The 54,656-nt window shown below is 62.9% G+C and carries 54 protein-coding genes (2 of these 54 running past the window's edge); 25 read left to right on the top strand and 29 right to left on the bottom strand.

Annotation, left to right across the window (positions count from 1 at the left end; all coding sequences use genetic code 11):
* Window positions 1–1,504, bottom strand: the 5' portion of a protein-coding gene (locus AB6Q56_RS15610) for a tetratricopeptide repeat protein (protein WP_434513997.1). The gene continues 212 nt to the left of window position 1, outside the view; 1,504 of the gene's 1,716 nt are visible here — the first part of the coding sequence; its start codon is at window positions 1,502–1,504; its stop codon lies off the left edge, out of view.
* 100 nt (window positions 1,505–1,604) lie between these two features.
* Between AB6Q56_RS15610 and mutM the strand changes: the two genes are divergently transcribed.
* Both mutM and AB6Q56_RS15600 read left to right on the top strand, forming a co-directional pair.
* On the top strand, window positions 1,605–2,438 hold the full coding sequence (gene mutM, locus AB6Q56_RS15605; RefSeq protein ID WP_434513996.1) for a bifunctional DNA-formamidopyrimidine glycosylase/DNA-(apurinic or apyrimidinic site) lyase: 834 nt from the start codon (window positions 1,605–1,607) through the stop codon (window positions 2,436–2,438).
* Between the two features lie 66 nt (window positions 2,439–2,504).
* Window positions 2,505–4,454: a dynamin family protein gene (locus AB6Q56_RS15600; protein ID WP_434513995.1), complete on the top strand. Its 1,950-nt coding sequence runs from the start codon at window positions 2,505–2,507 to the stop codon at window positions 4,452–4,454.
* A gap of 73 nt (window positions 4,455–4,527) precedes the next feature.
* Here AB6Q56_RS15600 and AB6Q56_RS15595 read toward each other — a convergent pair whose 3' ends face one another.
* The 5 genes from AB6Q56_RS15595 to AB6Q56_RS15575 are packed head-to-tail and all read right to left on the bottom strand — an operon-like array spanning window position 4,528 to window position 8,492.
* Window positions 4,528–4,785 carry a YfhL family 4Fe-4S dicluster ferredoxin gene (locus AB6Q56_RS15595; protein ID WP_434513994.1) on the bottom strand — a complete coding sequence of 86 codons (258 nt, stop codon included), beginning with the start codon at window positions 4,783–4,785 and terminating at the stop codon, window positions 4,528–4,530.
* Between the two features lie 17 nt (window positions 4,786–4,802).
* A complete protein-coding gene (coaD, locus tag AB6Q56_RS15590) occupies window positions 4,803–5,297 on the bottom strand; it encodes a pantetheine-phosphate adenylyltransferase (RefSeq protein WP_434513993.1) in 495 nt (164 codons plus the stop codon).
* Window positions 5,294–5,836 (bottom strand): 16S rRNA (guanine(966)-N(2))-methyltransferase RsmD, encoded by a 543-nt coding sequence (rsmD, locus tag AB6Q56_RS15585; RefSeq protein ID WP_434513992.1) that lies wholly within the window; start codon window positions 5,834–5,836, stop codon window positions 5,294–5,296. The genes coaD and rsmD overlap by 4 nt, the downstream gene beginning before the upstream one ends.
* The gene (locus AB6Q56_RS15580) at window positions 5,833–7,122 is read right to left on the bottom strand and encodes a M16 family metallopeptidase (protein WP_434513991.1); all 1,290 of its coding nucleotides are present in this window, start codon (window positions 7,120–7,122) and stop codon (window positions 5,833–5,835) included. The genes rsmD and AB6Q56_RS15580 overlap by 4 nt, the downstream gene beginning before the upstream one ends.
* 11 nt (window positions 7,123–7,133) lie before the next feature.
* Window positions 7,134–8,492 carry a M16 family metallopeptidase gene (locus AB6Q56_RS15575; protein WP_434513990.1) on the bottom strand — a complete coding sequence of 453 codons (1,359 nt, stop codon included), beginning with the start codon at window positions 8,490–8,492 and terminating at the stop codon, window positions 7,134–7,136.
* 109 nt (window positions 8,493–8,601) lie between these two features.
* Here AB6Q56_RS15575 and ftsY point away from each other — a divergent pair, with 109 nt between their 5' ends.
* From ftsY to AB6Q56_RS15555, 4 genes are all read left to right on the top strand, one after another.
* Window positions 8,602–9,591, top strand: a complete 990-nt coding sequence (ftsY, locus tag AB6Q56_RS15570) for a signal recognition particle-docking protein FtsY (protein WP_434513989.1) — start codon at window positions 8,602–8,604, stop codon at window positions 9,589–9,591.
* Entirely contained in the window at window positions 9,588–10,241 is a 654-nt protein-coding gene (locus tag AB6Q56_RS15565) for a cell division ATP-binding protein FtsE (RefSeq protein ID WP_434513988.1), read from the top strand. Before ftsY ends, AB6Q56_RS15565 begins: the two co-directional genes overlap by 4 nt.
* The gene (ftsX, locus tag AB6Q56_RS15560) at window positions 10,238–11,137 is read left to right on the top strand and encodes a permease-like cell division protein FtsX (RefSeq protein ID WP_434513987.1); all 900 of its coding nucleotides are present in this window, start codon (window positions 10,238–10,240) and stop codon (window positions 11,135–11,137) included. The genes AB6Q56_RS15565 and ftsX overlap by 4 nt, the downstream gene beginning before the upstream one ends.
* Before the next feature lie 70 nt (window positions 11,138–11,207).
* The gene (locus AB6Q56_RS15555) at window positions 11,208–12,749 is read left to right on the top strand and encodes an NAD(P)-binding protein (protein WP_434513986.1); all 1,542 of its coding nucleotides are present in this window, start codon (window positions 11,208–11,210) and stop codon (window positions 12,747–12,749) included.
* Here the strand turns inward: AB6Q56_RS15555 and AB6Q56_RS15550 are convergent.
* The 3 genes from AB6Q56_RS15550 to AB6Q56_RS15540 form a co-directional block, all read right to left on the bottom strand.
* A complete protein-coding gene (locus tag AB6Q56_RS15550; RefSeq protein ID WP_434513985.1) occupies window positions 12,734–15,841 on the bottom strand; it encodes a PhnD/SsuA/transferrin family substrate-binding protein in 3,108 nt (1,035 codons plus the stop codon). The two genes, AB6Q56_RS15555 and AB6Q56_RS15550, sit on opposite strands and share 16 nt — an antisense overlap.
* A gap of 68 nt (window positions 15,842–15,909) precedes the next feature.
* Window positions 15,910–17,145, bottom strand: coding sequence for an exo-beta-N-acetylmuramidase NamZ family protein (locus AB6Q56_RS15545; RefSeq protein ID WP_434513984.1), 1,236 nt, complete (start codon window positions 17,143–17,145; stop codon window positions 15,910–15,912).
* Window positions 17,142–17,696, bottom strand: coding sequence for a DOMON-like domain-containing protein (locus AB6Q56_RS15540; protein WP_434513983.1), 555 nt, complete (start codon window positions 17,694–17,696; stop codon window positions 17,142–17,144). Before AB6Q56_RS15540 ends, AB6Q56_RS15545 begins: the two co-directional genes overlap by 4 nt.
* A gap of 178 nt (window positions 17,697–17,874) precedes the next feature.
* Here AB6Q56_RS15540 and AB6Q56_RS15535 point away from each other — a divergent pair, with 178 nt between their 5' ends.
* From AB6Q56_RS15535 to AB6Q56_RS15515, 5 genes are read left to right on the top strand one after another with little or no spacing between them, the layout of a single operon-like run.
* Complete coding sequence (locus AB6Q56_RS15535; RefSeq protein WP_434513982.1) at window positions 17,875–19,239, top strand: TrpB-like pyridoxal phosphate-dependent enzyme; 1,365 nt, start codon at window positions 17,875–17,877, stop codon at window positions 19,237–19,239.
* A gap of 4 nt (window positions 19,240–19,243) precedes the next feature.
* Window positions 19,244–19,987, top strand: a complete 744-nt coding sequence (locus AB6Q56_RS15530; protein WP_434513981.1) for an SPOR domain-containing protein — start codon at window positions 19,244–19,246, stop codon at window positions 19,985–19,987.
* A complete protein-coding gene (coaE, locus tag AB6Q56_RS15525) occupies window positions 19,984–20,607 on the top strand; it encodes a dephospho-CoA kinase (RefSeq protein WP_434513980.1) in 624 nt (207 codons plus the stop codon). The genes AB6Q56_RS15530 and coaE overlap by 4 nt, the downstream gene beginning before the upstream one ends.
* Before the next feature lie 60 nt (window positions 20,608–20,667).
* Window positions 20,668–21,426: a cell division protein ZapD gene (gene zapD, locus AB6Q56_RS15520; RefSeq protein ID WP_434513979.1), complete on the top strand. Its 759-nt coding sequence runs from the start codon at window positions 20,668–20,670 to the stop codon at window positions 21,424–21,426.
* Entirely contained in the window at window positions 21,426–21,626 is a 201-nt protein-coding gene (locus AB6Q56_RS15515) for a DNA gyrase inhibitor YacG (protein WP_434513978.1), read from the top strand. Before zapD ends, AB6Q56_RS15515 begins: the two co-directional genes overlap by 1 nt.
* Window positions 21,627–21,672: 46 nt before the next feature.
* On the opposite strand, the gene AB6Q56_RS15510 is transcribed toward AB6Q56_RS15515, so the two are convergent.
* Window positions 21,673–22,617, bottom strand: coding sequence for a Nudix family hydrolase (locus AB6Q56_RS15510; RefSeq protein ID WP_434513977.1), 945 nt, complete (start codon window positions 22,615–22,617; stop codon window positions 21,673–21,675).
* Window positions 22,614–23,504 carry an ATP-binding protein gene (locus AB6Q56_RS15505; protein ID WP_434513976.1) on the bottom strand — a complete coding sequence of 297 codons (891 nt, stop codon included), beginning with the start codon at window positions 23,502–23,504 and terminating at the stop codon, window positions 22,614–22,616. The genes AB6Q56_RS15510 and AB6Q56_RS15505 overlap by 4 nt, the downstream gene beginning before the upstream one ends.
* 46 nt (window positions 23,505–23,550) lie before the next feature.
* Here AB6Q56_RS15505 and mltA point away from each other — a divergent pair, with 46 nt between their 5' ends.
* Both mltA and AB6Q56_RS15495 read left to right on the top strand, forming a co-directional pair.
* Window positions 23,551–24,765 carry a murein transglycosylase A gene (gene mltA / locus AB6Q56_RS15500; RefSeq protein WP_434513975.1) on the top strand — a complete coding sequence of 405 codons (1,215 nt, stop codon included), beginning with the start codon at window positions 23,551–23,553 and terminating at the stop codon, window positions 24,763–24,765.
* 158 nt (window positions 24,766–24,923) lie between these two features.
* Window positions 24,924–26,126 carry an ammonium transporter gene (locus tag AB6Q56_RS15495; RefSeq protein ID WP_434513974.1) on the top strand — a complete coding sequence of 401 codons (1,203 nt, stop codon included), beginning with the start codon at window positions 24,924–24,926 and terminating at the stop codon, window positions 26,124–26,126.
* 356 nt (window positions 26,127–26,482) lie between these two features.
* On the opposite strand, the gene AB6Q56_RS15490 is transcribed toward AB6Q56_RS15495, so the two are convergent.
* The 6 genes from AB6Q56_RS15490 to aspA form a co-directional block, all read right to left on the bottom strand.
* Complete coding sequence (locus tag AB6Q56_RS15490) at window positions 26,483–27,442, bottom strand: LysR family transcriptional regulator (RefSeq protein ID WP_434513973.1); 960 nt, start codon at window positions 27,440–27,442, stop codon at window positions 26,483–26,485.
* A 293-nt stretch (window positions 27,443–27,735) separates the two neighbouring features.
* Window positions 27,736–29,067 (bottom strand): sigma-54-dependent transcriptional regulator, encoded by a 1,332-nt coding sequence (locus AB6Q56_RS15485; RefSeq protein ID WP_434513972.1) that lies wholly within the window; start codon window positions 29,065–29,067, stop codon window positions 27,736–27,738.
* Complete coding sequence (locus AB6Q56_RS15480; RefSeq protein ID WP_434513971.1) at window positions 29,064–30,914, bottom strand: sensor histidine kinase; 1,851 nt, start codon at window positions 30,912–30,914, stop codon at window positions 29,064–29,066. Before AB6Q56_RS15480 ends, AB6Q56_RS15485 begins: the two co-directional genes overlap by 4 nt.
* 39 nt (window positions 30,915–30,953) lie before the next feature.
* The gene (locus tag AB6Q56_RS15475) at window positions 30,954–31,709 is read right to left on the bottom strand and encodes a sulfite exporter TauE/SafE family protein (RefSeq protein WP_434513970.1); all 756 of its coding nucleotides are present in this window, start codon (window positions 31,707–31,709) and stop codon (window positions 30,954–30,956) included.
* 113 nt (window positions 31,710–31,822) lie between these two features.
* On the bottom strand, window positions 31,823–33,124 hold the full coding sequence (locus tag AB6Q56_RS15470) for a dicarboxylate/amino acid:cation symporter (RefSeq protein WP_434513969.1): 1,302 nt from the start codon (window positions 33,122–33,124) through the stop codon (window positions 31,823–31,825).
* A gap of 41 nt (window positions 33,125–33,165) precedes the next feature.
* Entirely contained in the window at window positions 33,166–34,590 is a 1,425-nt protein-coding gene (gene aspA / locus AB6Q56_RS15465) for an aspartate ammonia-lyase (protein WP_434513968.1), read from the bottom strand.
* An 864-nt stretch (window positions 34,591–35,454) separates the two neighbouring features.
* On the opposite strand from aspA, the gene AB6Q56_RS15460 reads away from it, so the two are divergent.
* From AB6Q56_RS15460 to AB6Q56_RS15445, 4 genes are all read left to right on the top strand, one after another.
* Window positions 35,455–36,663 carry an MFS transporter gene (locus tag AB6Q56_RS15460; protein WP_434513967.1) on the top strand — a complete coding sequence of 403 codons (1,209 nt, stop codon included), beginning with the start codon at window positions 35,455–35,457 and terminating at the stop codon, window positions 36,661–36,663.
* A 12-nt stretch (window positions 36,664–36,675) separates the two neighbouring features.
* Window positions 36,676–37,137, top strand: coding sequence for a single-stranded DNA-binding protein (locus tag AB6Q56_RS15455; RefSeq protein WP_434513966.1), 462 nt, complete (start codon window positions 36,676–36,678; stop codon window positions 37,135–37,137).
* Window positions 37,138–37,201: 64 nt separating this feature from the next.
* On the top strand, window positions 37,202–38,050 hold the full coding sequence (locus tag AB6Q56_RS15450; protein WP_434513965.1) for an HDOD domain-containing protein: 849 nt from the start codon (window positions 37,202–37,204) through the stop codon (window positions 38,048–38,050).
* Window positions 38,051–38,178: 128 nt separating this feature from the next.
* Window positions 38,179–40,071, top strand: coding sequence for a potassium transporter Kup (locus AB6Q56_RS15445; protein WP_434513964.1), 1,893 nt, complete (start codon window positions 38,179–38,181; stop codon window positions 40,069–40,071).
* 27 nt (window positions 40,072–40,098) lie between these two features.
* Here the strand turns inward: AB6Q56_RS15445 and AB6Q56_RS15440 are convergent, their stop codons facing one another.
* The 3 genes from AB6Q56_RS15440 to AB6Q56_RS15430 all read right to left on the bottom strand — a co-directional run bounded on the left by AB6Q56_RS15440 (window position 40,099) and on the right by AB6Q56_RS15430 (window position 42,123).
* On the bottom strand, window positions 40,099–41,223 hold the full coding sequence (locus AB6Q56_RS15440) for a GGDEF domain-containing protein (protein ID WP_434513963.1): 1,125 nt from the start codon (window positions 41,221–41,223) through the stop codon (window positions 40,099–40,101).
* A gap of 11 nt (window positions 41,224–41,234) precedes the next feature.
* Entirely contained in the window at window positions 41,235–41,723 is a 489-nt protein-coding gene (rfaE2, locus tag AB6Q56_RS15435; RefSeq protein WP_434513962.1) for a D-glycero-beta-D-manno-heptose 1-phosphate adenylyltransferase, read from the bottom strand.
* 88 nt (window positions 41,724–41,811) lie between these two features.
* Window positions 41,812–42,123 (bottom strand): hypothetical protein, encoded by a 312-nt coding sequence (locus tag AB6Q56_RS15430; RefSeq protein ID WP_434513961.1) that lies wholly within the window; start codon window positions 42,121–42,123, stop codon window positions 41,812–41,814.
* Window positions 42,124–42,426: 303 nt separating this feature from the next.
* Here AB6Q56_RS15430 and AB6Q56_RS15425 point away from each other — a divergent pair, with 303 nt between their 5' ends.
* Window positions 42,427–42,984, top strand: a complete 558-nt coding sequence (locus AB6Q56_RS15425; RefSeq protein ID WP_434513960.1) for a glutathione peroxidase — start codon at window positions 42,427–42,429, stop codon at window positions 42,982–42,984.
* A gap of 77 nt (window positions 42,985–43,061) precedes the next feature.
* Here AB6Q56_RS15425 and AB6Q56_RS15420 read toward each other — a convergent pair whose 3' ends face one another.
* Window positions 43,062–43,382, bottom strand: a complete 321-nt coding sequence (locus tag AB6Q56_RS15420) for a hypothetical protein (RefSeq protein ID WP_434513959.1) — start codon at window positions 43,380–43,382, stop codon at window positions 43,062–43,064.
* Window positions 43,383–43,532: 150 nt separating this feature from the next.
* Between AB6Q56_RS15420 and AB6Q56_RS15415 the strand changes: the two genes are divergently transcribed.
* Window positions 43,533–44,513, top strand: coding sequence for a response regulator (locus AB6Q56_RS15415; RefSeq protein WP_434513958.1), 981 nt, complete (start codon window positions 43,533–43,535; stop codon window positions 44,511–44,513).
* Window positions 44,514–44,519: 6 nt separating this feature from the next.
* Here the strand turns inward: AB6Q56_RS15415 and AB6Q56_RS15410 are convergent, their stop codons facing one another.
* From AB6Q56_RS15410 to AB6Q56_RS15385, 6 genes are all read right to left on the bottom strand, one after another.
* The gene (locus tag AB6Q56_RS15410) at window positions 44,520–46,202 is read right to left on the bottom strand and encodes a potassium channel family protein (RefSeq protein WP_434513957.1); all 1,683 of its coding nucleotides are present in this window, start codon (window positions 46,200–46,202) and stop codon (window positions 44,520–44,522) included.
* A gap of 16 nt (window positions 46,203–46,218) precedes the next feature.
* Window positions 46,219–46,602, bottom strand: coding sequence for a DUF6394 family protein (locus tag AB6Q56_RS15405; RefSeq protein ID WP_434513956.1), 384 nt, complete (start codon window positions 46,600–46,602; stop codon window positions 46,219–46,221).
* Window positions 46,603–46,693: 91 nt separating this feature from the next.
* Window positions 46,694–47,362: a BON domain-containing protein gene (locus AB6Q56_RS15400; protein WP_434513955.1), complete on the bottom strand. Its 669-nt coding sequence runs from the start codon at window positions 47,360–47,362 to the stop codon at window positions 46,694–46,696.
* Window positions 47,359–47,949 (bottom strand): phosphoheptose isomerase, encoded by a 591-nt coding sequence (locus AB6Q56_RS15395; protein WP_434517168.1) that lies wholly within the window; start codon window positions 47,947–47,949, stop codon window positions 47,359–47,361. The genes AB6Q56_RS15400 and AB6Q56_RS15395 overlap by 4 nt, the downstream gene beginning before the upstream one ends.
* Window positions 47,950–47,990: 41 nt before the next feature.
* On the bottom strand, window positions 47,991–48,356 hold the full coding sequence (locus AB6Q56_RS15390; RefSeq protein WP_434513954.1) for an HIRAN domain-containing protein: 366 nt from the start codon (window positions 48,354–48,356) through the stop codon (window positions 47,991–47,993).
* On the bottom strand, window positions 48,334–48,696 hold the full coding sequence (locus AB6Q56_RS15385) for a YraN family protein (protein ID WP_434513953.1): 363 nt from the start codon (window positions 48,694–48,696) through the stop codon (window positions 48,334–48,336). The genes AB6Q56_RS15390 and AB6Q56_RS15385 overlap by 23 nt, the downstream gene beginning before the upstream one ends.
* 10 nt (window positions 48,697–48,706) lie before the next feature.
* Between AB6Q56_RS15385 and rsmI the strand changes: the two genes are divergently transcribed.
* From rsmI to AB6Q56_RS15360, 5 genes are all read left to right on the top strand, one after another.
* Complete coding sequence (rsmI, locus tag AB6Q56_RS15380) at window positions 48,707–49,543, top strand: 16S rRNA (cytidine(1402)-2'-O)-methyltransferase (protein WP_434513952.1); 837 nt, start codon at window positions 48,707–48,709, stop codon at window positions 49,541–49,543.
* A 3-nt stretch (window positions 49,544–49,546) separates the two neighbouring features.
* Complete coding sequence (locus AB6Q56_RS15375; protein ID WP_434513951.1) at window positions 49,547–49,867, top strand: hypothetical protein; 321 nt, start codon at window positions 49,547–49,549, stop codon at window positions 49,865–49,867.
* 70 nt (window positions 49,868–49,937) lie between these two features.
* Entirely contained in the window at window positions 49,938–50,969 is a 1,032-nt protein-coding gene (gene pyrC / locus AB6Q56_RS15370; RefSeq protein ID WP_434513950.1) for a dihydroorotase, read from the top strand.
* 11 nt (window positions 50,970–50,980) lie between these two features.
* Window positions 50,981–51,418 (top strand): hypothetical protein, encoded by a 438-nt coding sequence (locus AB6Q56_RS15365; protein ID WP_434513949.1) that lies wholly within the window; start codon window positions 50,981–50,983, stop codon window positions 51,416–51,418.
* Window positions 51,415–52,206, top strand: a complete 792-nt coding sequence (locus AB6Q56_RS15360; RefSeq protein WP_434513948.1) for a DUF3025 domain-containing protein — start codon at window positions 51,415–51,417, stop codon at window positions 52,204–52,206. The genes AB6Q56_RS15365 and AB6Q56_RS15360 overlap by 4 nt, the downstream gene beginning before the upstream one ends.
* A gap of 64 nt (window positions 52,207–52,270) precedes the next feature.
* Here the strand turns inward: AB6Q56_RS15360 and leuA are convergent, their stop codons facing one another.
* A complete protein-coding gene (gene leuA / locus AB6Q56_RS15355) occupies window positions 52,271–53,956 on the bottom strand; it encodes a 2-isopropylmalate synthase (RefSeq protein WP_434513947.1) in 1,686 nt (561 codons plus the stop codon).
* A gap of 131 nt (window positions 53,957–54,087) precedes the next feature.
* Here leuA and AB6Q56_RS15350 point away from each other — a divergent pair, with 131 nt between their 5' ends.
* Window positions 54,088–54,564, top strand: coding sequence for an Lrp/AsnC family transcriptional regulator (locus AB6Q56_RS15350; protein ID WP_434513946.1), 477 nt, complete (start codon window positions 54,088–54,090; stop codon window positions 54,562–54,564).
* Here AB6Q56_RS15350 and AB6Q56_RS15345 read toward each other — a convergent pair.
* Window positions 54,561–54,656: the end of an ankyrin repeat domain-containing protein gene (locus AB6Q56_RS15345; protein WP_434513945.1), read on the bottom strand. It continues 405 nt past the right edge of the window; 96 of the gene's 501 nt are visible here — the last part of the coding sequence; its start codon lies off the right edge, out of view — the gene reads right to left on this strand; it ends in the stop codon at window positions 54,561–54,563. The two genes, AB6Q56_RS15350 and AB6Q56_RS15345, sit on opposite strands and share 4 nt — an antisense overlap.

Here is a 54,656-nt window from a genome sequence, read left to right as displayed (position 1 = left end):
CCCAGCCCATGCTGTCCATGATGAACGGATCTTCGGGGGCCAGCGCGAGGGCCTTGGCGATCAAGTCGTAGGCTTCGGGAAGCCGGAGATTACGCTCGGCCAGCGAATAGCCGAGTGCGTTCAGGGCGTGGGCATGATCCGGCTTGAGTGTCAGCAGGTGCTTGATGTGCATTTCCAGCAGCTCGGGTTTGCCGATCCGTTCAGCCGTCAGCGCGGCTTCGTAGAGCAGCTCGATATCGTTCGGTTGGGCGCTCAGCGCCCGGTCGAGAACGATGTAGGCATCGTTGTGGCGTCCGGCTTCGCGCAGTAGTTGCGATTCGGCCAACGCAAGCTGGGTCCGTTCGGCGGGCGTGCCGCTACGCGTGTCGCGCAGCAAGGACCGCGCTTCGTCGAGCTTGCCTTGCTGCATCAGAATCTGCGCGGCGCGCGAGCGGGCCGGGACGTATTGTTCGCCGCCCGCTACCTGGCGATAGTGGGCGAGCGCGGCATCCGGCTTCTTCTGTTCCTGATCCAGTTGGCCCAGGAAGAAATGAATGGTGTTCTTGTCCGGAAAATCGGTTTGCAGCAGATGCTCCAGCTGGCTGCGGCCGGTGGTCGTGTCGCCTTGCTGCAGCGCGAGCATGGCAACCGGGTAGATCACATCCGGATTGTCAGGGTTGGCGGCAATCAGGCGATCGAAATGATGACGCGATTCGTCGTAGCGTTTTTCGCTGATCAGGAGACGAGCCAGGGTCAGGCGGGCGTCGTTGGCGTTCGGGTTGCGACCGACGAATTCATCGAGACTGTCGATGGCAGTTTTGGGAGATTGTCTGGCCTGAAGCTGGGCGCGGGCAATGGCGGCCATTTCCCAGGCGGGGCGCAGCTGCAGCGATTTTTCGGTTTCAATCAGCGCACGCAGGTTGTCCCCGGCGTTGGCAGCGGCCTGAGCCATGGCGAAGTGCGCTTCCGGCAGCAGGTCGTACGGGGCGGCGACCTTATCGATCAGGCTCTGCACGGCTTTCTTGTCGGTGATTTTGCCGAGCATGCGGTTGAGGTGCAGCAGGTTACTGCCGATGTTCGGTTTGTCCTGTTCGAGTAGGGCCGCCAGTTGCGGTGCCAGGTCGTCGAGGCGGTTGGCCATGACCAGCAGCGAGGATTGTGTCTGGCGGGCCTTTGCCGAGTCTGGCTCGATTTCGAGCCAGAGTTTGGATAGCTCCAGCGCACGGTCGTATTGGCGTGCAAAACCGGCGATCTCGGTCGCCCGGGCGATGACCTTGGGGTCGCGCGTGCGCACGGCGAGGTCGGCCCAAGCATCGGAGCCCAGCTTGGGGTCGCCGCGTTGCAGCGCGAATTCGCCGACGAGTGCCTGGAAGACGGTACGGGCCAAGATATCCTCGCTCGAAGCGGGGGCGGCGGCTCGCTTGCTGCCTGAGCGTGCGGGCGGGTCGCCGGCTGCCAGGCCGAGTCCGCTGTGGGTTAATCCCAGTGCGAGGGTGAGGGCGGCGACGAGGAACTTCGATGGCATGGACGGCTTTCGGTCGAGGGCGGTGCGAATCTGGTGCTTGGAACGCATAGAATCCAATTAGTTTTGCGATGTTATTTGGGTTTGCGCGGAGGAACAAGCAATGCCGGAGTTGCCGGAGGTTGAAGTCTGTCGTCGCGGTATTGCGCCGGAACTGGTCGGGGAGGTCGTGCGGGGCGTGGTGATCCGGGTGCCGAGGTTGCGCCACGAGATTCCCGGGTTCCTGGTCGATCTGTTGCCGGGGTGCGAGATTGTTGCCGTGCGGCGGCGCGCCAAGTACCTGCTGATTGATTGCCGAGGCCGCGGTGTCGAGGGCTGCCTGATCATCCATCTGGGCATGTCGGGCAACCTGCGCTTCGTACCGCACGATCTGCCGCCGGAGAAGCACGATCATTTCGATCTGGTCCTTGCCGGCCAGATACTGCGTTTTGCTGATCCTCGTCGCTTTGGAGTCGTTTTGTGGCAACCGGGGCCGCCTGTCCAGGCCGAGCAGCACCCCTTGCTGGCCTCGCAGGGGCTCGAACCGCTGTCCGACGCGTTTACCGTCGACTGGTTCCATGCCGCCCTGGCGCGCCGTAGTGGTCCGATCAAACCGGCCCTGATGGATAGCCATCTGGTGGTCGGAATTGGCAACATCTATGCCTCGGAGAGCCTTTTCAGGGCCGGGATTTCGCCTTTGCGGGCAGCGAACCGGATTAGCCGGGATCGCTACGGAATCCTGGTGCCGGCCATCCGCGAAACGCTGTCGGACGCCATCGCCGCCGGCGGCAGCAGCATTCGGGATTATGTGCATAGCGATGGCGGGGCCGGGTGTTTCCAGATTCAGGCCGGGGTTTACGACCGCGCCGGCGAATCCTGCCTGCGGTGTGGCGGCGTGGTCAAACAAGTTCGCCAGGCCGGGCGCAGTACCTATTACTGCCCGGGGTGTCAGCATTAAATCTCTTCTGCAAGCCTCTGTTTTTATGCTAGATTGAGAATTCTGTTAGCACCCGGGAATGCAATTATGTCGCTGGCTGATCAATTTGCCGCCTATTCTGCCTGGCGCTCGCGCCTTGCCGCCAATGTTGGCGAACTTCAGAGCTGGCTGGGCCAAAATGAACTATCCGACGCCCAGAGCGACCTGCGTCTGACCCAGTTGCTCGAGCGGCTGCGTGAAGATCGCCTGAATGTCGCCTTTGTTGCCGAGTTCTCGCGCGGCAAGTCCGAGCTCATCAACGCCATTTTCTTTGCCGACTACGGGAACCGCATGTTGCCGTCGTCGGCTGGCCGGACCACGATGTGTCCGACCGAACTCCTGTTCGATGGAAACAAGCTGCCGTGTATCGAGTTGCTGCCGATCCAGACGCGCTCCTCGAATTCCAGTGTCAGTGAATACAAGCGTTTCCCCGACGAATGGACGCAGGTGGCGCTCGACACCAACTCGCCGGATGCGATGCAGGATGCTCTGCGTCATGTCAGCGAGACAACCCGGGTGACACCGGCGGAGGCAACGCGTTTGGGATTTGCGGTCGGTGAAGGTCAGGTCGATCTGTACACCGTCGGCGACGATGGTCTCGTCGAAGTGCCGCGCTGGCGCCATGCCATGATCAACTTCCCGCATCCCTTGCTCAAGCAGGGGCTGGTCATTCTGGATACGCCGGGTCTGAATGCCATCGGTGCCGAGCCGGAACTCACCTTGTCGCTACTCCCCAATGCGCACGCCGTCCTCTTCATCCTGGCTGCCGACAGCGGGGTGACACAGTCGGATATGGCCATCTGGCGTGAGCATATTTGTGGCGGAGGGGTGGCCCGGCGTGGTCGCATGGTCGTTCTGAACAAGATCGATGGCCAGTGGGATGAGCTGAAAACGCAGGACGAAATCGATGCCGAGATCCAGCGTCAGGTCGAGACGAGCGCGGACATCCTCGAGTTGCCGGCCGCTCAGGTATTCCCGGTATCGGCCCAGAAAGGCCTGGTTGCAAAGATCAACGGCGACGCCGCCTTGCTGGAAAAGAGCCGTCTGCCTTTGCTGGAGGCGGCGCTGTCCAAGGAACTGATTCCGGCCAAGCGCGACATCGTTTGCGACAGTACCGAAGGTGAGTTCGGCGATGTCAGCCGCCGCGTGCGCGGTTTGCTCGATTCGCGGATGGATGGCTTGCGCGAGCAATTGACTGAATTGACCGAGTTGCGCGGCAAGAACAAGGGCGTCGTCGAATACATGATGGGCAAGGTGCGGGCCGAAAAGGACGAGTTCGAGTCCGGTCTGCAGCGCTATTACGCCGTGCGCAGCGTCTTCTCCACGCTGACCAATAATTTGTTCGGTCATCTGGGGCTCGATGTCCTGCGCCAACTGACGCACGAAACGCGATCGACGATGGACGAAGCGGTTTTTTCGAAGACCTTGTCCGACGCGATGGCCAATTTCTTTGCCCGCTCACGCGAGGCGCTGACCAAGTCGAGCGACGAAATTGGTGAAATTCTGGCCATGATGGAGGCGGTTTACAAGAAATTCACCGTCGAGCATGGCCTGAAGCTCGGCTCGCCGACCAGCTTTTCGCTGTTGCGCTACGAAAAGGAACTGGATCGCCTGCAGGCCTGGTGCAACGATCATCTGAATACGATGATCAGCCTGATGACCCACGACAAGAAGAACATTACGCAGAAGTTCTTCGAGGAAGTCGCAGTCCAGGTGCGTCGCGCCTTCGAGCATGCCAACCGGGATGCCGAAGTCTGGTTGCGTGCGGTGATGGCGCCGATGGAGACGCAGGTTCGCGAACACCAGATTCAGCTGAAGCGCCGTCTGGAAAGCATCAAGCGCATTCATCAGGCGACCGATACGCTGGAAGATCGCATTGCCGAACTGGAAGGCGTCGAGGCCACCCTCAAGCAGCAGATCGCGGCACTCGAGGAAATTATCGGCCGCGTTCAGGAGATGCTGGTGCCGCTCGGCGACAGGGAATTGCGTGCGGCCTGATTTGCCATCCCGCCGATAAAGCCAATAAAAAACCCGCGAATGTCGCGGGTTTTTTATTGGAGCAGGCAGTCGCTCAGGAGCGCTTGTTGCCCGTCAGCTTTTCGTACTTGGCCCACAGCTGGTCTTCGTTTTCGACGTGGCTCGGGTCCTTGGGGATACAATCGACAGGGCAGACCTGAACGCACTGCGGTTCATCGTAGTGACCGACGCATTCCGTGCACTTGTTCGGGTCGATTTGGTAAATCTCTTCGCCCTGGGAGATCGCCTCGTTTGGGCACTCCGGTTCGCACACGTCGCAGTTGATGCACTCGTCGGTAATAATCAGAGACATAGCTGTTCCTCTCTCGGTTAAGCGGTAATTTTCGCCCGTAGGCGCTTTTCTACGCAAGGTTGCACAAATTTGCTGACATCGCCGCCCAGGCGCGCAATTTCGCGCACCATGGTAGCGGAGATAAACATGTATTGTTCGCCCGGGGTCAGAAATACGGTTTCGACCTCGGGATAGACGCTGCGGTTCATGCCCGCCATCTGGAATTCGTATTCGAAGTCGGATACGGCACGCAGGCCGCGAACGACGACCTTGGCATTCATCTCGTGCACAAAATCCATTAGCAGCGTGTTGAAACCGACGATTTCGACATTCTTCAGGTCACCCAGGATTTCCTGGGCCATCTGGACACGATCGGCGAGCGGGAAGCGCGGCTGCTTGGAGGGGCTTTCGGCGATGGCCAGGATGAGTCGGTCGAACAATGTGGCGGCGCGGCGGACCAAGTCTTCGTGACCGCGGGTGATCGGGTCGAAGGTGCCGGGGTAGATCGCAACGCGATGGTTAAGTTTGTTCAAGTTGTCTGTCGCCGCAACAAGTGAAAGTGGACTTCCCCCGCCTTGCCCTGGCGCACCGTGCGCCAATCGCCAAGCGATTCTATTTCGTGTTCTGCTTCGACGTAGATTGCTGCATCTTCGTTCAGTACGGCTGGAAGAAGTGCCTCCAGGCGTTCAATCCAGCCTTTTTTATAGGGTGGATCGAGGAAAATGAGGTCGAATTTTGCCTTCGTCGAGGCCAAATATTGTAGCGCATCCGCACGAATGATCTCCACCGCGCCCGGCTTATGGAGCAATTCGTGGTTTTCATGCAACGCGGCGAGTACTTTCGGCATTTGCTCGACCATGACGACCCGCACCGCGCCGCGCGAGGCAGCTTCGAAGCCGAGGGCACCGCTGCCGGCAAAAAGATCGAGGCAATGCCAGCCATCGAGATCCTGACCCAGCCAGTTGAACAGCGTTTCGCGGACACGGTCCGGTGTCGGGCGCAATCCCATGCTGTCCGGAAAGCGAAGAACACGTCGGCGGAATTCACCGCCAACGATGCGGACGGAGTTCAATCGGCGGCTACCGTCACGGTGATCAGATTTTCTGGTCGAACGCGGCGGGCAAAGGCCTGTTTTACGTCCTCGGCCGTGACCGCCTGAACCTTGGCCTGGTACTGGTCGAGATAATCGAGCGGCAGGTCGAAGAAACCGATGGTGGCAACGTTGTCGAGGATTTTCTTGTTGCTGTCGAGGCGCAGCGGGAAGCTGCCGATCAGGTTCGCCTTGGCAGCGGCCAGTTCCTCTTCGCTCGGGCCATTCTTCAGGAAGTCCGCTAGGATTTCGCGGGAAACCTTGATCGCATCCCCGGCTTGCGAGCGCTTGGTCTGCAGGCCGATCTGGAAGGGGCCGGTCTGCCGCATCGGGGCGAAATAGCTGTAGACGCTGTAGGCGTAGCCGCGCTTGTCGCGGACTTCCTTCATCAGGCGGGAGACGAAGCCGCCGCCGCCGAGGGTGTAGTTGCCGACGAGCAGCGGGAAGAAGTCGGGATTTCCACGCTCGATGGCCGGCAGGCCAATATAGACGTGGGCTTGGCTGGCCGGGTGGGCAAGCTTGATCTGGCCGCCCTTCGGGAGTTCGGGGGGGGCGGGCTGGGCTGCCACCTGGCCCTTGGGCAGTCCAGCGGTGATGGATTCGGCGATCGTTTCGGCCTCCTGGCGCGACAGGTCGCCGACCAAGGTGATGCTGGCGTTGGTGGCGTTGTAGTAGCGGGCGTGGAAGGCCGCCATGTCGTCGCGGCTCAGCGTGGACACACTCTCCGGCGTGGCCTGCCGGCCGTAGGGGTGGTCGGGGTACAGGGCTGCCCAGAAGGCTTTGCCGGCGATGCTGTCGGGGCGTGTCATTGCTTCCTTGAGGCCGGCGATAGTGCGCGCTTTTTCGCGCTCGAAGACGGCTGCGTCGAAATGCGGCGCATGCAGGACGCTCCTCAGGATGTCGAGTGCCGGATCGCGCTTGTCACGGGCTGACAGGGTACGCAGCGAGACACCCGCACGGTCGGTGTCGGCGCTGCCGCCGAGGTTGGCGCCGATGTCGGCGAGTTGTTCGGCGATTGCTGTTTCATCGAGCTTGCCGGCCCCGTTGTCGAGGGTGGCCCGGGTCAGGGCGGCGAGGCCGGATTTGCCTGGCGGATCGAAAGCCGAGCCGGCAGCGAAATCGACCTGTATGTCGAGCATGGGCAGGACGCGGCTTTCGACGAAATAGACGTGGGCGCCGGAGGGCGAAACCCAGTGTTCGATCTTGACGCCGGCCAGTGCGGTTTGAGCGACGAGGAGGGCGAAGGCTGCTGCGATCAGTCTTTTCATGGCTATTTTCATCAGTGGCGGGTGGCGACGGCCGGGCGGCGTGGCTTGCCGTCGAGCGGTTGCGGGTCGAGGATGCCGACGGTTAATGCATCGTCGTCGAAATATTTCTTGGCGACGGCCTGAATTTGTGCGGCAGTGACCTGCTGCAGCTTCTCGAGCATGCGGTCCAGCTTGCGGTAGGGTAGGCCGGCCGATTCAATCTGGCCGATCTCCATGGTCTGGCCGAACATCGAATCCTTCTTGTACACCTCGCTGGCGATCAACTGGGCCTTGGCGCGCTTCAGTTCGGTGGCGCTGACGCCATTCTGCTGGACGCGGACGATTTCGGCACGCAGGGCGGCTTCCAGATCAGCCACCGTCTTGCCTTCCGATGGGCTGCCATGCAGGTAGAGCATGCCGGGGCCGCGCGCCGTGCTGTCGTAGTCGATACCCGCCGACAGGGCGACCTTGTCCTCGCGCACCAGCTTCTTGTTGAAACGGGCGGCATCATGACCATCGAGAATGGCGGAGAGCATTTCCAGGGCGTAGGGGTCGCTGTCTTTCTCGATGTCGCGCAGGATGGGCGCCTTGTAGCCCATGATCAGCACAGGCAATTCGGCCGGGGCCTTGACCGTGACGCGGCGGGGGCCTTCCTGCTTCGGTTCGATCTGCTGGCGGCGCACTGGCAGGGGGCGCCCTTCCAGCGGGCCGTAATACTGTTCGGCCAGGGCGAAGACGGCCTTGTGGTCGACGTCGCCGGTGATCACGACGTAGGCGTTGTTCGGGACGTACCAGGTGTCGTACCAGGCCTTGGCGTCGGCGGCGGTCATCGTTTCCAGGTCGTTCATCCAGCCGATGATTGGCCGGCGGTAGGGGTGGGCCTGGAAGGCGACGGCGTTCATCTGCTCGAACAGCTTGGATTGCGGGTTGTCGTCGGTGCGCATGCGGCGCTCTTCCATGACGACCTTGATCTCCTGCTCGAACTCCTTGGCGTCGACGTTGAGATGGCGCATGCGGTCCGCTTCGAGCTGTATCACATCGGCCAGCTTTTCCTTGGGAATCTGCTGGAAGTAGGCTGTGTAATCGCGGCTGGTGAAGGCATTGTCCTTGCCGCCGGCAGCGGCGACACGCTTGTTGAACTCGCCGGGGCCGACGCTTGGCGTGCCTTTGAACATCATGTGTTCGAGGACGTGGGCGACTCCGGACTGGCCGTCGACCTCGTCCATGCTGCCGATGCGGTACCAGACCATCTGGACGGCAGTCGGCGCACGCCGGTCTTCCTTGACGATGACGCGCAGGCCATTCTTCAGCGTGGTTTCGTATGGGTTGGCCAAGGCTGCCGAGGACAGGCCGGCAGCGAGCAAAACGGAGAGCAGGTATTTGTGGCGCATGGGGTACGGGGGCTTTCTGCTAGAATTTGCGGCTGATTTTGCATCCAACCGGACGGCATCTTAACGGCTAGCCGCCCGCCTGTCAGCAAGGCTTGAGACCAACTTTCCCATGTTCAGTTTCCTGAAAAAAACCTCGTCCGACGCCAAGCCGGAAGTTTCGGCTGCCGCCGCTCCTGCCGAGGCCCCCAAACCTTCATGGCGCGAACGCCTGTTCCAGGGGCTGGCCAAGACCCGCGCCCAGTGGGGCGGCAAGCTTAAAACCATTTTTTCGCGCGGCAAGGTCGACGACGAACTGTTGGAAGAGCTGGAAACTCTGTTGCTGACCAGCGATGTCGGTATCGAGGCGACCACCCACCTGCTCGACGAACTGAAGAAAGCCGCCAAGCGCGACAAGCTGGAAACCCCCGAGGCTATCCAGAAGGCGTTGGCCGATGCACTGCTGGAAACGCTCAAGCCGCTCGAGCAACCGCTCGACGTCACGACCCACAAGCCCTACGTGATCATGATTGCCGGCGTGAACGGCGCAGGCAAGACGACGTCGATCGGCAAGCTGGCCAAGTATTTCCAGACCCAGGGCAAGAGTGTACTGCTGGCTGCCGGCGATACTTTCCGCGCCGCTGCACGCGAGCAGCTGCAAACCTGGGGCGAGCGCAACAACGTCACGGTCATCGCCCAGGAATCCGGCGACCCGGCGGCGGTGATCTACGACGCCATTGCTGCCGCCAAGGCGCGCGGTATCGACATCGTGCTCGCCGATACGGCTGGCCGTCTGCCGACCCAGCTGCACCTGATGGAGGAAATTGCCAAGGTGCGCCGCGTCATACAGAAGATCGAGCCGGAAGGCCCGCACGAGACCTTGCTCGTCCTCGACGCCAACATCGGCCAGAATGCGCTGCAGCAGGTCAAGGCCTTCGACAAGGCGATCAACGTGACCGGCCTGGTCCTGACCAAGCTCGACGGAACGGCCAAGGGCGGCGTGGTACTCGGCATCGCCCGGCAATGCCCGAAGCCGATCCGCTTCATCGGCGTCGGCGAGCAGATCGACGATCTGCGCCCCTTCTCCGCCAAGGACTTCGTGGACGCGCTGTTCGACCAATGATCGAAGCGAGCAACCTGACCAAGCGCTATCCAGGCGGCCTTGAGGCCGTCAAGGATGCCAGCTTCCGCATCGAGGCCGGCCAGATGGTCCTCATCACCGGTCATTCTGGCGCCGGCAAGACCACGCTGGTCAAGTTGATCTCGACCATCGAGCGGCCGACTTCCGGCAGCCTGGTGGTCAACGGCCAGAACCTGACCGCCCTGCGGCGCAGCGCCATGCCACACGTGCGCCGGCATTTCGGGATGGTTTTCCAGGATCAGAAGCTGCTGTTCGACCGCAGTGCGCTCGATAACGTCTTGCTGCCGCTGCAGATCGCCGGTTTGCCGCATCGTGAGGCGGTGCGCCGGGGGCGGGCGGCGCTCGACAAGGTGGGCCTGCTGGCGCGCGAGAAGGCCAATCCGATTGCGCTGTCCGGCGGCGAACAGCAACGGCTGGCCATTGCCCGCGCCGTGGTCAATCGGCCAACGGTGTTGATCGCCGATGAACCGACCGGCAATCTCGACAGCGAATCGGCTGCCGAAATCCTCGAAATCTTTGCCGACTTTCATCGCGTCGGCGTCACCGTGGTCGTCGCCACGCACGACCAGACCTGGATCGAGCGCTACCACCCCAATGTGTTGCGCCTGGATCACGGGAGGGTGGTCGCATGAACGCCTGGTTCTCCCAACACCGTGCCGCACTCGGGTTGGCCTTCCGCCGCCTGCTTGCCTCGCCCCTCAATACCTTGCTGTCGCTGCTCGTCATCGGCATTGCCCTGACCCTGCCGGCCTTCGGCTACATCGCTCTCGACAATCTGCGTGATCTTGGGCGCAACGCGACCGGCGTGCAGCAAATCAGCCTCTTTCTGAACCTGGATGCAGGCAAGAAGGATGTTGCTGAAATTGAAAACCGCCTGCGTTCGGCATCGGCCGGCAAGTGGCGTTTCGTTCCCCGGGAGGAGGCGCTGAAACGCATGCAGGCCAGCGAGGGCATGGCCGAAATCGTCGCCAGCCTGCCGCGCAACCCCTTGCCCGATGCCTTCATCGTCGAGCCGAAGAACACCGAGCCGGAGGCGCTGGAGATCATGCGCAAGGAAATCGCCGGTTGGCCCAAGGTCGCCCACGTCCAGCTCGATTCGGCCTGGATCAAGCGCTTCGACGCATTCCTGCGCCTCGGCAAACTGGCGCTGTGGATGCTGGCCGGCCTCTTCGCCGCTGGTCTGGTCGCCGTCACCTTCAACACCATCCGCCTGCAGGTCATGGCCCAGTCGGCCGAGATCGAGGTGGCACGGATGATTGGCGCGACCGATGGCTTTATTCGTCGGCCGTTCTACTACTTCGGCGCCCTGCAGGGGGCTCTGGGCGGCTTGCTGGCCGCTGCGCTGGTCGTCGGCGGGCTGTACCTGCTGGCGGCGCCGGTCGGCGAGCTGGCGGCGCTCTACGGCAGCGCCTTTGCCTTCCGCCAGCCCGCGGCCGGCGAGATTGCCGTACTGGCCGGCCTGGGAGCATTTCTCGGTTGGCTGGGCGCGCAGCTGTCGGTCAGCCTGTCGTTGCGGAAATTTGACTAGCCGGCGGGAGTTTCTGGCTAGCGTCGGGGCGGCCGCCCTGGCCGGCTGCGTTCCCTCAGGAAAACCACCGTTGCCACCGGGCGATCTGCTCGGTATGAACATGGCGCGCGGCCATCGTTTGCGCAATGCGGTGCTGCCGCCGCCGACGGCTACCCGGCAGACCGGCGCCCTGATCGTCGGCGGCGGCATCTCGGGCCTCTCCGCCGGGTGGTGGCTGGCGCGCCACGGCTACGACGATTTCACGGTGCTGGAGATTGATGATGTCCCGGGGGGAAACTCGCGGGGCGGGCAATCGCCGATGACTGCCTATCCATGGGGGGCTCACTACCTGCCCTTGCCCGGTCCGGAAGCCGTGCTCGTGCGCGAGCTGTTGGCCGAACTGGGAGTTTTGCAAGGCGACCCGTCCGCACCTCGGCCGACCTACGACGAACGCTATCTATGCGCCACGCCACAGGAGCGCGTCTATCGCGACGGACTCTGGGAGGAGGGCTTGTTGCCGCATCGCGGCCTGAATGCCGGCGAGCGTGCCCAGCAGCATGATTTCCAGGCGCGTATGGACGAACTGAAGCGGCTGCGCGGGCGCGATGGGCGTCGCGTTTTCGCCCTGCCCATGGCCCTTTCCAGCGCTGATGCCGAGTGGCGCTTGCTGGACCGCCTGTCTTTCCGGCAGTGGTTGCTCGACAACGGCTTTACGGCGCCCACACTGCACTGGCTGGCCAATTACGCCTGCCGCGACGATTACGGCTGTGATTACGCGCAGACCTCGGCCTGGGCCGGGCTGCATTATTTTGCCTGTCGCAACGGCGAAGCCGGCAACGCGGCCAGCGATACCGTCCTGACCGCGGCGGACGGTAACGGCTGGCTGGTGCGCGGCTTGGCGAAGGCCGTCGGCGAGCGCCTGGCCTGCGGCGCTGCAGTGGTGCGCATCGAGGAAGGCAAGGCCGGCGTCAGAGCCGATGTCTTGATCGGCGAGCGCATGGTGCGCTACCAGGCCCGGCAGTTGATCTGGGCCGCGCCGGCATTCGTGCTGCCCCACGCCTGGCCGGCGATGCCGGGCGAACTGAGGGCGGCAGCCCGGGCGGGCGACTACGCGCCCTGGCTGACGGCGAACCTGCATCTGTCGTCGTGGCCGGAGGAGCGCTATGGCGCGCCACCGGCATGGGACAACGTGTTCTACGACAGCCCGGGATTAGGCTATGTGACGGCCAGCCATCAACTGATGCGTCGCCACCAGGCCGGAACGGTATTCACTTACTATCGGGCACTCAACGACGTGACCCCGGCCGAGGGGCGCCGCCTGCTGCTGGAAACGCCGCGCGAAGCATGGGCCGAGGGCATCCTGGCCGAGCTCGAGCGGGTACATCCGGATATTCGCCGCCTGACCACGCGCCTTGACGTTTTCCGCAATGCCCACGCCATGCGCCGGCCGGTGCCCGGCGCCTTGTTCGACGGCCAGCGCGAGCGGCTGGCGAATTTCCGGCACCCCCGCATTTTCCTGGCGCATGCCGACCTGTCGGGCTTTTCCTTGTTCGAGGAGGCGCAGTATCGCGGCGTTGTCGCGGCTCGGCAGGTCTTGGCGCAGATCGGGCGGACCGCTCAGATGCCGAGCTGACGCAGGAGCAGCGACTTCAGCTCGTCCGGCTCCACGGGCTTGGTCAGGAAATCGTTCATGCCGGCCGCCAAGCAACGTTCGCGGTCTTCCGCGAAGGCATTGGCCGTCATCGCGATGATGGGCAGCAGCATGAATTCCGGCATCGCCCGGATGCGTCGCGTGGCTTCCAGGCCGTCCATTTCAGGCATCTGCATGTCCATCAATACCAGATCGTAGGGCTGGCGCTGGATCAGTTCGATGGCCTGCACGCCATTTCCGGCCGTGTCGGCGGTGACGCCCAGTTCGGCGAGCAGTTCGCGGGCGATCTCCTGGTTGATGAACTCATCCTCGACAATCAGGACGTGGCGACCGGCCAGCGTGGAATGGATGGCTTCCGGCGTGAGTCCGGCAATGGTCGAGCGCAGGGATTCCAGGGCTTCCTCATTGGGTTTCAGCCGAGCGGTAAACCAAAAACGGCTGCCTTGTCCGACCGTGCTGGTAACGCCGACCGTTCCGCCCATCAATTCGGCCAGGCGACGTGTGATGGCGAGGCCGAGGCCCGTGCCGCCGAATTTTCGACTGGTCGAACTGTCCGCCTGCTCGAAGTTCTTGAAGAGACGGGCGATGGATTCTTCGGGAATGCCCGGGCCGGTATCCTCGACCTCGAACCGGATTTCCACCTGCTCATCGTCCTCGGTTATGCGCCTGGCACGGATGCATATCCGGCCCTTTTCAGTGAACTTGATCGCATTGCCGACAAAATTGATCAGACACTGCGAGATACGGGTCGGGTCGCCGATCAGCGAATGCTTGAATTCGTCGGACTCGATCAGCAATTCCAGCCCTTTCTCGCGGGCGCGTTCGCCAAGCACGGAAACGACGCGCAGCAGGATGCTCCGGATGTCGACCGTCGTTTCGTCGAGGACCAGCTTGCCAGCCTCGATTTTCGAGATGTCGAGGATGTCGTTGATGACCGCCAGCAGGTGTTGCGAGGCGGAGTCGATCTTGTCCAGGCGATCGAGTTGTTCGAGGGTCGGCGCATCGCGGCGCAGCAGGTGAACCATGCCCAGCACGGCGTTGAGCGGCGTGCGGATCTCGTGGCTCATGTTGGCCAGGAAGGCGCTCTTAGAACGGCTGGATGCTTCGGCACCGAGGCGGGCAACCTCGAGCTGCTCGGTACGCTGCCGGACCTGCTCTTCAAGATGATTGCGGTGCAGCTCCAGTTCGCGCGTGATGCGCTGGCTTTCGCGGATGTCTGAAAAGGCGGTGACCGCGCCGACTGTGGCACCATTGCGGGTAATCGCCGAGACGGTCACGCGGGCGGGAAAGCCGCTGCCATCCTTGCACCAGAAGTAGTCGTCGTTGCGTCGGGTCTGGCCGTCGCGGATGGTATGCAGCAGTGCTGATTCGTCACACGGGAAAGCTTTGCCGTCAGCGCGATGGTGATGGAAAAGCGCATGCGTGTCGCGGCCGATAACCTCGTCTTCCGTGTAGCCGAGCAAGGCTAGTCCGGCGGGGTTGATGAAGGTGCATATGCCGTCGATGTCGGTGCCGTACACACCTTCGCCCAGTGTGCGCAGGATCATCTGTTGTTTCGATTCGCTGTGGAGCAGGGCCTGCTCGGTACGCGACAGTTCGCTCAGGTCGATGTCCAGGCAGTACATCACCGGCCCGGTGTCGGCTGCGTCGACGATGGCGTGGCTGGAGTAAACGTCGATCGGGCTGCCATCCTTGCGCATCAGGGTCAGCCGACCGGCTGGGATGCCCATCATGTTTTCGAACATCCAGCGCACGGCCTCCTTGGCATCGCTGCGCATGGCGGAGGGGATGATCAGGTCGAACAGCGACTTGCCGAGGGCTTCCGCCGCCGTATAGCCGTAGACCTTTTCCGAGGCTTGGTTCCAGTAGTGAATGGTGCCGTCAGGCGAATAGGCCTGGATGGCCAGGGCGTCGACATTCTCGAAAATCGTGCGAAAGCGGGTTTCGGCGCTTTGCACCCGGGCCAGGGCGCTGGCTGTGCGGGCGCGTTCGGCCTTGAGCTTGCGGACATTGCGCAAGAGGCCAAGGACGATCAATAACAGAACCATCATGCCAATGACGGTCGCGAGCGCGATCCCAATACCATACTGCCGCGCGACATCGACCCAGGTGAATTGCGGGGGGCTGTCGAAGGGGGGGAGACGAAACTGTTGCATCAGCCTGTCCACCGGCCGGTAATCTCCCGGGACCGTGAAACCGTGGATTTGCGCGGCCTGCGCCGCCAGACTGTTGTCCGGCAGGGATAGGAGGGTGGCGGCAACCTGCCGGGCCAGGTCGTCGTCGGTCCACGGCATGGCGGCAACCGGCCATTCCGGGTAGAGGCGGGTCGACAGGGCCTGTGGGTAGCGCTCGGCGGACTGCCGGTTGATGATGTGAATTTGCGACGGATCGAGCTTTCCTTCCCGTTGCATGCTCTCGATGACCCCCGTGCGGACAAAGGCTGCGTCTACCCGGCCGGCGAGCACCTCCTCGATGGCCCTGTCCTGTGGTTGGCCGGTTTCGACGACCTGCGCATCCCGTGGCAGTTCGATGCCGACAAGATGCAGCTCATAGGCCTGCATCAGGTAGCTGCCGAGCGAGGTGCGGCTGCTGGTTGCGATGCGTTTGCCGCGCAGGTCGCCAAGGCGCTGCATGTCGCGGCGGTCGCTGCGGCTCAGGATGACGCCGCCAAAAGTGGCCAGGTGCGTATCGCCAACGCGCTCGATCAGGGTGGCCAGAGGAGATGGCAAATCCTGTTCCTGCGCCAGTTGGACGTAATGAACCGGTTGCGTGAGGACAAAATCGACCTGCTTGTTCTTGACCGCGTCGGCAAGTTCTTCATAGTGCAGGGGGGCCAGAACGAGCGGCCGCTTAAGCTGCGTGTTGTTGAGGTGATCAATCAGCGGTTGCCAGCGCGCAGCGGTCTCGGCGATCGGCCGGTAAGCCAGCACGCCGAAGCGGGCAGGCGTTTTCGCGGCTGGAGCCGTCGCGCTGATCTCCTCTCCCACGGCCCCCCTCATGCCCATGCACAGCAGGATTGCCGCAACAATGTGACATATCCAGTTTTTCGGGAAAAAGCGGTAACGATAGGGCAAGCCAGCCTCGTGTCGATATGACGGTCAACCTCAATATGTCATATTAGCAACAATTGATGGCTTGGTCGCTAGCGTGATGGGAGGTCCGGGCCATAGCGCAGATGGGCGTTGCGTACCAAGCACCAATGTGCCTCGTCGGCCACGGCCAGTCGTTCGAGATCGTCCGGGCCAGTCGCCGTGTCGTCGACCCACTCGCGCAGCAGTGGCGAACCATTGATCAGGTCGATGGCCAGGCGGTCGAACTCGTATTCGTAGCCGAAGTCGCGCCACAGCGGGTAATCCGGATAGCGTCGGCGGATGGCCTTGAAGGCGAGCGCCTGGATGCGCCATGGCTTGAAGGCGGTATGGTCGTAGTAGGGGCCTTCGCAGTGAATCTGCACGCCATGGTTGAGCTGGCCGGCATGCTTGTGGAAGGTCGGCTCGAACCAGATTTCGCGCAATTTGCAGCCGGCGAGCCAGTGCGGCGCGAGCGCCTGCATGTCGGCGATGAGCGTGTGGGCGTCGATGTCCGGCGCGCCGAAAATTTCCAGCGGCCGGGTCGTGCCACGGCCTTCGCTCAGGGTCGTGCCTTCGAGCATTACGGTGCCGGCGTAGGCGCGTGCCATCCACAGATTGGGGGCGTTGGGGCTGGGGTTGATCCAGGTGCGTTCGCCGAGCGGCCAGCCGTGACCGGGCGCGGCGTCCGGCTGCCAGCCCCGCATCTCGATGACGCGGTAATCCACGTCCAGGCCCAGTTCCGCGATGAACCAGTCGCCCAGTTCGCCCATCGTCAGGCCGTGGCGCATCGGCATCGGTCCTGCGCCGACGAAGCTTTCCCAGCCGGCGCGCAGGCTCAGGCCCTCGACCGGCCGACCGGCCGGGTTGGGGCGGTCGAGCACCCAGACGCTCTTGCCGTGCTCGGCAGCCGCCTCGAGTACGTAGCGCAGTGTGGTGATGAAGGTGTAGATGCGGCAGCCGAGATCCTGCAGGTCGACCAGCAGCACGTCGAAGGCGTCCATCATGGCGGCGGTGGGCCGGCGCACCTCGCCGTACAGGCTGAAAATCGGGATGCCGAATTGCGGATCGACGTAATCGGGCGATTCGACCATGTTGTCCTGCTTGTCGCCCTTGATGCCGTGCTGTGGGCCGAAAGCGGCGCAGAGTTGCAGGTCGGGCAGCGCCGCCAGGGCGTCCAGGCTGTGCGTCAGGTCGGCGGTGACGGACGCCGGGTGGGCGAGCAGGGCGATGCGGCGGCCGGCCAGCGGACGGCGGAGTTCGGGTTCGGCAAGCAGGCGGTCGATGCCGAATTGAATGGCGTGGGTCATGATGCGTTGCGGTTCAAGGTGAGCGTGAAGCTGGCGAGCGGGTGAAAGTCGGGGCGGTCGGCCGTGTGCGCGAGCGCCCACCAGGATTTTTGGCCATCGACCGATTCGAGGACGACCGTGAGGCCGATCCGCCAGGTGTCGGTGACCGGGAGCAGGGCGGCGGGCAGCGTGGCGCGCAGCGTCAGGCCTTGGGCGTCCGCCTGGCAGGCGATCAGCGGGCCGGTGGCGGGGATCGGGGTGGTGATCCGCTGCCGGTAGTCGCTGAAGTCATAGACGGCCCAGGCACCCGAAGGCGAGAAGTTGAATTCGCGATAGGCCAAGCCGCCTACTGCGGCGACAAAGGCTTCGCAGCAGGTGTGCTGCCAGAGTTCGTCGGTGAAGACGGGGGCCGCCGGGGGTGGCAGCAGCAAGCTGCCGGCCGGCGCGTCGATGCGGTAATCGAGTGTCAGCCCCCCGTCGGCGGCCAGATGGGCCGCTGCCCGTACCGGACCCGGCTGGGTGGTGGCGACGGCGGGATGGGGTGAAAGATCGAGCAAGGGGACGGTTGTCATGCGCAGGGGAAACGGTGGGCAGGCCACACTTTACCGCAGTCGCCGGCAAGCGCTGCGCTCTGCCGGGAAACCGGCGCGGGGGCGCGGCCGCCAACATGCCGTCGGCTTGGGATTGGCGCCCTTTTGGAGTAATTTAGCGCTTTTCTAAAAATATCGAATAGCAGGGAGAGAGACCAGCATGACGCCGCTTCGCATCAATCTTGATCAGGACGACATTCCTACCCATTGGTACAACGTTGTCGCCGACATGACCAATCCGCCAGCGCCGCCCCTCGGTCCGGATGGCAACCCGGTTCCGCCGGAAGTGATGGGGGCGATCTTTCCCGATCCCATCCTCGAACAGGAAATGAGCGCCGAACGCTGGATTCCGATCCCCGAGGATGTTCGCCAGATCTATGCCCAGTGGCGCCCGGCGCCGCTTTGTCGCGCCCTGCGCCTGGAGCAGATGCTCGGCACCCCGGCCAAGATTTTCTTCAAATACGAAGGTGTCTCGCCGGCCGGCTCGCACAAGCCGAACTCCGCCGTGCCGCAGGCCTATTTCAACAAGCTGGCCGGCACCAAGAGGCTGACCACCGAAACCGGCGCCGGCCAGTGGGGCTCGTCGATCGCCTATGCCGGCCAGATGTTCGGCCTGCCGGTGCGGGTTTACATGGTCAAGGTCAGCTACGGCCAGAAGCCCTTCCGCCGCTCGATGATGCAGACCTGGGGCGCCGAGGTCTTCGCCAGCCCGACCGACCTGACCAACGCCGGGCGCGCCGCGCTGGCCGCCGATCCGGATTGCCAGGGTTCGCTCGGTCTGGCCATTTCGGAAGCGGTCGAGGAAGCCGCGGCCGATCCGAATACCTGCTACACGCTCGGCTCGGTGCTCAACCACGTGCTGCTGCACCAGACGGTGATCGGCCTCGAAGCCAAGAAGCAGTTCGACAAGATCGGCCTCTACCCGGACGTGATTTTCGGGCCGTGCGGCGGTGGCTCCAGCTTCGGCGGCATCGCCTTCCCGTTCCTGGCCGACAAGGCCGCCGGCGACAAGCGCGCCGCCAACCTGCGCTGCGTCGCCGTCGAGCCGACCTCCTGCCCGACGCTGACCAAGGGCGCCTACACTTATGACTACGGCGATGCCTCGGGCTACACGCCGATCATGAAGATGTACACCCTCGGCCACGACTTCATGCCGCCTGGCATCCACGCCGGCGGCTTGCGCTACCACGGCGATTCGCCGCTGGTGTCGCAACTCTTCCACGAAAAACTGCTCGAAGCGGTGGCCGTGCCGCAGGTGGCGACCTTCGAGGCCGGCGTTCAGTTCGCCCGCGCCGAAGGCATCATTCCGGCGCCGGAATCCTGCCATGCGATCCGTGCCGCCATCGACGAAGCCCTGCGCTGCAAAGCCACAGGCGAGGCGAAGACCATTCTCTTCTGCCTGACCGGCCACGGCCATTTCGACATGGCTTCCTACGACAAGTATTTCTCTGGCCAGCTGGAGGACTACGAATATCCGCAGGAAGCCATCGCCGAGTCGCTGAAGCACCTGCCGAAGGTGGGCTGATTCCGTGAAAGTTCTGGTTTTCCTGCTCGTTCTCGGCAATCTGCTGTTCTACGCCTTCACCGCCGGCTACCTCGGCCATGCGGACAACCCGGATGCCGGCCGGGTCGAGCAGCAGATCGTGCCGGATCGCCTGCGCATTGTTTCGCGTGGCGAAGCGCCCGCTGTTCAGCCTCTGGCCAAGCCCGACTCGGCGCCCGCTCCCGAGGGTGAGTCTGCCAAGCCGGAGGCAACGCCGGAAGTCGACAACAAGGCGGAAACGCCCAAGGAAGAGGCGCCGGAGAAGCCGGATACGCCGGTCTGCCTGGCCTGGCGGCAACTGACCCCGGCCGAAGGCGACAAGGTGGCGGCGATGATGGGCAAGCGTTTTGCCGAATTCAAGCTGAGCCGCAAGGCGACGGCGGCCGAGGGCAACGGCTGGTGGGTCTACATTCCGTCGCTGCCGGGCAAGGCCGAGGCCGACAAGAAAGCCGGGGAATTGCGCGACCTGGGGGTCTCCGACTTTTTCATCGTACAGGACGGCCCCAGTCGGCATGCCATTTCGCTCGGTATCTTCAGTGCCGAGAAAGGGGCTGCCGACCGGCTGGCGGAGCTGAAGGCCAAGGGCGTCCGCTCGGCGGTTTTCGGGCCGCGTCCGAGCAAGGAAACCGTCGTCACCCTGCAGGTGCGCGGGCCAGTCGGCCAGAAGGCGGCAGTCATCGCCGCAGTGGCCGATGCCGTGCAGAAAACCGACGCACTGGCCTGCAAGTGAGTCGCTACATCGTCGGCCTGACGGGCGGGATCGGCAGCGGCAAGAGCACCGTGGCCGACCTGTTCGTTGCGCACGGTGCGCAGCTGGTCGATACCGATGCCATCGCGCATGAACTGACGGCCCCCAACGGCGCCGCGATGCCGGCGTTGATCGCCGAATTCGGAGCGGATATTGCCGGCAGCACGGGGGCGCTCGACCGCGCGGCGATGCGGCGGCACGTTTTTTCCGATCCTTCGGCTCGGGGGCGGCTCGAGGCGGTGCTGCATCCGCTGATCCGAACGCTGTCGGCGGCGCGTTGCCAAGCCGCGAGCTCACCGTACGTCATTCTGGCTGTTCCGCTACTTGTCGAGTCGGGCAACTACCGCGAGCGTTGCGACCGGGTCGTTGTCGTCGACTGCCCCGAGAGCCTCCAGGTGGAACGGGTCATGGCGCGCAATGGCATGGCGCGCGAGGAGGTGTTGGCGATCATGGCGGCGCAGGCGACGCGTGCGCAACGGCTGGCGGCGGCGGATGATGTGGTGGTGAACGACGAGGGGCGCGACAGGATTGTTCGGCAAGTAGCCGAGCTGCATCAAAAATATCTCTTACTTTCCGCCGAAAAAGTTAAAGCTGGCTGTTGAGATTTGAGTGCAAATGGCTCAGAATAAACAAAATTTTCCGTCTTTCGGGCCGTCTTTCGCGTGATCACCTACGAATATCCCTTCAACGAGCGCATCCGCACCCTGCTGCGTCTTGAGGATTTGTTCGAGAAAGCCGCGTATTTCACGCAGGAAGAAGGTGCTTTGGAGCACCATGCGGCCTTGGTTTCGCTGTTCGAGATTCTCGAAGTCGCCGGCCGCGCCGACCTGAAGATGGACCTGATTCAGGAACTCGAGCGCCAGCGCCAGACGCTGCTCGCCTTCCGCAACAACCCCGATATTTCCGAAGAGGCCCTGTCCGGAGCGCTCTACGAAATCGAGCAGTCGTCGGCGGCCTTGCTTGGTATGCACGGCAAGATCGGCCAGTACCTGCGCGAGAACGACTGGCTGATGAGCATCAAGAGCCGCGCCGTGATTCCCGGCGGAGTCTGCGAATTCGACCTGCCGTCCTATCACTGGTGGCTGCACCGCCCGCTGGATACGCGTCGCGATGCGCTCGAAGCCTGGACCAGGCCGATGCTTCCCTTGCGCGACGCGGCGGCTATCGTGCTGCGCCTGTTGCGTTCCAGCGGCCGTCCGAAGAACTACACCGCGGCGCTCGGTCAGTTTCAGCTCAATCTGGGGGGCTCGGCGGCGCAGATGGTGCGCGTTTCCGTCGCTGCCGACGAGCAGGCGATTCCCGAAGTCAGTGCCAACAAGTATTTCCTGAATATCCGCTTCACCAAGCCGCCGGCCGGCGAAATCAAGGCCCGGGGCTGTGAGCGCGATGTCGCTTTCGACCTCACCTTCTGCAATCTCTGATGGCTGCGCGCAAGGTCCGCTGTCCGCAATGCGGTGAGGATGCGCTGTGGGCGCCCGAGAATCCGTGGCGGCCGTTCTGTTCCGAACGTTGCAAGCAGATCGATCTTGGCTGCTGGGCCAGCGACTCCTATCGCATCGAGAGCAAGGCCGGAGACGACGGCCTGCCCGACCTCGATCTTCCGGATACGCCGCTTCGCTGATTTGCCGCGTAGCCCACAGCGGGCCGGCGCAGCCCGTTTCTCAAGCTTACCATCCACGCATCAAGGCAATGCCGTGCGCGCCGTTGTCTTGTGCCTTTGGCAGCATTTCCGGGCGCATGCCGCCCAGGGCGAAGACCGGCAGGGTGTTGCCTGCCAGCAAGCGGCCGAACTCCGCCCAGCCGATGCCGTCGGCATCGGGGTGGGTCGGCGTCGGCAGGACCGGTCCGAGCAGGGCGTAGTCGAGGCCGAGTTCGCCGGCGCGGGCGATTTCCTCGGCCGTGTGGCAGGAGGCGCCGACCCAGGCAAAATCAGGGCGTTCGCTTAATCCGGCGAGACGGGCGGCCGAGAGGTGTAGCCCGTCGGCGCCGACGCGACGTGCGATGTCCTCGTCGTCGTTGATGACGACCAAGGCGCCATGGCTGCGTACCAGGCGGCTCACGGCTTCGGCGAACCACAGGCGTTGCGCCGTGGGCCAACCCTTGTCGCGGACCTGGACCAGGCGCAGGCCGCCGAGCAGGGCTTCTTCCAGGCGTTCGAGCTGGCGTTCCGTGCCCTCGATTTCGGCCATCGTGATAGCCATCGTCGTCGGCAGGGAAAGGGCTTTCAGGATCGGGTCGTTGGCTGGCAGGATGGGGGCGACGCTGGCCGGCCGACCGACGGGCAGCCAGTCGACAGCCGAATGCTCGAGCGGCGCCGTGATGCCAATCTCGCCGTCCCAGGCCGTGACGCGCCAGAAGTTGAGGCGGACGGTGGCGTGCGGATAGGTGAAGACCCGGGTCAGCCACGGCGAGCAGGCGGTCACGGTGATGCCCAGTTCTTCCTGCAGCTCGCGGATCAGCGCCTGACGCACCGTTTCGCCCGGCTCGACCTTGCCGCCGGGGAATTCCCAGTAGCCGGCGTAGACTTTGCCCTCCGGGCGCTGCGCCAGCAGGAATTCGCGGCCATCGGCGCGCAGCATGACGGCGGCGGCGACTTCGACGACGGGGCTCACTTGTTTTTCTTCCGTGCGGGTTTCTGGCGGCCGGCAAGATCCTTGGCGAATTGCCAGGCGACACGGCCCGAGCGCGAACCCCGAGCGAGCGCCCAGTTCAGCGCCTCGCGCTCGCTGGCCGCGATCACTTCCGGGGAAACGCCCAGTTCGCCTGCCCAGTGCTTGAAGACGGCGAGGTAGTCATCCTGGCTGAATGGGTAGAAGGAGATCCACAGGCCGAAGCGATCGGATAGGGAGACCTTCTCCTCGGTCGTGTCGCCGGGGCGGATTTCGTCGTTGACGGTATGCGTTTCGAGGTTTTCCGAAAAATACTCGGGCATCAGGTGGCGCCGGTTCGAGGTGGCGTAGATGAGCACGTTGTCCGGCGGCGCGGCGATGGAGCCGTCGAGAACCGACTTCAAGGCCTTGTACGAGGTTTCACCGGCCTCGAACGACAGGTCGTCGCAGAAGATGATGAATTTCTCCGGCCGGCCTTCGAGCAGGTCGAGAATGTCGGAGAGGTCGATCAGGTCTTCCTTGTCCACCTCGATCAGGCGAAGTCCTCGGTGTGAAAATTCGTTGAGCACGGCCTTGACCAGCGACGATTTGCCCGAGCCGCGCGAGCCGGTGAGCAGGACATTGTTGGCGCTGCGGCCGGCGACGAATTGACGGGTATTGGCGACGATGCGCTCTTTCTGGTCGTCGATCGTTTCCAGGTCATTCAGGCGGATCGGGTGCGGGTGGCGGACCGCATGCAGCCAGCCGCGATGCTGGCTCTTGCGCCAGCGGAAGGCGACGGCAGAGGCCCAGTCCGGAGCGGCCGGCGGCTGCGGGAGGGTGGCTTCGAGGCGGCCGAGCACGGCCTCGGCGCGGGCGAGCAGGCGTTCCAGATTCGGGGATTCGGTCATGGTGGCGGGTATACTTCGCGGCAAACCGAGAACTCTAGCTAAACCCATGAGAAAAATCCAAACTGCCGCCACTTTAATTTTGGCGCTCCTGGCCGCCTGCTCGACGACTCCGCCGACGCCGGCGCCGCTCGTCTGTCCGCCATGCCCGACCTGCGCCGCCTGTCCGGCTGTTGTGCCGCCTCCGCCGGTTGTCACGCCGACGCCGTTCGCCCGCACACTGACGGCTGCCGCCTGGAGCGATTTGCCGGGCTGGACGGAGGACGATGTCGGTGCGGCCTGGGCGCCGTTCCTGCAGAGCTGCCGTGGGGTGGCGAGCAAGCCGAACGGACCCGGCTGGAAACGTGTCTGCGATCTGGCACGGTCGGCCGATGGCAAGCCGGGTTTTCAGCCCCGCCGTTTCTTCGAGCAACATCTCAAACCCTACGCCGTTTCCAATGGCGATGGAGCCAACGGCCTGGTCACGGGCTACTACGAGCCGCTGCTGCGCGGTAGCCGCAACCGGGTCAAGGGATACGAACAGCCGGTTCGCGGTGTTCCCGACGACTTGCTCACCGTCGATCTCTCGGCCGTCTTCCCCGAGCTGAAGGACAAGCGGGTGCGTGGCCGCCTGGAGGGCAACAAGGTCGTGCCCTACTGGTCGCGTGCCGAAATCTCGGCCAGGGGGGACAAGGTACCGGGCAAAATCTTGCTCTACGTCGACGACGCGGTGGAACTCTTCTTCCTGCAGGTGCAGGGTTCGGGTCGGGTCCAGCTGGCCGACGGCGGCATGGTGCGTTTGAACTACGCCGACCAGAACGGGCATCCCTACCAGTCGATCGGCAAGACGCTGGTCGAGCGTGGCGAACTGAAGCTGGAAGAGGCGTCGATGCAGGGCATCCAGGCTTGGGCGCGGGCCAATCCGGCGCGTCTGGAGGGTTTGCTCAACGCCAACCCCAGCTATGTCTTCTTCCGCGAGGTGCCGAACAGCAACGATGGGCCGATCGGTGCTTTGGGCGTGCCCTTGACCGCCGAACGCAGCATTGCCATCGATCCGCGTTCCATTGCCCTCGGTTCGCCGGTTTTTCTGGCAACCACCCGACCGAATACGACGCAGCCGATGAATCGTCTGGTCATGGCGCAGGATACCGGCGGCGCCATCAAGGGCGCGGTGCGCGCCGATTTTTTCTGGGGATTCGGCAAGGAGGCCGGCGAACAAGCCGGCCGCATGAAGCAGAGCGGTCGCATGTGGGTGCTCTTGCCTGCTGAGCTTGCTCCGAAATGAGGCGCGGGCGCACCGATAACGAGCGGGGCGCCTGATATCTGCACCATTGTGGTGCTAATTGACCGTGAATGACTTTGGCAACGCACTGATTTGCAACATTTTTTGCGCACTGGAATGGTGCTTGCTTTTCCGTTTGCCATCTTTGCATTGGGGGTTCCATGGAAGCATATCAATCCGGTAGTAACGTGTTGTTTATCCTGCTCGGCGCCATCATGGTGCTGGCCATGCACGCGGGATTCGCCTTTCTCGAGGTGGGAACGGTGCGCAAGAAGAATCAGGTGAACGCGTTGGTCAAGATCCTGAGCGACTTCGGCGTGTCGACCATTGCCTACTTTTTCATCGGCTACAGCATCGCCTACGGCGTCAATTTCTTCTCCGGCGTCGAAACCCTGATGGAAAAGAACGGTTTCGAACTGACCAAGTTCTTCTTCCTGCTGACCTTCGCTGCCGCAATTCCCGCCATCATCTCCGGCGGCATCGCCGAGCGCGCCAAGTTCCACCCGCAGCTGATCGCCACCTTCATGCTGGTCGGCTTCGTCTATCCGTTCTTCGAAGGAATCGCCTGGAACCAGGCCTTCGGTGTGCAAGCCTGGCTGAAGGCGACCTTCGGCGAAGAGTTTCACGATTTCGCGGGTTCGGTGGTCGTGCATGCCATGGGGGGCTGGATCGCCCTGCCGGCCGTGCTCCTGCTCGGTGCGCGCTACGGCCGTTACAGCAAGGATGGCCGCATCTCGGCGCACCCGCCGTCCTCTATTCCCTTCCTGGCGCTTGGTGCCTGGATCCTGACCGTAGGCTGGTTCGGCTTCAATGTGATGAGCGCGCAGACGCTGGACAAGATTTCCGGCCTGGTCGCCCTGAATTCGCTGATGGCCATGGTGGGTGGCACGCTGGTCGCCTTGCTGGTGGGCAAGAACGACCCGGGCTTCCTGCATAACGGCCCGCTCGCTGGCCTGGTCGCCGTGTGCGCCGGCTCCGACCTGATGCACCCGATTGGGGCGCTGGTTGTTGGCGGCGTGGCCGGTGGTTTGTTCGTGGTCATGTTTACCCTGACACAGAACCGCTGGAAGATCGACGACGTTCTCGGCGTCTGGCCCTTGCATGGCCTTTGCGGCGCCTGGGGCGGCATCGCAGCCGGTATCTTCGGCACCAAGGCTTTCGGTGGTGCCGGCGGCATCGCCTTCATGCCGCAACTGATCATGACTGTCTTGGCCATCGTCGTTGCCCTGGTCGGTGGCGCCATCGTCTATGGCACTCTGAAGACTGTGCTCGGTCTGCGCCTGGATCAGGAGGAGGAATATCAGGGGGCCGACCTCAGCATACACAAGATCACGGCGACGCCGGAACGTGAACCGAACTGGTAAGTTGATTTGATTGGGAACAATAAAGTCTGTCGGGCGAGAATAAAGATTATCGGACAGTAGATGTATGAGGCCCGGCGCATGCCGGGCTTCGTCTTTTCTGGTCTTCTACAGTTCGGCCAGGCCGCTTGAGGCTCCTGTTGCGTAACGCAAGCAATGCATCGGGTTGCTGCCGGTGGCTGCGAATGTTGGAGGGCTATCTAGGTAGGTGGAGAACAGGGCAAACATAACCACCCGATAGTGGATCAGTTAAATGAGTACCGCGAACGTCCGGATTAGTCGATGTGCTGACTTCTGCGCTAGTTCAACCCAACGTCAGCAAGTGGCCGATAGCAGCAATCTCCCCCCTCTCGAAAGTGTTAACGCTCAATAAGGGCGGCCTCTTTTGCTGCAATCAACCGGGCTTCCCGCCAGCTTCCGTCATTGCAGTGTTGCCCGACCAGTGTTTGCGCCAGCCGGGCGACGGCGAGGGTGGCGGTGGAGGCGGGGATTTGGCGGGAGGCGCAGAGCATGACACGGCGGGTCAGGCTTTCCGGGGCGATGGGCACGGCGCGCAGTTCGCCGCGTTCCAGTTCGCGTTGCAGCGGCATCGGCGGCAGCAGGGTGTGGCCGAGGCCGGCGAGGAGGCTGGTGCGCAGGATGCTGATCGAGCTGATGTCGGCCACCACGTTGGGGGCGGCGAGGCCGGCTTGGTTGGCTGCGGTTTCGACGATGGGGCGGACGCCGTGGGGCGATGCGGGCAGTATCAGGGGCAAGCGCAGCGCGTCGCGCAGGCTGATTGGGCCGCGCGGTGCATCGGGGGCTTCAGCGGGTGAAATGAGCAGCAATGATTCTTCGAGTAGCGGCTGGCAGCGGAATTCGTCGAGCTGGCCGTCATCGAAGAGAACCGCCAGATGGATCAGCCCGGTGCGCAGCTGCGGGATCAGGTTGCCGGTCAGTTCCTCGGTCAGTTCCAGCTCGACGCGGGGCAGGGCGGTGCGCACGGCTTTGAGCAGCGGCAGGGCGAGCGCCTGTGAGACGCTGTGCGGGATGCCGAAGATGACCTTGCCGATGGTTTCGCCCTCGGCCTGAGTGATGCTGTTCCGGGCATCTTCGACCTGGCGCAGGATGGAGAGGGCATGTGGGTGAAAGGCTCTCCCAGCCGCTGTCAGTTCCACGCCGCGCGGCAGGCGGTGAAAGAGTGCCTGGCCGAGTTCATCTTCCAGTTGCGCCAACTGGTGGCTAAGCGCCGATTGTGCGACGTGGACCGCGCCGGCGGCCTTGGAAAAACTGCCTTGTTCGGCAATGGCGAGAAAGTAGCGGAGTTGGCGCAGTTCCATGGCAGAGCAAAGGGATGCTGAATTGCCAGTCTATCGTTTTTCGAGATGGTAGTATCGAAATTCTGAATTTTTCAGATGGCAATGGATGCGATCTAATAGCAACAACTGATCTGCACCGACGCTTTCGGCCACGAGCCGGGATGCTGTGGCCGAACCCGGCTCCGGTTGGTCCGGACAGGCGCTTCTTACCGGAAGTGCTGCCCCGGCAGGGGGGGAACAAGGGCAGGCCGGCATTGCTGGCCTGCCCTTTGCCTTTCGGGGGGGGGCGCCATGCTTCATGGAGTTAGCGCTTCTTAGTCGCCTTGAAGGCCGTACTTGCGAATCTTGTCGTGCAGCGTCGTTTTGGCGATGGCCAGGGCTTCGGCGGTACGTGCCAGGCTGCCGTGGCGGCGCAAGGCATCGGCGATCAGCGCGCGTTCGAAGGCTTCGACGGTCTCGGCCAGCGGACGCGGGGCGTCGCCGGCGGGTTGGCCGAAGGGTGGCGAGCCGGCTTCGATGCCGAGCACGCAGCGGTCGGCGACGTTGCGCAGTTCGCGCACGTTGCCCGGCCAGTGGTAGCCGACCAACTGCTGGGTGCGGCCGGCCGAGATGGGCGGTACCGGGCGCTCGTGACGGGCGGCGGCCTGTAGCAGGAAGTGTTCGAAGAGCAGCGGGATATCCTCGCGCCGCTCGCGTAGCGGTGGCAGCGGCAAGGTGGCTACCGACAGCCGGTAATAGAGGTCGGCGCGGAATTTTCCTTGCTCGGACAACACCGGAAGGTCTTCCTTGGTTGCCGCGATGATGCGGCAGTCGATGGGGATGGGCGTGTTCGAACCGAGCCGTTCCAGTGTGCGCTCCTGCAGCACGCGCAGCAGCTTGATCTGCATCGGCACCGGCATGGTTTCGATTTCGTCGAGAAAGAGTGTGCCGCCACTGGCGTATTCGATCTTGCCGATGCGCCGCTTGCCGGCGCCGGTGTAGGCGCCCGCCTCGTGGCCGAAGATTTCGCTTTCGAACAGGGTTTCCGGCAGGCCGCCGCAGTTGATGGCGACGAAATTTCCGCGAGCGCGCGGGCTGGCATCGTGCAGGCAGCGCGCGACCAGTTCCTTGCCGGTGCCGGTTTCGCCGTGGATTAGCACGTCGGCCGCACTGCTCGCCAGGGCGCCGATCAGGCCGCGCACACGGGCCATGCCGGCTGAATTGCCGATCAGGCGGGCGTCGAGCAGGTCGCGCTGGTCGAGCTGGCGGCGTAGTTGACGGACCTCCAGCACCAGTCGTCGTTTTTCCAGCGCGCGGCGGGCGATGTCGACCAATTGCTCGGGAGCGAAGGGTTTCTGCAGGAAGTCGTAGGCGCCATCCTTCATCGCCTGCACCGCCATCGAGACGTCGCCGTGGCCGGTGATCAGCACGACCGGCAGTTCCGGATCGATTGCGTGCAACTCGCGCTGCAGGCTCATGCCGTCCTGGCCGGGCAGGCGGATGTCGCTGATCACGATGCCAGCGAAGTCGGCGCTCAGGCGTCGGCGCGCCAGTTCGGCGCTGCCAGCGCATTCGGCAGCCAGCCCTTCGAGTTGCAGGGCCTGCTCGCAGCCGAGCGCGACGTCGGGGTCGTCTTCGATGATCAGGATTTTCAGGTCGTCGGTCATGGCGCGGGGGCGAGCGGGAGTTCGAGGGTGAAGACGGCACCGCCGTCGGGATGGTTGACGCCGTGCAGGCTGCCGCCGAAGTCGCGGACGATGCCGGCCGAGATGGCCAGGCCCAGTCCGAGACCGTCGCCGGCCGGCTTGGTGGTGAAGAAAGGCTCGAACAGGTGGGAAAGCGCTTCTTCGCTGAGGCCGGGGCCGTGATCGCGAACATGCAGGCGGACTTTCCCGTCGGCGCACTCCCAGGCGAGTTCGAGCTGCGGCTGTGGTTGGTCGGCCATGGCATCGAGGGCGTTGCCGATCAGGTTGATCAACACTTGCTCCAGGCGGTTGGCGTCACACAGGGCAACCGGCTCGTCGACCGGGCAGCTGCGCGTGATCTCGACACCTGCCCGGCGGATGCGGGTATCGAGCAGGGCCAGCGCGTTGTCGAGGGCGTGGCAGAGCGGAACCGGTGCCGATTGGCCGCTCGATTTGCGGGCGAAATTGCGCAGCTGGCCGGTGATGCGCCCCATGCGGTCTACCAGGTCGGCGATGCGGCCGAGGTTGGTGCGTGTGGTGTCGGCATCGCCGCGCTCCAGAAAGCGCTCGGCATTGGCCGACAGGGTGCGCAGAGCGGCCAGCGGCTGGTTCAATTCGTGAGCGATGCCGGTTGATAACTGGCCGATGACCGCCAGCTTGCCGGCCTGCACCAGTTCGTCCTGCGCGGCGCGCAGCGTGCGCTCGGCGCGAATGCGCTCGCCGACTTCGTCCTGCAGTTGCTGGTTGGCGGCCGAGAGGTCGGCGGTACGTTCCTCGACCTTGCGCTCCAGCTCGTCGTGTGCCTGCTGCAGGGCCTCGCGGGCAGCCAGGCGGTCGCGCAGGTGGCGGCGCCGTTCATTGAGGATGATGCCGAGGAGGCACAGACAGGCGGCGGCAATGGCGGCCAGCGCAGCACGGCTCTGGGCGAGGCTGTCGGCTTGTTCGAGATGGGATAGCACAGTCAGCGTCCACGGTGTGCCGGGCAGGGTGCGCGACTGTTCGAGGAAGCGGCCGGTAACCGGGTACACCGACACCGTTTCCCGGCCGCTGGCGGCGATGCGTACCAGTCGGGCGCCGTGGTCGTAGTCCTCGATGGCCTTGATGCCGAGCGCCTGTAGGGCGCGCCGGTTGTACTGCTGGGTGTGGTCGAAGGCGGCTCGTGTGCCGTCGTCGAGCGGGCGCAGGGTGGTGAATTTCCAGTTGGCGACCGCCGACAGGATGACCACACCGTTCTCGTCGGCAACCAGCACGGGGGCCTCGACCGTCGTCCACGATTTTTCGAGTTGTTCGAGACTGACCTTGATGACCGCCACCCCGAGTGTGCCATGGTCGTCGGTCAGTGCCGAGGCGAGGTAGTAGCCGGGTTCGCCGCGCGTCGTCCCGATGCCAAAAAATCGGCCGTTGCCGCTCTCCAGGGCTTCGCGGAAATAAGGACGGAAGGACAGGTCTTCGCCGAGGAAACTGTCCGGGCGTCGCCAGTTGCTGGTAGCCAATACCTTGCCCTGGGTGTCCATGACATAGATGGCCAGTGTGCCGGTGCGTTCGTTGAGCTTCTCGAGATAGTTGTTGACCCGGGCGCTCGCCTGTTCGCCGCCCTTGCCGGCCAGCAAATCGAGCACTTCCGGCGTCAGGCTCAGGGTGCCGGGCAGGTAGGCGTATTTGCCGATTTCGCGCTCCAGGCTGGTGGCGTAGAGATCGAGCCGGTGCAGGCCGGTCGCCTGCAGGTCGGCGATGCCCAGACGCTGCGCGATCCGGTAGGCCGAAAAGCCGCTCAGGGCGACCAGCAGCAGGCAGAGCAGCAATAGCGGCAGGGAACGGACTCGGAGCATCGATGGGCGGGCCGGGAGGGACGGTCTATGTTACCGCGCTCAGCCGAGGAGATCGGCCAGTTGCTTGGCGATGAGCACGACGACAACGCCGAGGAAGGCCTTGCGGATGAAACCGGCGCCATGCTTGATCGCCAGGTGGGTGCCCATCCACGAGCCGGCCAGGTTGCAGACGGCCATGACCAGCCCGACCTGCCACAGGATTGGGCCGTGGCTGGCGAAGAAGGCGATGGCCGAGAGATTGGTGGCGAAGTTGATGACCTTGGCGCTGGCCGAGCCCTGCACGAAGTCCATGCCGAACAGGCGGACGAAGCCGAAGATCAGGAAGCTGCCGGTGCCCGGGCCGAAGAAGCCGTCGTAGAGGCCGATGATGCCGCCGAACAGGGCGCCTTTCCAGCGGTCGCGGCCGTCGATGACGCGCGTCACCTGCTGGCCGAGATCCTTCTTCATGAAGGTATAGAGCGCGACGGCGATCATCATGACGACAACCAGCGGGCGCATGGTTTCGCGCGGCAGCCAGGCGACCAGCGCGGCGCCGCCCCAGGCGCCGAGCAGGGCAGCAACGGTGGCCGGCAGGACGACGAGCCACGGGATGCGTACGCTGCGGGCGTAGCGCCACAGGGCGGCACCGGTGCCGGCGATGCTCGATACCTTGTTGGTACCGAACAGTACGGGGATGGCCGTCTGCGGGAACTGCGAGAGCAGCACGGGAATCTGGATCAGGCCGCCGCCGCCGACCACGGCATCGACCATGCCGGCGAAAAAGGCAGCGGGAGCGAGGATGGTCCAGTCGATCATGGGTGAATTATGGTGTGTTCAGGACGTTTGCAGTAAAAAAGCCCGGCGCGGGCGCCGGGCAAGCAAGGGGATCAGCTCAGAGGGATGGCCGATCCCGGAGGAGACAAAACGGATCAGGCGCCCTGGGTGACGGCGTCTTCCGGTACAGGCAGGGCCTCGTCGGCATCGGCCAGTTCGGCCGGCACCGGGTCGATGGCACCTTCCCATTTGGCGACGGCGGCGGTGGCGATGGCGTTGCCCAGCACATTGGTCACGGTGCGGCCCATGTCGAGGAAGTGGTCGATGCCGAGGATCAGCAGCAGGCCGGCTTCCGGCAGGCCGAACATGGGCAGTACGGCGGCGACGACGACCAGCGAGGAGCGCGGCACGCCGGCGATACCCTTGGAGGAGACCATCAGCACCAGCAGCATGGTGATCTGGGCGGTCAGCGACATCGGGATGTCGTAGGCCTGGGCGATGAACAGGGCCAGGAAGGTGGTGTACATCATCGAACCGTCGAGGTTGAACGAGTAACCGAGCGGCAGCACGAAGCCGGTGACGCGGTTCTTGATGCCGAATTTTTCCAGCTGTTCCATCAGCTTCGGATAGACCGATTCGCTGCTGGCGGTCGAGAAGCCGACCAGCATCGGGCCGCGTACCAGGTTAAGCAGGCGGAAGATATCCTTGCCGAGAACGATGTAGCCGGCTGTGATGAGCACGGCCCACAGCACGGCGAGGGCGATGTAGAAGCTAAGCATGAACTTGCCGAAGACAGCCAGCATGCCCAGGCCCTGGGTGGTGATGGCACCGGCGACCGCGCCGAAGACGCCGAACGGGGCGAAGCGCATGACGTAGTCGGTGACCTTCAGCATGACGTGCACCACTTCATCCATGGTGTTGACCAGCGAGCGGGCGGTCTGGTTGTGCAGGTGGCCGAGGGCCAGGCCGAAGAACACGGCAAACACGAGGATCTGCAGGATTTCGTTGCCCGACATGGCTTCCATGATGCTCTTGGGGAAGACGTGGGTGATGAAGTCCTTGAGGTTCAGCGCGCTGGTCTTGAGGTTCAAGCCGGCGGCGCTTTCCGGCAGCGGCACGGCGAGCGCGGCGCCCGGCTGCAGCAGGTTGGCGAACAACAGGCCGATGAACAGCGAGCAGAAAGAGGCGACGATGAACCAGCCCAGCGCCTTGGCGCCGATGCGGCCGACTGTCTTCGAGTCGCCCATGTTGGCCAGCCCGGCGACCAGGGTGGCGAAGACCAGCGGAGCAATGATCATCTTGATCATGCGCAGGAAGATGTCGGTCAGGATGCCGAAGTAGCCGGCAATTTCCTTGGCGGCCGCCGGCGATGGCGCCAGGGTGTTGCAGGCGTAGCCGACGGCGACGCCGAGGACCATGGCGATGCCGATCCAGGTGGTCAGGCGATTCATTTTCATGGAGTTGTCTTCCTTCTCTCGAATGGATTGCTTTTGGGTAATCAGTGGGCCTTGGCGGCCGGAATGTGCTGCGGGCGGGTCAGGACTTCTGGTCGCAGGACCTCGGTCAGCTGTTCGACGCTCATCAGCCCGCGCTCGGTGACCACCTCGGCGACACCACGGCCGCTGCGGAAGGCCTCGGCGGCGACTTCGGTGGCGTTGGCGTAGCCGATGTAGGGATTCAGGGCGGTGACGATGCCGATGGAGCGCTCGACCGATTCGCGAAGCAGGTCGCGGTTGGCGGTGATGCCATTGACGCAGTGGTCGGCGAGTACCTTGCAGCCATTGGTCAGGTGCAGCACGCTTTTGAACAGGCTGTGGGCGATGATCGGCTCGAAGGCGTTGAGCTGGAGCTGGCCGGCTTCGGCGGCGAAGGTGACGGTGGCGTCGTTGCCGATGACCTCGAAGGCAATCTGGTTCATGACTTCCGGGATGACTGGATTGACCTTGCCCGGCATGATCGATGAACCGGCCTGGCGCGGCGGCAGGTTGATCTCGTTGAAGCCGGCGCGCGGGCCGGAGGAGAGCAGTCGCAGGTCGTTGCACACCTTGGACAGTTTGACGGCGACGCGCTTCAAGACGCCGGACAGCTGCACGAAGCTGCCGCAGTCCTGGGTCGCTTCGATCAGGTTGGGTGCGGTGACGACCGGGATGCCGCTGATTTCGGCCAGCTTGCGGCAGACCAGCGGGGCGTAGTCGGGGTGGGCGTTGATGCCAGTGCCGATGGCGGTGGCACCGAGGTTTATTTCGCGGATGAGTAGCGCGGCTTCCTTCAGGCGCTCCTCGTCCTCGCCGAGCATCACGGCGTAGGTCGAGAATTCCTGGCCGAGGGTCATCGGCACGGCATCCTGCAACTGGGTGCGGCCCATCTTCAGCACGTCGGCGAATTCGTCGGCCTTGCGCTCGAAGGCCTTGCGCAGATAAGCCATGGCCTCGACCAGGCGGAAGATGCCGACATAGGTTGCCAGCTTGAGCGCCGTCGGATAGACGTCGTTGGTCGACTGGCTCATGTTGACGTGTTCGTTCGGGTGCAGCGCCTTGTAGTCGCCGCGTTCCTTGCCGAGGATTTCGAGGGCACGGTTGGCGATCACCTCGTTGGCGTTCATGTTGGTCGAGGTGCCAGCACCGCCCTGGATGACATCGACGACAAACTGGTCGTGAAGCTTGCCGTCGATCACCTCGCGGCAGGCGGCGACGATGGCGTCGGCGCGTATGGCGTCGAGCAATCCCAGCTGCTGGTTGGCCTGGGCCGCGGCCTTCTTGATCTGGGCCAGGGCGCGGATCAGGTCGGGATAAACGGCAATCGAAATGCCGGTGATCGGGAAATTCTCCAAGGCGCGCAAGGTGTGCACGCCGTAGTAGGCGGTGCAGGGAACCTCGCGGTCGCCGAGCAGGTCGTGCTCGAGGCGGGGCGGTGTGGTGGGCATCGGTTGTCTCCTGTGTTTATTCATGGCCGTCAGCGTCGAGGCTGTGGGTGGGTTAATCCATTGCACGGGGCGTGCCAGGGGTTGTTTGTGCTGTAAGTGGCTGATTTTTTGTGATTGGCTGTTCTGGTGCGGGTGGAGTGGTATCGGAAAACCGAATTTCTCGGTGTTGGGGGTGTTCGGGTTTCCGAACGGGTGGCTTTTTTTAAGCGTTGTTTTCCGCCTTGAGGGCGGGCGTACTTTCTTTTGCTTCGCCAAAAGAAAGTAGCCAAAGAAAAGGCGACCCCAGCTTACGCGGTCGGCTTCGCCGACTTCCCTGTGCTACTCGCTACTGGCGAGGGCTGCGGAACTCGGCCCTACGGGCCTCAAACAGTCCTCGCCCTTTTTCCGCCAGTAGCTGCGTTGCTCGGCGCTTCAGATGGGGACCCGAAAGGCGTCACGCGACTGGGTGCCGTCGTCCGTTAAATGGCGCAGTGCGATGGTTCGGTGCAAATGCTCAAAGTCTTGTTTCCGTTCGATACCGGACGCTTTTTCGGGCCCCTTGGAAGGTGCCGAGCAACGCAGAAATGCCGGGAGCCTTCGGCTTGCCTTGTTTGAGCCGCAGGCGAGTTCAGGCAAGCCGCCCGGCGTTTCGAGTAGCGCAGGGAACCCGCGTAGCGGGCACCGACCCGGGGTCGCCTTTTCTTTGCTTACTTTCTTTTGGCGAAGCAAAAGAAAGTGAGACGCCCCGCAAGGGCGGAAAGCAACGCTTGAACAATGAAATAACCACGGTTTGCGCCAACAACAACCTCAGCGCGCCCCCCGTTACCCCATCCCCAAACCTGCTAAACTTCCCGCCCCGCTGCAATGCAACATAACCAAACCATAATGTCCCCCCCCTCCGATCGCATGAGCCCCGATGAGCGCCGCGCCGGTGCCTCGTTGGCCTCCATCTTCGCCCTGCGCATGCTCGGCCTGTTCCTGATCCTGCCGGTCTTTTCGGTTCATGCAAAAACACTTCCCGGGGGCGACAACCTGGCGCTGGTCGGCCTCGCCCTTGGCGCCTATGGCCTGACACAGGCTTTTTTCCAGATTCCCTATGGCATCGCTTCCGACATCTTCGGTCGCAAGCGGGTCATCGTCGTCGGCCTGCTTATCTTCGCGCTGGGCAGTTTTGTCGCCGCCTGGGCGCCGGACATGACCTGGATCATCGTCGGCCGCGTGTTGCAGGGCATGGGTGCCATCTCGGCCGCCGTCACCGCACTGGCTGCCGACCTGACGCGCGAGGAGCATCGCACCAAGGTGATGGCCATGATCGGCTCGTCGATCGGGCTCGTCTTTGCCCTGTCGCTGGTCGGCGCTCCCATCCTGTACGGATGGATCGGCATGGGCGGGCTGTTCGTGATGACCGGTGCGCTGGCGCTGGCGGCCATTGTCCTGCTGCTCAAGGCGGTGCCGCCGGCCCCGCCGCCGCACGGTCACGAGAAACTACCATTGCGGCGGGTGATTTTTGACGCCGACCTGCTGCGCCTGAATCTCGGCATCTTCACGCTGCATATGGTGCAGATGGCCATGTTCGTCGTTCTGCCGCACGCCCTGGTCAATCACGGTGGCTTGGCAGCGGCAGCGCACTGGAAGGTCTATCTGCCGGCAGTACTGGTGTCCTTTGTCATCATGGTGCCGGCGATCATCGCCGCCGAGCGCAAGGACAAGATGCGGCCGGTCTTCATCGCCGCGGTCGGCCTGCTGGTTGTCGTCCAGGCCGGGCTGTACCTGATGCACGAAAGCCTGTGGGCGCTGGCCTTGTGGCTTTTGTTGTTCTTCGTCGCCTTCAACGTGCTGGAAGCCACCTTGCCTTCCCTGGTCTCGCGCACCGCGCCGCCAGCCGCCAAGGGTGCGGCTCTGGGCGTGTACAACACGACGCAGGCGGTGGGGCTTTTCATCGGCGGCGCGCTGGGCGGAACTATTGCGCAGCATTTCGGCGATAATGCTGTTTTTGCCGCATGCACCGGATTGGTCCTGATCTGGCTGGTGGTGGCGAATACCATGAATTTCCCGCAGCGGCGCCAACCGGCCGATGCGGCACCCACTGTTTAGGAGATACAGGCAATGGCATCGGTTAATAAATGGATCGGCATCGGGAATCTGGGGCGCGATCCGGAAACGCGTTATACCGCCAGCGGCGAGGCAATCTGCAATTTCAGCATCGCCTGTACCGAAACCTGGAAGGACAAGCAGACCGGCGAGCGCAAGGAAATGACCGAGTGGGTGCGCATCTCGGCTTTCGGCAAGCTGGCCGAGATTTGCAGCCAGTACCTGAAGAAGGGCTCCCAAGTCTACGTCGAGGGCAGCCTGCGTACCCGCAAGTGGACAGACAAGGACGGCCAGGAGCGCTACACCACCGAAATCCGCTGCGACGACATGAAGATGCTCGGTTCGCGCCAGGGCATGGGCGCACCGGCAGGTGGCGGCGGTGGCGGCTACGACGAGCCGGCCGATTACGCCCCGGCGCCGCCGAAGAACAAGCCGAAGCCCTCGTTCGACGATCTGGGCGACGACATTCCGTTCTGACCCGACAATAGCCGGGGGCGTTTTGGTTCCCGGCTTCGCCTGAACACCCGTTCAAAGGTATCCCATGACCAACGCCGTCACCTTCAAGGTTCTCGAAGACATCGCCCGCGACCTGTCGGGTTCCGAGATTACCTTCCCGACCTTCCTCGACATCACCTTCCAGGTGCGCAGCGCGCTCAAGGACCCCAACCTGAGCATCGAGCAGTTGGCGAAGCTGGTCGGCGCCGAGCCGCTGATGAGCGCCAAGATCATCCGCATGGCCAACTCGGTGGCATTGAACCCGAGCGGCCGCGAGATCGCCGATGTGAAGAGCGCCATCGTCCGGGTCGGCATGGAGGCGGTGCGCACCGTGTCCTTTGCCGTGGCCATGGAACAGTTGCTGAAGTCCAAGCAGATGCAGCCGTTCGAGGGGATTTCGCAGCGCCTGTGGGAGCACACCTCGCATGTCGCGGCACTGTGTCGCGTCCTGGCCCGCAAGCTGGCCAGGATTAATGGCGACGAGGCAATGTTCACCGGGCTGGTGCACGATCTCGGCGTCTTCTACCTGATGTCCCGCGCTGCCAACTTTCCCGAGCTGGTTAACGACAAGGTCGAGTTGCACGGCCTGCTTGTTGGCTGGCACGACAACATCGGTCATGCACTGCTGTCGGCGCTGGGCTCGCCGGAGCCGGTGCTGGAGGCGGTGCGCGACCACGAGACCGATCGGGAGATCGAGTCTGTCGGTAATCTGTCGGACGTGCTCTACGTCGCCAACAAGATTGCCAACCGCACTTCCTGCTGGCGCGACCCGGAACTCGACGGCGCCGTCGATACCTCGATGCTCGATACCTTGTTCGATGCCGAGACGCTGGCCGAAATCGTCGAGGAATCCGAAGAGGAAGTCCAGTCGCTGAAGGTCGCCCTGGGGGGCTGAGTAAGGCTGACGAGCGCGTACGCTACGCCTGCCGCGCCCTGCGTCGGCGTGCGTATCGCCGGGTCTTGAAATTAGTAGCTTGAGCGGCTCGGACAGAAGGCCGCCAGATAGTCAGGGAACAGCATTCCATGAGCAATCAACACGCGGTCGACGATATTACCGGCAAGCGTTTCGCCGCACTGGCCTTGGCCGCCTTGGGCGTCGTCTATGGCGACATCGGTACCAGCCCCCTCTATGCGGTCAAGGAAGTCTTCGCCGGCAACCACCCGATTCCGGTCAACGAAGCCAATATCTACGGCAGCCTGTCGCTGTTCTTCTGGGCGCTGATCATAGTGGTCTCGGTCAAGTACGTGACGTTCATCATGCGTGCCGACAACCGGGGCGAGGGCGGCATCATGGCGCTGATCGCGCTGGCGCTGCGTACGGTTCAGGACAAGCCGCACCACGCCAAGTGGATCATGATCGTCGGTGTACTCGGCGCGGCGATGTTCTACGGCGATGGCATGGTGACGCCGGCCATTTCGGTGCTCTCGGCCGTCGAAGGGCTGGAGGTCGGGGCACCGGCACTGCACCCCTTCATCATTCCGATTACCATCGTTGTGCTGTTCGGGCTGTTCTTCGTGCAGAAAAGCGGAACCGCCGTGGTCGGCGCCTTCTTCGGGCCGGTCATGCTGATCTGGTTCTCGGTGCTGGCCCTGCTCGGCATCAACAATATCGTTGCTCACCCGGAAATCCTGGCGGCTCTGAATCCGCTTCACGGCTATGAATTCCTGCTCGCCAACAAGGCCATGTCGCTGGTTGCCATGGGCAACGTTGTGCTCGCCGTAACCGGGGCGGAGGCGCTTTACGCTGACATGGGGCACTTCGGCCGCAAGCCGATTTCGCGTGCCTGGTTCGCCTTCGTGTTGCCGGCGCTGGTGCTCAACTACTTTGGACAGGGAGCGGCCATTCTGGCCGACCCGGCGGTAGCCGACAATTCCTTCTACCGGTCTGCTCCGGAGTGGTCGCTTTATCCCTTGATCGGGCTGGCCACCCTGGCGACGGTGATTGCTTCGCAGGCGGTGATTTCCGGTGCCTTCTCGGTGACCCGCCAGGCGATGCAGCTCGGTTTCGTGCCGCGCATGGAGGTGCAGCATACCAACGAGAAGGAGCAGGGGCAGATCTACCTGCCGGCGGTCAACTGGGGCTTGATGATCGCGGTGATGATTCTGGTGCTCGGGTTCAAATCGTCGAACAACCTTGCTGCCGCCTACGGCATTGCGGTTACCGGCGACATGGTCATCACTTCAATCCTGGCTACGGTTGTTGCCGCCAAGGTGTGGGGCTGGGGCTGGATCCGGGCGGGGCTGCTGTTCGCCTGTTTCCTCGCTGTCGAACTCGTTTTCCTGACCGCCAATATTCTGAAGATTCCCGATGGCGGCTGGTTCCCGCTGGTCGCCGGGATGGCGATCTTCATCCTGATGACGACCTGGAAGCGCGGCCGGCAACTGCTCTCGGACCGCCTGCAGGGCGAGCGACTCGAACTGTCGATGTTCATCGATTCGCTGGCTTCGTCGATGCCGACGCGGGTGGCCGGTACCTCGGTGTTCCTCAACGCCGACCCGAAAGGCGTGCCGCATGCCCTGTTGCACAACCTGATGCACAACAAGGTGCTGCACGACCGCGTCGTGCTGGTGTCGGTGCAGTTCTTCGATGTTCCCTACGTGCCGGACATCGATCGGGTCGAGGTGCGCCAGCTCAAGGAGAATTTCTGGAGCGTCATCGTCCAGTACGGCTTCAAGGACGAGCCCGATATCCCGCTGGCGATGAGCATGTGTGCCGATTCGGGGCTGGAATTCAGTTCGCTGGAAACCTCCTACTTCATCGGTCGCGAGACGCTGATCCCCCGCCTGGGTTCCGAAATGGCCTTCTGGCGTGAAAAGATATTCATCGCCATGTTCCGCAACGCTGGTTCGGCGACTGCCTTCTTCAACATTCCGAGCAACCGCGTCGTCGAACTCGGTACCCAGGTCGTCCTGTAACCAGCGAGCGCAGGCCGCGCCAGGCGCTCAGGTCCAGTGGCTGCGGTCGCGGCCTTCCTGCTTGGCGGCGTAGAGTGCCCGATCGGCGCGGCTCAGTGAGGTCAGCTCGTCATCGTCCGGGTGGCGCTGCGTGCAGCCGATGCTGGCCGTGAAGGGGATTGGCCGATGGCTCTCCGGATGTTCGGCCGGTCGGCTGCGGATGGCCTCGAGCAGGCGGCCGACCACGATCTCGGCTGCGTCTACCGGCGTATCGACCAGCATGATGGCGAATTCCTCGCCGCCAATACGCCCCAGTTTGTCGATACTGCGCAATTGTTCCTGCAGCAATGCGGACAAATGGACGAGGACTGCATCGCCGGCCGGATGTCCCAGGCTGTCGTTGATCTGCTTGAAATGGTCGATGTCGATCATGAGCACGGTCAGTGGACTGTTCAGGCGATGACTGCGGGTCAGTTCGCCGGCCAGTGCCGCCATGAAGGCGCGCCGGTTGAGCAGGCCGGTCAGCGAATCGGTCGTCGCCAGGTAGCGCAACTCTTCTTCCAGTGCCGCGCGCTGGATGATTTCCTTCTCGAGGTGATCGCGTTCAGCGGTGAGCGCAGTATTTTGGTCCTGCAGCCGGATCTGGTAGCGTTCGAGTAGAACCTCCGACCAGCACAGCACGCCGGTGGTCATCAACGCCAGGATGGTGTAGCGGACAATGAAAACCGACGAGTAGGCTTGGGCTCCGTCCAGACTGCCTGCCTGAAACATCAGGGCGCAGGCGATGGCAATCGCGCCGACCGACCAGGCAGTCCCTTCGCGCGGCGGCAGCAGCATGATCGAGGTGAGTGGCACGGTCAGAAACCACAAACTGCGTGCATGTTCAGTGCCCGAAAAGGTGACCAGATAGAGGGTCAAGGCGGTATGGCAGGCGATGCCCGGGCGAATGGCCCGGTAACCCCCTCGTTTTTGCCAGAGCGTGAAGGCGCCGATGGTCACGGCCAGCGCGCTCAAAGTGCCCAGTATCATGAGTGCCGGGCTGTATTCCGCAATGCCGGTACCGATCCCGTAGCCGATGATGGGCAAGCCGATGACAAAAAAAGCCGCAGCTCGCAGGCGGGTTTGCTGCTCCCGCTCGCTGAGGCTCTCGGCTTCGCTGGCTGGCAAGGTCAAGGTTCGTCTGCCTAGAGCCGCCGGATTTTTTCCAGCAGTGCCGTTGTTGATTTCTGGTGGATGAAAGGGATCGAATGGACGCTGCCGCCCCAGCTTCGAACCTCCTGGCAGCCGACAATCTTGTCGATCGGCCAGTCGCCACCCTTGACCAGAATTTCTGGCCGGCATTCCAGAATGCGCTGGAGTGGCGTGTCTTCGTCGAACCAGGTGACCAGCGAGACGCAGCCGAGCGAGGCCATCACGGCAAGCCGGTCTTCAAGGGCATTGACCGGGCGGTCGTCGCCCTTGCCAAGTCGCTTGACCGAGGCATCTGTATTCAGCGCGACGACCATGGTGGTACCCAGGGCTGCCGCCTGGGCCAGGTAGGTTACGTGGCCGCGATGCAGGATGTCGAAGCAGCCGTTTGTGAACACCAGCGGACGAGAGAGTTTGGCAGCACGTGCGGCGAGTTGCTCGGGCGGGCAGATTTTGGTTTCGAAACCAGGGGGCGCGTAGGACATGGTGTGTGTGACGTAGGCAATGCCGCCATTTTAGTGCCTGTTCGGGGTGGTTGCATGAAAAGCGAATGCGCCTGGCTTGCACTCCGCTTCAGTGCGTATTACGCCGCAGGATGGCATCAAGTTCTGGGCAATGGGCTGCGCGGTTGGCGCATATCTGCTGTCCGATGCGCAGTGCTTCATCAACCTCGCGTGCCGCCGCCGAGTGCTCCAGCAGCATTGGGAAATGGTGTTGCGCATTACAGACCTTGAAGATCTGTATAAGCACGTTGCTGCAAGCTTGATAGTAGTTGGGGTCGAGGCGGACGTTGCGAGCCCCGCTGTCGCAGTCGTCTACGTAGGCGGCTGCCCGGCTGGCGGTTGCCGCTAGAGATTCGATATCCAGTTGGCTGCAATAGGTCATGGTCCGCTCCTGTGGATTAGCCCGGCAAATCTGCCTGTCACGTGTGTACTAACGTCATGCCTCGTCAAAGGTTGAGTCTTGTTCGAGGGCGAAACAAAGCGATACAAATCCGGCATGTGGCGTCATTGAATATCCTCGGCCAGCGAACGATGTGGTGTGAAGACTGTCAATCCATCCATGGCTTGAGCTTTGTAGACACGGGGCAGGGCGGCCGCTCGCCAGCTTGTCGGCTTGTTGAGCGGATGTCGGCGGTATGGTTTCTGCCGGGTAATTTTTCCCGGATGAAACGGACAGGGGGTGGAGATGAACGGTTTTCTGAAACGCTGCTTCGGTAGCATCGCCCTGCTTTGGGTTGGTATGTTGCCTGCAGGGGCAGCGGCAGGCTGTCCGCCGCTGCTTGAACATACCTTCAGCGTTCTGCAGGATGGCAAGCCGATGCCGCTGTGCCAATATGCAGGCAAGGTGATTCTCGTCGTCAATACCGCCAGCTACTGTGGCTTTACCTCACAGTACGATGGCCTGGAAAAGCTATATGCCCGCCTCAAGGACAAGGGATTGGTGGTCCTCGGTTTTCCGTCCAACGATTTCGGCGAGCAGGAACCGGGGAGCGACAAGGAGATCGCCGATTTTTGCCGGCTGACCTATGGAGTCGAGTTCCCTATGGCCGGCAAGACGGTCGTCAAGGGCAGGGATGCCAACCCCTTCTATCGGCAGTTGGCCGAGATCACGGGTAGTCGGCCAAAATGGAATTTCCACAAATACCTGATCAATCGCGAGGCGACGCAGGTAGTCGCTTATACCAGCTTCACCAAGCCCGACGACCAGGCGTTGCTGAAGATGATCGACGAATTTCTCAAGTAATGGCGTCCAGTCCGGGGGGGCTACATGAGGCTGGGCGCATGGCGAACGCGTATCGCCTCGCGCCCGAATGTCCCGCTTCAGGCGTGCATCGGCCGGGGGCGCAGTCCCCCTTCAATGGCGCAGTCCAGGCGCCTGCGCAATGTTATGGCAACTTCGTCGGGAGGGGTTTCTGACAGCGTGAAACAGGTGTCGGTCAGGCTCTCGATCAGATCGTATAGCCAGGCCCGCTCCCAGGTTTCATCGGTCAAATCGGTTACCGTCTCGCGGCTTTGATCGATCCCCATGGCATCGATCAACTCTTGCATCAGGTCGTGAACGACGGAGTGCACGTCCGGTCTGGGGGCGGAATTGTCCAGGTGGAGACGGGCTTTTTCGAGCGATGAGAGGACGCGCTTCATTCGATTGGTCATTCGAGGCTGGTGCGGGATGCTCAGCCAGATGTTAATGATCGGCAGCCGGGATCTATCCCTAAAGTTAGGGGTGTGGTTGATTAAATAAAACGATAAAATCGTCACAAATAATTGGTTGTGGTGTTTATGCCGCCTCAAATGCAAAAATTGCTGTGTGTGGAGCCATCCCTAACCCAGCAGGCGATCGTTCGGCAGATGGCGGCGCAATATGGACTCGATTGTGTTGTCTGCTTTGGTGAAGCCGATGCCTTGCGCATGCTGGAGGATGACTACGCCTTGATGATCGTGGCCAACGAGCTGGCCGATGGCGATAGTCTGCAGCTCATCGAGGCGGTTCGCTTGTCGGTCGAGACGGCAATGTTGCCTGTCGCTTTCGTGACCGGTAACGAAGACCGCGCGCTGGCTAACGCTGCGATGCGCGCCGGGGCAACGGAAGTATTTTTACGGCGTGACCCGGGGGCCTTGGGTGACTTCATTGCCGCCTATGTGGCGGATCGTGAGCAAGCACATTTCAGCGGTCGGGTCTTGGTGCTCGAGGACTCGGAGTCGCATGCCAGCTATATGGTGCATCTGTGCCGTGCGCTCGGGTTAGAGGTTGACGTCTGCACCAGTGTCAAGGCAGGCCTGGCGCGCTACCGTCGGGGAAAATACCAGTTGCTCATCGTCGATGTCGTTCTGGAGGGCATACAAAGCGGAATCAGCATGGTGCGGGATATTCGCGAACGCCACCTGGACGGTCGGCAGCCCATTCTCGTCATGTCGGGCTATGACGATCTCCCGCGGCGTTTGCTGGCTTTGAAAAGCGGTGCGGATGATTTCATCAGCAAGCCTTTTTCCCCGGAGGAGTTCATCTGGCGTCTGACCAAGCTTCTGCGCGCCTACGCGCTATCCGATGCCGGGCCGGTTTCACCGATGCCCGAAGGACAGGATTTCATGTCCCTGCTGTCGCACCGGGAGCGGGAAATAGCCGAAAGGATACTGGCGGCCAAGACCGACAAGGAAATTGCCCGCGAAATGGGCATTTCCTTCTGGACGGTACGTAGCCATATCGAACAGATTTTCATCAAGACCGGCGCCCACAATCGTCGCGACCTGATCGTGCGTTATCGCGGAAAGTAAGGGCCGTCAGCGCGCGGCCAGCAGCTTGCCGAGCAGGCTCCCGGAATGCTCCCGGCCGCTCAGGACATACTCCAGTTCATTGGCGTTGCGCAGGGTCAGTTCCAGATTGCGTTGGGCTGCCAGAGGGCTGGCAAACAACAGCTGGTCACCGGCCTGCAGCCTGAAATCTGCGGCCGGTAACAGAAAGTAGTCGCTGCCTCGCTCGACAAGCAGGGGCACGACAGGCAGACGACGTTCACGATCGGCGCCATCGCGCAGAATATCGCCAAGGCATATTGACTGGTTGTGCATGAGCGCTTGCCACAGGGCGGTTGCTTCGGTTGCATTCAGGCGGTTGTCCCAGATCACCGGGGTCAGGCCCTCGCAATCAGCGTGCAGGCTCTCAGCCAGTTCTCGGCAGCGTGCTCCATCTATGCTCTGAACCCTGTCCAGGAAGTGGGAGAGCAGCGGCGCGGTCAGGATCGCAATGCACTCCCGGGCGATGATGCGACTTGGGAGTACCGTGAAGTCGGCGCCATAGGCCGTAAACAGCGCCTCATTGGCAGCCTGGTTCTGACGGGCAACGACAAATAGGGAGGGATTGAGTTCGCTGGCGGTGACTGCGATCGACAAGTTGTTGACGTCGTTGTTGCTGCCGGCAACGATACCGCTGGCCTTGTCGATGCCGGCCTGGCGCAGCGTGCCGGCTTCGGTTCCGTCTCCGGCAATATTCTGGTCGGCGTCGCGGGCGGTGGGGTCGATGATCGTCAGCGTGATACCGGTATCACGCAGGCGGTTGGCTACGGCATGGCCAAACCGACCGTAGCCGCACAGAATCCAGTGCCCGCGCGGTGGCAGGTGCGGTTCGGGGATCGGCGTCTCGGGCAAGCTGGTCAGCAGTTCGATCAGGCGAAAGCGCTCGGGGGCGGCGACCGCCAGCGCCAGTCGCTCGGCAAAGCGCTCGTAGGGATTGATGATGTGATCGGTACCGAATGAAGCCATGTTGGCGGCGATGCTAGCCTGCTCGGCACGGGCGATGACAGGAATGTCGGGATTGAGCAGGCGAACGGCAATGGCAATCGCCAGATTGGCCTGTTCGTCGTCGGTGACGGCCAGAAGTCCGCGGCATTTGGGGTGTTTCAGTCCTGCCAGACGGAGGTTTTCGGGAAGCCGGGCATCAGCGGCGAGGGCCGGGGTGTCGGTCTTAAAATCGAGCAGGTCGAGTTCCTCGACGCGCAATTCATCCTTTTCGATGACCACGAATGCTTGCCCGATGTGGTCGAAACTGCGGGCGATCAGGCTGCCGGTCTCGCCGCAGCCGCAAATCAGGTAGAAATCCTGGCGGATGTGGCGGACCCGGCGGGCGAAGCGGTTGGTGGTCAGCGTATTCTGGAAACCCTTGTCTTGCAGCAATGCGATCAGCGTCACTACCGAATAGGACCAGCCGATCACCGTCAGGTAGATGCAGAAGGTGACCCACAGCCGCTGGGCATCGGAAAAGGCGACCGGGATTTCGCCAAAACCGATGGTGGTTGCCGTATAGCTGATGAAGTAAAAGGCGTGGAAAAAGCTCATCGGCGCCGTGGTTTTTCCCTCGGCATCGACACCGGGTACGAGCGTCAGCCCGAACACCGAGACGGCATAGATCACGATGAGAACGATGATCGGCGCCCGCATGCGGCGCAGAACGAGGAAGAAGGCGCTATTCACGCTGTGCTCCGATGCACTAGCGGCGCAGCATCACGGTTTCGATGATCAGGATGATGACCGAGACGATATTGGCGAACAGCGCTCCGCCGGACAGTGACACCACGCTGGATGTCACATGGGCGGTCATGCCGACGCCGGTGATATGCACGGCGATGCCCCAGGTGATGGCAGCAGCGATCAGTTGCAGGTCGGCGACCAGGCTGGTCGACAGGTGGATGGCGCCGATCTGGGTACGGTCGCCGAACTTGAGGGCGGTAGCGATCAGGCTGACGACCAGTGCGGCGGCCAGTTCGTAGACGCTATGCAATTCCGGGTTGGCGATATCGCCGATGAAAAAACCGAAATTGAGTGTTGCAGCCAGCAGGATGAAAAAACCGAAAATGACTTTTTCGAGATTCATGAAACCCCTTTATCCAAAATGAACAGGGCGCCCCGATATGGCCGGGGCGCCCTGTCAGCTTACTCCTGTTCGATTGCCGAGAACTCGCGAATCAGCGATTCTCGACCGGCGCGCTCGGTGGGGGCGCGTTGCGGGCACCCAACACCTGGTTGTCGAGGCGGCGGGTTTCCTCATCGCTGACGACCTCCAGCGCATTGACCACCTTGACGACACCGGCCGTGGTACGGGCGACAGCGATGGCGACCTTGGCTTCGCGTTCGTTGACGATGCCCATCAGGTAAACGATTCCGCGCTCGGTCAGCACCTTGATGTGGTTGGCCGACAACTGGTTGGTGTCCACCAGGCGAGCCTTGACCTTGGAGGTGATGAAGCTGTCGTTGCTGCGGCTGGAGAGCGGCGTGGCCGGGCCGATGCCCAGCTCGTTGAAGACATCCTTGACCCCTTCGATCTTGCGCACTTCCGCTTCGATGCTGGCCTTGGCATCCTCGTTCGGTACTTCGCCCGTGATCAGGATGCGGCGGTTGAAGGCGGTGAAGTTGGCATGCGCCTGCTTGGCGTATTGGGCCGGAACATGGTTGTTGGCCTTCCATTCCATCGTTTCGTCGTCGGTCTGCGTGCCGGTCGAGCGGCGATCATGGGCTGACATGACGCTGGCAGCGGCTGCCGTGCTCAGTAGCGCTGCTTCGACGCAGCCTTGCAGCGCGGGCAGGGCGACGACCAAGGCCAATACGGCCAGGTTGAGTTTGGCTTTTTGCATCATTCGACTCCCAGAAGTAGTGCATCGATGCCGTCGCACAAGCAGTGGACGATCAGCAGGTGGGTTTCCTGGATGCGCGCCGTGCGGTCGGCTGGCACGCAGAGGTGGATGTCGTCGTCGAGCAGCATGTCGCCGATCTGGCCACCGCCCTTGCCGGTCAGGGCGATGACGCGCATGTCAGCCTCGTGGGCGGCCTTGATCGCCTCGATGACGTTGCCGGAGTTGCCGGAGGTCGAGATGGCGAGCAGTACGTCGCCAGCATGGCCGAGGCCGCGTACCTGCTTGGAGAAAATCTGGTTGAACGAATAGTCGTTGGCGATGGCGGTCAGGATCGAGCTGTCGGTGGTCAGCGCGATGGCAGCCAGTTCCTGGCGCTCGGCCTCGAAGCGACCGATCAGTTCAGCAGCGAAATGCTGCGCGTCGCCGGCCGAGCCGCCGTTACCGCAGGCGAGGATCTTGCCGCCATTGATCAGGCTGTTGGTCATCGTCTCGATGGCGGCGGCGATCGGAGCGGCCATCATTTCAACCGCGTTGAGCTTGGTGTGGGCGCTGTCTTCAAAATTCTTGGCAACGCGGGCAATCAGGTCCATATCGTTCGGGCTTTTGTGTCTTTCAATCAAGGCATTCTACCTCACAGCTCGACGAAGACCTCGAAGGTCACCCGCAACCATGGATTTTGGTTGTCGTTTACCGACGACACGCGTGCGGTCAATCGCTCGCCGATATCCATGGCGTCGGCAATCAAGCGGTTTTGGGCGCGCGGCACGTAGCCTAGCTTCTGCCCCCGCCATTCGACGCGGATGGCGTTGCGGTCATGGCGGTTGTCCGGTTCGCGCACCAGTGCCAGAGCATCTCCAGCGCGGATTTCCTGCCATACCGCGCTTAAAGCGTAATACTGGCTGCCAGCCAGCGGCGAACTCTGGATCAGGGCGCGCACGCCATCCGCGTGTGCGCCGCCCAGCCAGGCGAGCAGGCTAAGCGTCAGCAGCAAACGCATCTTTGAGCCACTCCAGTCGTTCGCCGTCAATCAGCACGCAATCGAAGCGGCAATCGCACGCTGCTTTGCCAGCCAGATAGTGCTGGGCGGCAAGAATGATGCGGCGCTGCTTGCTGGCGGTGATGCTGGCCCCGGCGCCACCGAAATCGCTCCGGCTGCGCTGGCGCACCTCGACGAAAACCAGCGTCTTGCCGTCGCGGCAGATCAGGTCAATCTCGCCGCCGCGTACACGAAAATTGCGCTCGACGATGCACAACCCGTGGCGTTCGAGATACCGGGCGGCGCGCGCCTCGGCTTCGCGGCCGCGGGCGGTGGTGGTATCGTTGGTCTTTACCTGCATTCCAGAAAAAATGACGGAAGAATTTGCCGCATTGTATGTCGTCCCGACGCCGCTCGGGAACCTTGCCGACCTGACGCGCCGGGCCGAGGAAGTCCTGCGCACCGTGCCCTGGGTCGCCGCCGAGGATACCCGGCACAGCGGCCCCTTGCTCAAGCAGATCGGCGCGCAGGCGCGCACCCTGCCGGCGCACCAGCACAATGAACACGAGGCCGCTGTGCGCATCGTCGAACGCTTGCAGGCCGGCGAATCGGTGGCGCTCATTTCCGATGCCGGCACCCCGGGAATTTCCGATCCCGGTGCCCGCATCGTCGCCGCCGTGCGCGCCGCCGGCTGCAAGGTCGTGCCGCTGCCCGGCCCGTGCGCCGCGACGACCGCCCTGTCGGCCTCCGGCCTGCTCGACGAGCATTTCCTGTTCTACGGCTTCCTGCCCTCCAAGGGCGGCCAACGCCGGCAGGCGCTGGAGGAACTGCGCGACACGCCTTGCGCCCTGGTTTTCTACGAGGCGCCGCATCGCGTACTCGAAACCGTGACCGACATGGCAGCGGTATTCGGCGAGCGCACCCTGGTCATCGCCCGCGAACTGACCAAGCTGTTCGAAACCGTGCATTCGCTGCCGCTGGGCCAAGCCCTCGACTGGCTGAAGGAAGACCCCAACCGCCAGCGCGGCGAGTTCGTGCTGATGCTCTCGGGCGCCCCGAAAGGCGGCGACGACGGCGAAGGCGAACGGGTGCTCAAGCTGCTGCTCGCCGACGGCTTGCCGACCAAGCAGGCGGCGAAGCTGGCCGCGGCGATCACCGGCGCAGCGAAAAATGCGCTGTACGAGCGGGCGCTGCTTCTGAAAGAGTGAGGCATGGGCATCAGACTGACGCCGGTCGTTATTCGCTCACGGGCGGGACGCTGGGCCCTGTCGGTGCTGGCTATCCTGTGGGCGGTGGCCGGCTGGTGGATCGTTGTCGACGGGAGCCTGATGCTGTCGAACAGCAAGTACTCGCGGAATGCCGCACTGATCGATGGCGGGCAGGCCTTGTTCATGGCGCTTGTCTTCTTGTCACTGTCGACGGTGGCAGCCGCGGTAGTCCTGCAGAGTCTGCAGGCCAGCAGGCTCTGGTACCGACTGCTGCTGTGCGCCAACCTCGGCTTGCCCGTGGCTGCCTGGTTTGCCCTCCATTGAGAGGGGCGACTCTTCGTTGTGTCGGGCAACGGGCTGTTAAAATGGCAGAAGAATGTTTTCGGAAATCCACATGCAACTGACCATCACCCGCCCCGACGACTGGCATCTCCACCTGCGCGACGGTGAAGCGCTGGCCGCTGTCCTGCCGCACACCGCCCGCCAGTTCGGCCGCGCCATCGTCATGCCCAACCTGAAGCCGCCGGTCACCACCGTTGACCAAGCTGCTGCCTACCGCGACCGCATTCTCGCGGCCTTGCCGACGGGCATGGCTTTCGAGCCGTTGATGACGCTGTACCTGACCGACAACACGCCACCCAGCGAAGTGGCCAAGGCCGCCGACTCCGGTTTCGTCAAGGCAGTGAAGCTGTACCCGGCGGGGGCGACGACCAATTCCGACGCCGGTCTGACCGACATCGCCAAGGCCTACGATACGCTGGCCGAGATGGAGCGTGTCGGATTGCCGCTATTGGTGCATGGCGAAGTGACCGATCAGAAGGTCGACCTCTTCGACCGCGAGAAGGTCTTCATCGACACCGTGCTGCTGCCGCTGACGCAGCGTTTCCCGAAGCTACGCGTGGTCATGGAGCACATCACGACGAAAGATGCTGCCGAATTCGTGGCCGCGACGCCGGCCAACGTCGGCGCGACGATCACTGCCCATCATCTGCTGTATAACCGCAATGCCATCTTCCAGGGCGGCGTGCGGCCGCACTGGTATTGCCTGCCGGTTCTGAAGCGCGAGACGCATCGCGAGGCGCTGGTCGCTGCGGCGATTTCCGGCAATCCGAAGTTCTTCCTCGGCACCGACTCGGCGCCGCATGCCAAGGGGGCCAAGGAGGCGGCCTGCGGCTGCGCAGGCTGCTACACGGCCTATGCGGCCATCGAACTGTATGCCGAAGCCTTCGAACAGGCTGGGGCGCTCGACAAGCTGGAAGGCTTTGCCAGCTTCCACGGCCCGGACTGGTACGGCTTGCCGCGCAACGCCGACCAAATCACGCTGGCCAAGCAAGAGTGGGCCGTGCCGGGCGAGTATCCGTATCTCGCCACCGACAGCATCGTGCCGCTGCGGGCCGGCGAAACCCTGTCCTGGAAAATGCTCTGAGGAAACCGACCATGCGTCTGCGCACTCTTCTCCTGCCGCTGCTTGCCCTGCCGCTACTGTCAGCCTGTGTGAATGATGGCGCGACGTATGAAATCGACGGCACCCGCGAGCATGTCCTTTCGCTGATTCGCGAGCAGCCGTATTTCTGGGACAGCAAGCTCAATCTCTACCTGGTCGTTTCCCGGATGCCGGCCTGCATGCGTCGACACAGCCTGGGGCCGGCAACGGAGAAGACCAAGGTCGAGGTCTACCAGGTGCCGTCGGGTGCCTTTGTCATCAAGGTCGGCAAGAAGATGTTCGCGACGGAAACGCAAACGTGCGAGAGCTTCGCCAAGATGGACAGCGAGCCGCCGGAAGGCCTGGGAAGCTTGAAAGGCACCTTCCGTCAGAAGAAGGGCGTGCTCGTTTTCGTCAAGGAAGACGAGGCGGATAATTCTGCTGAAGAGTGAGCGCCTGCTCACACTGCACGGGTTTCCTGTTCGACCCGTTGCGCGTCTGGCTGGATAGACTTCCGGCACGGCCCGACACAGCGGCCGTGGCCGAATTGGCCGAGCGCTTTCCGCTATATCTCGACAACGGGCAGCGGATTCGTTTCGTGCCACCGCAGGCCGATGGGCGAATTTACGAGTGCCGCATCCATGAGTCTGGCGAGGTCGAGACCCGCCGGGACAACTGGCACGACTTCTTCAATGCCCTGGTCTGGCTGACTTTTCCACAAACCAAGAAGGCGATCAGCGCCGCTCATGTCCGCGCCATGCAGGCGCCGGGCGAATTGCGGGGCAAGGTGCGTGATGCACTGACCCATTTCGACGAATGCGGGATTGCCGTCCTGTCGAGCCGGCCGGACCTGCTCGAATACCTGCGCGGGTTTCGCTGGAAGGCGCTGTTCATCGAACATCGCGACGACGTCCGGCGCCATATGCGTTTCGTGGTCTTCGGTCACGCCACCTACGAACAGTTGTTGGCCCCGTTTCGCGGCCTGACTGCCAAGGCCTTGCTCTATCCGGTGGAAGAAGCCTGGCTGGCGCAGCCGGCGGCCGATTTGAGCCGCGCGGTGGATGGTTTGCTAGCGGCCGATGTCGAAGCCGGCCGCGTCGCTCGCTCGGCCGATCTGCAGCCCTTGCCCTTGCTGGGCATTCCGGGTGTTGTCGCGGACAGCGAAAACCCGGCCTATTACGACGATACCTGGCAATTCCGTCCGGGGCGGCGGCAGTGGAAGCCGCCGGGCGAGGCCTGATTCGGCGACCTCGGCCAAATGCCCCGGCGAGCGGCCCGGTGGGGGGCTCGCCGGGGTCTGACGATCAGGCTGCCTGCCGGACGCCGCCGGCGACCTTGAGGCGGTTGATGCCGCTGACGATGGCCTTGATCGACGCGGTGACGATGTTGCTGTCGATACCGACCCCGAAGCTTTCTCCCTTGCCGGTTGCGGCCATCTCGACAAAGGCGCAGGCGCGGGCATTGCCGTCCTCGCCCATCGGCACCATCGAACGTTCCTCGTAGTTGCGCACCTGGACCTTGATGCCGGCGCTTTCGAGGGCGTGCATCGTCGCGTTGATCGGGCCGTTGCCTTCGCCGGTGAGAATGTGTGGCGTACCGTCGATGTCGACCGAGAGGCGGATGCCTTGCGCGCTGCCATGCTCGTAGAGGTGGTGCTCGCGATAGCGGACGGCGTGCTCGGCCTCAAGATAGGTCTGGCTGAAGATGTTCCAGATGTCGTCGGCGCTGACTTCGCCGCCGTGCTTGTCGGTATGTTGTTGCACGACGCCGGAAAACTCGACCTGGAGGCGACGCGGCATGACCACGCCGTACTCGGTTTCCATGAGGTAAGCGATGCCCCCCTTGCCGGACTGGCTGTTCACGCGGATCACCGAGTCGTAGCTGCGGCCGACGTCGGCCGGGTCGATAGGGAGATAAGGCACTGCCCATTGCTCGTCCGCCTTTTGAGCAGAGAACCCCTTCTTGATGGCGTCCTGGTGGGAGCCGGAGAAGGCCGTGAAAACGAGATCCCCGACGTATGGGTGGCGCGGATGGATCGGGAGCTGGCTACAGTGTTCGAAGGTGCGCGCAACGGCGTTGATGTCCGAGAAATCGAGGCCCGGATGGACGCCTTGCGTGTACATGTTGAGGGCGAGGGTGACGAGGTCGACGTTGCCGGTGCGCTCGCCGTTGCCGAAAAGGCAGCCCTCGACGCGATCGGCGCCGGCCATGAGGCCGAGTTCGGCGGCGGCGACGGCGGTGCCGCGGTCGTTGTGCGGGTGGAGGCTGATGATCACGCTGTCGCGTCGGGCGAGGTTGCGGTGCATCCACTCGATCTGGTCGGCGTAGATATTCGGCGTGGCGATCTCGACCGTGGTCGGGAGGTTGAGGATGACCTTGCGCTGCGGCGTCGCGCCCCAGGTCGCGGTGACGGCGTCGCAGACTTCCTTGGCGAAATCGAGTTCGGTGGCGGTGAAGAGCTCCGGGCTGTATTCGAGGGTGATCTCGGTTTCCGGCATCTCGTCGGCAAGCGTGCGGATGAGGCGTACCGCATCGGTGGCCATGGCGACGACCTCGGCCTTGCTCATGTTGAAGACCGTTTCGCGGAAGGTCGGGCAGGTGGCGTTATAGACGTGAACGATGGCCTTTTTCGCGCCCTTGAGCGATTCGAAGGTGCGGCGGATGAGGTGCTCCCGCGCCTGGGTGAGTACTTCGATGGTCACGTCGTCGGGAATATGGCCGCCTTCGATGAGGCTGCGCACGAAACCGAATTCGGTTTCCGAGGCCGACGGGAAGGCGATTTCGATTTCCTTGAAGCCGATGTCGCAGAGCATCTTGAACATGCGCATCTTCTTGTCGGCGTTCATCGGCTCGAAAAGCGCCTGGTTGCCGTCGCGGAGATCGGTGCTCATCCAGATCGGCGCCTTGTCGATGACGCGGTTCGGCCACTGGCGGTCAGCGATTTGAACCGGTGGGAAGGCGGTGTATTTGGTGTTGGGGGTGGAAATCATGGCTTGCTCCTGAAGGCTTGATCGATGGCGAAAGTTTAGGCCAAATCTGCGGGCAGGTGCTTGCGTATTGAAGTCTGTTTTGGCTTAATGTTGGCAGAAAATTGCGCAATATTTTTTTAAAGTGGAATTTAATGGAAATCGATCGCTACGACCGGCAAATTCTCGCCATCCTGCAGTCGGATGGACGTATCAGCAATCAGGATTTGGCCGATCGTATCGGCTTGTCGCCGTCACCCTGTTTGCGGCGGGTTCGGGCCTTGGAGGAGTACGGGTTGATCGCCGGCTACCGCGCCTATCTCGATGCCCGGAAGCTGGGGCTGACCTTGATGGCCTTGATCGGCATTTCAATGGATCAGCACACCCCGGAGCGCTTTGCCAACCTGGAGGCGACGATCACCGAGATTCCGGAGGTGCTGGAGTGCCTGCTCATTACCGGCCAGCAGTCGGATTACCAGCTCAAGGTCGTGGTGCGCGACATGGATGCCTATCAGGATCTACTGCTCAACAAGATCACGCGGATCACCGGCGTGACCGGCGTACATACCAGCTTCGTGCTGCGCAAGGTGATCGACCGGAGCGCTTTGCCGGTCGGCGCGAACATGCCCTAGTCCCGGGCGCGCTCGAAAACACGGGAGGCGAGATCCGCCGGGTCGTGGAGGGTCGGGAAGGGAAGGCTGGGCATCGACGCGGAAAAGTAGGT

Source organism: Dechloromonas sp. ARDL1 (assembly GCF_051122455.1).
GTDB lineage: Bacteria > Pseudomonadota > Gammaproteobacteria > Burkholderiales > Rhodocyclaceae > Azonexus.
The sequence above is the reverse complement of the archived record's forward strand: the minus strand, read 5'-3'. Positions and strand labels throughout refer to the sequence as shown.

Excerpts from the sequence above, each read along its gene's own strand:
- mutM (WP_434513996.1), top strand. The coding sequence starts at position 1,605 with ATGCCGGAGTTGCCGGAGGTTGAAGTCTGTCGTCGCGGTATTGCGCCG.
- AB6Q56_RS15600 (WP_434513995.1), top strand. The coding sequence starts at position 2,505 with ATGTCGCTGGCTGATCAATTTGCCGCCTATTCTGCCTGGCGCTCGCGC.
- AB6Q56_RS15595 (WP_434513994.1), bottom strand. The coding sequence starts at position 4,785 with ATGTCTCTGATTATTACCGACGAGTGCATCAACTGCGACGTGTGCGAA.
- AB6Q56_RS15580 (WP_434513991.1), bottom strand. The coding sequence starts at position 7,122 with ATGAAAAGACTGATCGCAGCAGCCTTCGCCCTCCTCGTCGCTCAAACC.
- AB6Q56_RS15575 (WP_434513990.1), bottom strand. The coding sequence starts at position 8,492 with ATGCGCCACAAATACCTGCTCTCCGTTTTGCTCGCTGCCGGCCTGTCC.
- ftsY (WP_434513989.1), top strand. The coding sequence starts at position 8,602 with ATGTTCAGTTTCCTGAAAAAAACCTCGTCCGACGCCAAGCCGGAAGTT.
- AB6Q56_RS15565 (WP_434513988.1), top strand. The coding sequence starts at position 9,588 with ATGATCGAAGCGAGCAACCTGACCAAGCGCTATCCAGGCGGCCTTGAG.
- ftsX (WP_434513987.1), top strand. The coding sequence starts at position 10,238 with ATGAACGCCTGGTTCTCCCAACACCGTGCCGCACTCGGGTTGGCCTTC.
- AB6Q56_RS15545 (WP_434513984.1), bottom strand. The coding sequence starts at position 17,145 with ATGACCCACGCCATTCAATTCGGCATCGACCGCCTGCTTGCCGAACCC.
- AB6Q56_RS15540 (WP_434513983.1), bottom strand. The coding sequence starts at position 17,696 with ATGACAACCGTCCCCTTGCTCGATCTTTCACCCCATCCCGCCGTCGCC.
- AB6Q56_RS15535 (WP_434513982.1), top strand. The coding sequence starts at position 17,875 with ATGACGCCGCTTCGCATCAATCTTGATCAGGACGACATTCCTACCCAT.
- AB6Q56_RS15515 (WP_434513978.1), top strand. The coding sequence starts at position 21,426 with ATGGCTGCGCGCAAGGTCCGCTGTCCGCAATGCGGTGAGGATGCGCTG.
- AB6Q56_RS15505 (WP_434513976.1), bottom strand. The coding sequence starts at position 23,504 with ATGACCGAATCCCCGAATCTGGAACGCCTGCTCGCCCGCGCCGAGGCC.
- mltA (WP_434513975.1), top strand. The coding sequence starts at position 23,551 with ATGAGAAAAATCCAAACTGCCGCCACTTTAATTTTGGCGCTCCTGGCC.
- AB6Q56_RS15495 (WP_434513974.1), top strand. The coding sequence starts at position 24,924 with ATGGAAGCATATCAATCCGGTAGTAACGTGTTGTTTATCCTGCTCGGC.
- AB6Q56_RS15490 (WP_434513973.1), bottom strand. The coding sequence starts at position 27,442 with ATGGAACTGCGCCAACTCCGCTACTTTCTCGCCATTGCCGAACAAGGC.
- AB6Q56_RS15485 (WP_434513972.1), bottom strand. The coding sequence starts at position 29,067 with ATGACCGACGACCTGAAAATCCTGATCATCGAAGACGACCCCGACGTC.
- AB6Q56_RS15480 (WP_434513971.1), bottom strand. The coding sequence starts at position 30,914 with ATGCTCCGAGTCCGTTCCCTGCCGCTATTGCTGCTCTGCCTGCTGCTG.
- AB6Q56_RS15475 (WP_434513970.1), bottom strand. The coding sequence starts at position 31,709 with ATGATCGACTGGACCATCCTCGCTCCCGCTGCCTTTTTCGCCGGCATG.
- AB6Q56_RS15470 (WP_434513969.1), bottom strand. The coding sequence starts at position 33,124 with ATGAAAATGAATCGCCTGACCACCTGGATCGGCATCGCCATGGTCCTC.
- aspA (WP_434513968.1), bottom strand. The coding sequence starts at position 34,590 with ATGCCCACCACACCGCCCCGCCTCGAGCACGACCTGCTCGGCGACCGC.
- AB6Q56_RS15460 (WP_434513967.1), top strand. The coding sequence starts at position 35,455 with ATGTCCCCCCCCTCCGATCGCATGAGCCCCGATGAGCGCCGCGCCGGT.
- AB6Q56_RS15455 (WP_434513966.1), top strand. The coding sequence starts at position 36,676 with ATGGCATCGGTTAATAAATGGATCGGCATCGGGAATCTGGGGCGCGAT.
- AB6Q56_RS15450 (WP_434513965.1), top strand. The coding sequence starts at position 37,202 with ATGACCAACGCCGTCACCTTCAAGGTTCTCGAAGACATCGCCCGCGAC.
- AB6Q56_RS15445 (WP_434513964.1), top strand. The coding sequence starts at position 38,179 with ATGAGCAATCAACACGCGGTCGACGATATTACCGGCAAGCGTTTCGCC.
- rfaE2 (WP_434513962.1), bottom strand. The coding sequence starts at position 41,723 with ATGTCCTACGCGCCCCCTGGTTTCGAAACCAAAATCTGCCCGCCCGAG.
- AB6Q56_RS15430 (WP_434513961.1), bottom strand. The coding sequence starts at position 42,123 with ATGACCTATTGCAGCCAACTGGATATCGAATCTCTAGCGGCAACCGCC.
- AB6Q56_RS15425 (WP_434513960.1), top strand. The coding sequence starts at position 42,427 with ATGAACGGTTTTCTGAAACGCTGCTTCGGTAGCATCGCCCTGCTTTGG.
- AB6Q56_RS15420 (WP_434513959.1), bottom strand. The coding sequence starts at position 43,382 with ATGAAGCGCGTCCTCTCATCGCTCGAAAAAGCCCGTCTCCACCTGGAC.
- AB6Q56_RS15415 (WP_434513958.1), top strand. The coding sequence starts at position 43,533 with ATGCAAAAATTGCTGTGTGTGGAGCCATCCCTAACCCAGCAGGCGATC.
- AB6Q56_RS15405 (WP_434513956.1), bottom strand. The coding sequence starts at position 46,602 with ATGAATCTCGAAAAAGTCATTTTCGGTTTTTTCATCCTGCTGGCTGCA.
- AB6Q56_RS15400 (WP_434513955.1), bottom strand. The coding sequence starts at position 47,362 with ATGATGCAAAAAGCCAAACTCAACCTGGCCGTATTGGCCTTGGTCGTC.
- AB6Q56_RS15395 (WP_434517168.1), bottom strand. The coding sequence starts at position 47,949 with ATGGACCTGATTGCCCGCGTTGCCAAGAATTTTGAAGACAGCGCCCAC.
- AB6Q56_RS15390 (WP_434513954.1), bottom strand. The coding sequence starts at position 48,356 with ATGCGTTTGCTGCTGACGCTTAGCCTGCTCGCCTGGCTGGGCGGCGCA.
- AB6Q56_RS15385 (WP_434513953.1), bottom strand. The coding sequence starts at position 48,696 with ATGCAGGTAAAGACCAACGATACCACCACCGCCCGCGGCCGCGAAGCC.
- rsmI (WP_434513952.1), top strand. The coding sequence starts at position 48,707 with ATGACGGAAGAATTTGCCGCATTGTATGTCGTCCCGACGCCGCTCGGG.
- AB6Q56_RS15375 (WP_434513951.1), top strand. The coding sequence starts at position 49,547 with ATGGGCATCAGACTGACGCCGGTCGTTATTCGCTCACGGGCGGGACGC.
- pyrC (WP_434513950.1), top strand. The coding sequence starts at position 49,938 with ATGCAACTGACCATCACCCGCCCCGACGACTGGCATCTCCACCTGCGC.
- AB6Q56_RS15365 (WP_434513949.1), top strand. The coding sequence starts at position 50,981 with ATGCGTCTGCGCACTCTTCTCCTGCCGCTGCTTGCCCTGCCGCTACTG.
- leuA (WP_434513947.1), bottom strand. The coding sequence starts at position 53,956 with ATGATTTCCACCCCCAACACCAAATACACCGCCTTCCCACCGGTTCAA.
- AB6Q56_RS15350 (WP_434513946.1), top strand. The coding sequence starts at position 54,088 with ATGGAAATCGATCGCTACGACCGGCAAATTCTCGCCATCCTGCAGTCG.